The sequence below is a fragment of the Lacimicrobium sp. SS2-24 genome (genome assembly GCF_002201535.1).
GTDB lineage: Bacteria > Pseudomonadota > Gammaproteobacteria > Enterobacterales > Alteromonadaceae > Lacimicrobium.
Genome location: NZ_NIWW01000004.1, coordinates 173,015 through 230,685 on the forward strand (window position 1 = coordinate 173,015; position 57,671 = coordinate 230,685).

General features: G+C 48.1%; 47 protein-coding genes (2 of these 47 running past the window's edge). 12 read left to right on the forward strand and 35 right to left on the reverse strand.

Annotation, left to right across the window (positions count from 1 at the left end; genetic code table 11):
• Together CCY32_RS09085 and CCY32_RS09090 are read left to right on the forward strand one after the other, a co-directional pair.
• Window positions 1–500 carry the 3' portion of an HprK-related kinase A gene (locus CCY32_RS09085; RefSeq protein ID WP_246840572.1) on the forward strand. The gene continues 364 nt to the left of window position 1, outside the view, so the window shows 500 of its 864 coding nt (coding positions 365–864); its start codon lies off the left edge, out of view; its stop codon occupies window positions 498–500.
• Entirely contained in the window at window positions 497–1,546 is a 1,050-nt protein-coding gene (locus CCY32_RS09090; protein WP_088330297.1) for a nucleotidyltransferase family protein, read from the forward strand. Before CCY32_RS09085 ends, CCY32_RS09090 begins: the two co-directional genes overlap by 4 nt.
• On the opposite strand, the gene CCY32_RS09095 is transcribed toward CCY32_RS09090, so the two are convergent.
• Window positions 1,543–2,295 carry a serine protease gene (locus CCY32_RS09095; RefSeq protein ID WP_088330298.1) on the reverse strand — a complete coding sequence of 251 codons (753 nt, stop codon included), beginning with the start codon at window positions 2,293–2,295 and terminating at the stop codon, window positions 1,543–1,545. The two genes, CCY32_RS09090 and CCY32_RS09095, sit on opposite strands and share 4 nt — an antisense overlap.
• A 285-nt stretch (window positions 2,296–2,580) precedes the next feature.
• Between CCY32_RS09095 and CCY32_RS09100 the strand changes: the two genes are divergently transcribed.
• The 5 genes from CCY32_RS09100 (at window position 2,581) to CCY32_RS09120 (ending at window position 8,081) form a co-directional block, all read left to right on the forward strand.
• The gene (locus CCY32_RS09100) at window positions 2,581–3,375 is read left to right on the forward strand and encodes a THxN family PEP-CTERM protein (protein ID WP_210401717.1); all 795 of its coding nucleotides are present in this window, start codon (window positions 2,581–2,583) and stop codon (window positions 3,373–3,375) included.
• 90 nt (window positions 3,376–3,465) lie between these two features.
• Window positions 3,466–4,227, forward strand: coding sequence for a YdcF family protein (locus CCY32_RS09105; protein ID WP_088330300.1), 762 nt, complete (start codon window positions 3,466–3,468; stop codon window positions 4,225–4,227).
• Window positions 4,228–4,346: 119 nt separating this feature from the next.
• Window positions 4,347–5,225 carry a patatin-like phospholipase family protein gene (locus tag CCY32_RS09110; RefSeq protein ID WP_210401718.1) on the forward strand — a complete coding sequence of 293 codons (879 nt, stop codon included), beginning with the start codon at window positions 4,347–4,349 and terminating at the stop codon, window positions 5,223–5,225.
• A 352-nt stretch (window positions 5,226–5,577) separates the two neighbouring features.
• Window positions 5,578–6,444, forward strand: a complete 867-nt coding sequence (locus tag CCY32_RS09115) for a PEP-CTERM/exosortase system-associated acyltransferase (protein WP_246840573.1) — start codon at window positions 5,578–5,580, stop codon at window positions 6,442–6,444.
• Between the two features lie 11 nt (window positions 6,445–6,455).
• Window positions 6,456–8,081 carry an FAD-binding protein gene (locus CCY32_RS09120; RefSeq protein ID WP_088330302.1) on the forward strand — a complete coding sequence of 542 codons (1,626 nt, stop codon included), beginning with the start codon at window positions 6,456–6,458 and terminating at the stop codon, window positions 8,079–8,081.
• A gap of 251 nt (window positions 8,082–8,332) precedes the next feature.
• Here CCY32_RS09120 and CCY32_RS09125 read toward each other — a convergent pair whose 3' ends face one another.
• The 7 genes from CCY32_RS09125 to CCY32_RS09160 all read right to left on the reverse strand — a co-directional run bounded on the left by CCY32_RS09125 (window position 8,333) and on the right by CCY32_RS09160 (window position 17,312).
• Complete coding sequence (locus tag CCY32_RS09125) at window positions 8,333–9,115, reverse strand: PEP-CTERM sorting domain-containing protein (protein WP_088330303.1); 783 nt, start codon at window positions 9,113–9,115, stop codon at window positions 8,333–8,335.
• A 178-nt stretch (window positions 9,116–9,293) separates the two neighbouring features.
• Complete coding sequence (gene prsT, locus CCY32_RS09135) at window positions 9,294–12,038, reverse strand: XrtA/PEP-CTERM system TPR-repeat protein PrsT (protein WP_168171465.1); 2,745 nt, start codon at window positions 12,036–12,038, stop codon at window positions 9,294–9,296.
• A 75-nt stretch (window positions 12,039–12,113) separates the two neighbouring features.
• Window positions 12,114–13,361, reverse strand: coding sequence for a UDP-N-acetyl-D-mannosamine dehydrogenase (gene wecC / locus CCY32_RS09140; protein WP_088330306.1), 1,248 nt, complete (start codon window positions 13,359–13,361; stop codon window positions 12,114–12,116).
• 199 nt (window positions 13,362–13,560) lie between these two features.
• Window positions 13,561–14,448 (reverse strand): UTP--glucose-1-phosphate uridylyltransferase GalU, encoded by an 888-nt coding sequence (gene galU / locus CCY32_RS09145; protein WP_088330307.1) that lies wholly within the window; start codon window positions 14,446–14,448, stop codon window positions 13,561–13,563.
• Entirely contained in the window at window positions 14,445–15,785 is a 1,341-nt protein-coding gene (locus CCY32_RS09150; RefSeq protein ID WP_088330308.1) for a UDP-glucose/GDP-mannose dehydrogenase family protein, read from the reverse strand. The genes galU and CCY32_RS09150 overlap by 4 nt, the downstream gene beginning before the upstream one ends.
• 47 nt (window positions 15,786–15,832) lie before the next feature.
• Window positions 15,833–16,957, reverse strand: a complete 1,125-nt coding sequence (wecB, locus tag CCY32_RS09155; RefSeq protein ID WP_088330309.1) for a UDP-N-acetylglucosamine 2-epimerase (non-hydrolyzing) — start codon at window positions 16,955–16,957, stop codon at window positions 15,833–15,835.
• 112 nt (window positions 16,958–17,069) lie between these two features.
• Window positions 17,070–17,312: a phosphopantetheine-binding protein gene (locus CCY32_RS09160; protein ID WP_088330310.1), complete on the reverse strand. Its 243-nt coding sequence runs from the start codon at window positions 17,310–17,312 to the stop codon at window positions 17,070–17,072.
• 127 nt (window positions 17,313–17,439) lie between these two features.
• Here CCY32_RS09160 and CCY32_RS09165 point away from each other — a divergent pair, with 127 nt between their 5' ends.
• Together CCY32_RS09165 and CCY32_RS09170 are read left to right on the forward strand one after the other, a co-directional pair.
• Window positions 17,440–19,017, forward strand: a complete 1,578-nt coding sequence (locus CCY32_RS09165; protein ID WP_088330311.1) for an acyl-CoA ligase (AMP-forming), exosortase A system-associated — start codon at window positions 17,440–17,442, stop codon at window positions 19,015–19,017.
• A complete protein-coding gene (locus CCY32_RS09170; RefSeq protein WP_088330312.1) occupies window positions 19,010–20,245 on the forward strand; it encodes a pyridoxal-dependent decarboxylase, exosortase A system-associated in 1,236 nt (411 codons plus the stop codon). The genes CCY32_RS09165 and CCY32_RS09170 overlap by 8 nt, the downstream gene beginning before the upstream one ends.
• Window positions 20,246–20,270: 25 nt before the next feature.
• Here CCY32_RS09170 and CCY32_RS09175 read toward each other — a convergent pair whose 3' ends face one another.
• On the reverse strand, window positions 20,271–22,535 hold the full coding sequence (locus CCY32_RS09175) for a hypothetical protein (protein ID WP_141096210.1): 2,265 nt from the start codon (window positions 22,533–22,535) through the stop codon (window positions 20,271–20,273).
• Between the two features lie 51 nt (window positions 22,536–22,586).
• Between CCY32_RS09175 and CCY32_RS09180 the strand changes: the two genes are divergently transcribed.
• The gene (locus CCY32_RS09180) at window positions 22,587–24,533 is read left to right on the forward strand and encodes a hypothetical protein (RefSeq protein ID WP_088330314.1); all 1,947 of its coding nucleotides are present in this window, start codon (window positions 22,587–22,589) and stop codon (window positions 24,531–24,533) included.
• A 251-nt stretch (window positions 24,534–24,784) separates the two neighbouring features.
• The gene (locus CCY32_RS09185; protein ID WP_168171466.1) at window positions 24,785–25,420 is read left to right on the forward strand and encodes a TonB-dependent receptor; all 636 of its coding nucleotides are present in this window, start codon (window positions 24,785–24,787) and stop codon (window positions 25,418–25,420) included.
• A gap of 44 nt (window positions 25,421–25,464) precedes the next feature.
• Here CCY32_RS09185 and CCY32_RS09190 read toward each other — a convergent pair whose 3' ends face one another.
• The 11 genes from CCY32_RS09190 to murF form a co-directional block, all read right to left on the reverse strand.
• Window positions 25,465–26,649 carry a hypothetical protein gene (locus CCY32_RS09190; RefSeq protein ID WP_088330316.1) on the reverse strand — a complete coding sequence of 395 codons (1,185 nt, stop codon included), beginning with the start codon at window positions 26,647–26,649 and terminating at the stop codon, window positions 25,465–25,467.
• Between the two features lie 9 nt (window positions 26,650–26,658).
• Window positions 26,659–28,221: an MBOAT family protein gene (locus tag CCY32_RS09195; RefSeq protein WP_088330317.1), complete on the reverse strand. Its 1,563-nt coding sequence runs from the start codon at window positions 28,219–28,221 to the stop codon at window positions 26,659–26,661.
• A gap of 50 nt (window positions 28,222–28,271) precedes the next feature.
• Entirely contained in the window at window positions 28,272–29,102 is an 831-nt protein-coding gene (locus tag CCY32_RS09200) for a hydrolase 1, exosortase A system-associated (protein ID WP_088330318.1), read from the reverse strand.
• On the reverse strand, window positions 29,102–29,887 hold the full coding sequence (locus tag CCY32_RS09205) for a hypothetical protein (protein ID WP_168171467.1): 786 nt from the start codon (window positions 29,885–29,887) through the stop codon (window positions 29,102–29,104). Before CCY32_RS09205 ends, CCY32_RS09200 begins: the two co-directional genes overlap by 1 nt.
• Window positions 29,884–30,573, reverse strand: coding sequence for a hypothetical protein (locus tag CCY32_RS09210; protein WP_088330320.1), 690 nt, complete (start codon window positions 30,571–30,573; stop codon window positions 29,884–29,886). Before CCY32_RS09210 ends, CCY32_RS09205 begins: the two co-directional genes overlap by 4 nt.
• Window positions 30,570–31,511 (reverse strand): polysaccharide deacetylase family protein, encoded by a 942-nt coding sequence (locus tag CCY32_RS09215; protein ID WP_088330321.1) that lies wholly within the window; start codon window positions 31,509–31,511, stop codon window positions 30,570–30,572. Before CCY32_RS09215 ends, CCY32_RS09210 begins: the two co-directional genes overlap by 4 nt.
• A 161-nt stretch (window positions 31,512–31,672) precedes the next feature.
• On the reverse strand, window positions 31,673–32,743 hold the full coding sequence (locus CCY32_RS09220) for a GNAT family N-acetyltransferase (RefSeq protein ID WP_088330322.1): 1,071 nt from the start codon (window positions 32,741–32,743) through the stop codon (window positions 31,673–31,675).
• Window positions 32,744–32,768: 25 nt separating this feature from the next.
• Entirely contained in the window at window positions 32,769–34,541 is a 1,773-nt protein-coding gene (locus CCY32_RS09225; RefSeq protein WP_246840574.1) for an asparagine synthase-related protein, read from the reverse strand.
• A gap of 142 nt (window positions 34,542–34,683) precedes the next feature.
• Window positions 34,684–35,670, reverse strand: coding sequence for a hypothetical protein (locus tag CCY32_RS09230; protein WP_168171468.1), 987 nt, complete (start codon window positions 35,668–35,670; stop codon window positions 34,684–34,686).
• Window positions 35,671–35,686: 16 nt separating this feature from the next.
• Entirely contained in the window at window positions 35,687–36,349 is a 663-nt protein-coding gene (locus CCY32_RS09235; protein WP_141096211.1) for a tetratricopeptide repeat protein, read from the reverse strand.
• A 561-nt stretch (window positions 36,350–36,910) separates the two neighbouring features.
• Entirely contained in the window at window positions 36,911–38,170 is a 1,260-nt protein-coding gene (gene murF, locus CCY32_RS09240) for a UDP-N-acetylmuramoyl-tripeptide--D-alanyl-D-alanine ligase (RefSeq protein ID WP_088330325.1), read from the reverse strand.
• A 271-nt stretch (window positions 38,171–38,441) separates the two neighbouring features.
• Between murF and CCY32_RS09245 the strand changes: the two genes are divergently transcribed.
• Window positions 38,442–39,605, forward strand: coding sequence for a sugar-transfer associated ATP-grasp domain-containing protein (locus CCY32_RS09245; protein WP_088330326.1), 1,164 nt, complete (start codon window positions 38,442–38,444; stop codon window positions 39,603–39,605).
• A 5-nt stretch (window positions 39,606–39,610) separates the two neighbouring features.
• On the opposite strand, the gene CCY32_RS09250 is transcribed toward CCY32_RS09245, so the two are convergent.
• The 15 genes from CCY32_RS09250 to CCY32_RS09320 form a co-directional block, all read right to left on the reverse strand.
• A complete protein-coding gene (locus CCY32_RS09250; RefSeq protein WP_168171469.1) occupies window positions 39,611–40,678 on the reverse strand; it encodes a sugar-transfer associated ATP-grasp domain-containing protein in 1,068 nt (355 codons plus the stop codon).
• Window positions 40,671–41,762 carry a sugar-transfer associated ATP-grasp domain-containing protein gene (locus tag CCY32_RS09255; protein WP_088330328.1) on the reverse strand — a complete coding sequence of 364 codons (1,092 nt, stop codon included), beginning with the start codon at window positions 41,760–41,762 and terminating at the stop codon, window positions 40,671–40,673. The genes CCY32_RS09250 and CCY32_RS09255 overlap by 8 nt, the downstream gene beginning before the upstream one ends.
• An 8-nt stretch (window positions 41,763–41,770) precedes the next feature.
• Window positions 41,771–42,757: a polysaccharide deacetylase family protein gene (locus tag CCY32_RS09260; protein ID WP_088330329.1), complete on the reverse strand. Its 987-nt coding sequence runs from the start codon at window positions 42,755–42,757 to the stop codon at window positions 41,771–41,773.
• Window positions 42,754–43,659, reverse strand: a complete 906-nt coding sequence (locus CCY32_RS09265) for a hypothetical protein (RefSeq protein ID WP_088330330.1) — start codon at window positions 43,657–43,659, stop codon at window positions 42,754–42,756. The genes CCY32_RS09260 and CCY32_RS09265 overlap by 4 nt, the downstream gene beginning before the upstream one ends.
• A gap of 3 nt (window positions 43,660–43,662) precedes the next feature.
• Window positions 43,663–45,180, reverse strand: coding sequence for a lipopolysaccharide biosynthesis protein (locus tag CCY32_RS09270; RefSeq protein ID WP_088330331.1), 1,518 nt, complete (start codon window positions 45,178–45,180; stop codon window positions 43,663–43,665).
• Complete coding sequence (locus CCY32_RS09275) at window positions 45,177–46,541, reverse strand: putative O-glycosylation ligase, exosortase A system-associated (RefSeq protein ID WP_088330332.1); 1,365 nt, start codon at window positions 46,539–46,541, stop codon at window positions 45,177–45,179. The genes CCY32_RS09270 and CCY32_RS09275 overlap by 4 nt, the downstream gene beginning before the upstream one ends.
• Window positions 46,542–46,620: 79 nt before the next feature.
• On the reverse strand, window positions 46,621–47,970 hold the full coding sequence (locus CCY32_RS09280; protein ID WP_088330333.1) for an AMP-binding protein: 1,350 nt from the start codon (window positions 47,968–47,970) through the stop codon (window positions 46,621–46,623).
• Window positions 47,967–49,070, reverse strand: coding sequence for a glycosyltransferase family 4 protein (locus tag CCY32_RS09285; RefSeq protein ID WP_210401719.1), 1,104 nt, complete (start codon window positions 49,068–49,070; stop codon window positions 47,967–47,969). The genes CCY32_RS09280 and CCY32_RS09285 overlap by 4 nt, the downstream gene beginning before the upstream one ends.
• The gene (locus CCY32_RS09290) at window positions 49,063–50,268 is read right to left on the reverse strand and encodes a TIGR04063 family PEP-CTERM/XrtA system glycosyltransferase (protein WP_088330334.1); all 1,206 of its coding nucleotides are present in this window, start codon (window positions 50,266–50,268) and stop codon (window positions 49,063–49,065) included. Before CCY32_RS09290 ends, CCY32_RS09285 begins: the two co-directional genes overlap by 8 nt.
• Window positions 50,265–52,169, reverse strand: a complete 1,905-nt coding sequence (locus CCY32_RS09295) for an XrtA/PEP-CTERM system amidotransferase (protein WP_088330335.1) — start codon at window positions 52,167–52,169, stop codon at window positions 50,265–50,267. Before CCY32_RS09295 ends, CCY32_RS09290 begins: the two co-directional genes overlap by 4 nt.
• A 12-nt stretch (window positions 52,170–52,181) precedes the next feature.
• Window positions 52,182–53,330: a TIGR03088 family PEP-CTERM/XrtA system glycosyltransferase gene (locus tag CCY32_RS09300; RefSeq protein WP_088330336.1), complete on the reverse strand. Its 1,149-nt coding sequence runs from the start codon at window positions 53,328–53,330 to the stop codon at window positions 52,182–52,184.
• Window positions 53,317–54,768, reverse strand: a complete 1,452-nt coding sequence (xrtA, locus tag CCY32_RS09305; protein ID WP_088330337.1) for an exosortase A — start codon at window positions 54,766–54,768, stop codon at window positions 53,317–53,319. The genes CCY32_RS09300 and xrtA overlap by 14 nt, the downstream gene beginning before the upstream one ends.
• Window positions 54,769–54,784: 16 nt before the next feature.
• Window positions 54,785–55,987 carry a TIGR03087 family PEP-CTERM/XrtA system glycosyltransferase gene (locus tag CCY32_RS09310; protein WP_088330442.1) on the reverse strand — a complete coding sequence of 401 codons (1,203 nt, stop codon included), beginning with the start codon at window positions 55,985–55,987 and terminating at the stop codon, window positions 54,785–54,787.
• A gap of 3 nt (window positions 55,988–55,990) precedes the next feature.
• A complete protein-coding gene (locus CCY32_RS09315; protein ID WP_246840575.1) occupies window positions 55,991–57,031 on the reverse strand; it encodes a FemAB family XrtA/PEP-CTERM system-associated protein in 1,041 nt (346 codons plus the stop codon).
• Window positions 57,032–57,219: 188 nt separating this feature from the next.
• A protein-coding gene (locus tag CCY32_RS09320; protein WP_088330338.1) for an XrtA system polysaccharide deacetylase crosses the window boundary here: on the reverse strand, window positions 57,220–57,671 show its 3' portion. The gene runs 394 nt beyond the window's last position; the window shows 452 of its 846 coding nt (coding positions 395–846); its start codon lies off the right edge, out of view — the gene reads right to left on this strand; the stop codon is at window positions 57,220–57,222.

Genomic DNA, 57,671 nt, shown 5'->3' on the forward strand with positions numbered 1-57,671 from the left:
CCGGTAAGAGCACCCTGACCGCCGCAATGATGCTCTCAGGCTGGCGCCTTTTCTCAGATGAGCTGGCGTTGCTATCACTTGAAAGTGATGACGTCGTCCCGCTTGCGCGCCCCATCAATATAAAAAATGATGCGATCAGTATCCTTCAGCAGCATTTTAGTCATGCCGAATTTGGTAATATCGCCCATGATACACTCAAAGGCACCGTTGCCCTGATGAAGCCCTCACAAGAGTCAGTGGTCAGAATGCATCAAACCGCTCCGCTACATTGTATTGTTTTTCCTCGCTATGTGGCAAAGAGCGAAGCCAGGCTTACTCCTCTTGACTCCGTATCGGCGTTTCAGAGGCTTATCGACAACAGTTTTAATTACAGTGTGTTAGGGGAAGAAGGTTTTCATAAAGTTGCCGATATTTTACAGAAACTCCCCTGTTACGAGTTTGAGTACAGCCGCTTTGAAGATGCCGAGGCAACATTGAATCAGCTGGTGGATGAAAAATGAATCTGCTGACAAGTACGTTGAAAAAGCCGGCCTTAATTGAATCTTTTGATACCCGTGACTGGCAGACACTTATCAGTCAGAGTCGCATGGCGAATCTCATTGGGCGATTGGCATACTGTTTGTTGGAAAGTGAGTACCACCACAGCATACCGGCCTTTGCCAAATGGCAACTGCAATCTGCGCAAAAAGTCGCGATGCGTCAGGTTCAACAAGCCAGATATGAACTGTCATCATTGGCACCACTCTTGAATCAGCGTAGCCAACGATGGATGCTACTCAAAGGAGCGGCCTATATCGCCAGAGATCTTGATGTCGCCAAAGGCCGCAGTTTTTCTGACATCGACATCCTGGTAGATAAAGCCAGCATCAAACGCGTGGAATTCAGTTTATTGGGGGCGGGGTGGCAGCGCACGCAAATTGACGATTATGATGACCGTTATTACCGGCAATGGATGCATGAAATACCACCGCTGAAACACAGCGAAAACCGCACTGTACTTGATATCCATCACAATATTTTGCCACTTACCAACCGGGATTGTCCCGAGCCTGAGCAATTCGAAACACAAGAGGTTGATGTGGAAAACGTGGGGACGCTTCTGACCCTCACGGCAGAAGACCTGATCATTCACAGCGCCTGTCACCTCTTCACTGAGAGCGAATTTCACAATGGACTTCGTGACCTCTCCGATTTGGATATGCTTTTTCGCCACTTCAGCAACAAAGCACCTGACTTTATGCAAAGGGTGTTAACTCGGGCATCAGTGTTAGGATTGCGCCGTTACCTGGATCTGGCGTTATATTTTTGCAAGGATCTTTTCGATACTCCCGTTCAAACGCAGATCGCCCCGCCAAACACAATAACGGGGTTTGCTTTTAAACACATATTCACTCCGGATCATAGAAGCGCTCGGACCTGGAAGCGCCATCTTGCTGTGTTTATTTTATATTGGCGAGGGCATATGCTACGCATGCCTTTGAGGTTGCTGATTCCCCATTTGCTGAGAAAGTCACTCACCCGGTTACAACAGGAAAAAACCGCCTAGTCTTTGATTTCTTCCAGCAATGCATGCAGGTATTCCACCGGGATGGCATAGGAAATACCGCTAGGCGCAGAGAGCGCAGACTCTTTACTCTGAGCCACAAAGACTTTGTTGATGATCGCTACCACTTCGCCAGACTGAACATCATAAACCGGGCTGCCGCTATTCCCGGGGTAAGCCGTTGCATCAAGCTGATAGACCAAAAAAGGCTCTCTCATTCGCTTAATCATTTCAATGCTGAGTTGCTGGGCATTGGCACTGGGTGTTACCACGGGTGTGCTCGCTGCAATATAGCCGCGATGCGTAGCCGGATACAGTCCCAATACCGCACCAATAGGGAACCCTGTGAAGGCAATTTCGCGGCCGTCAGGCAAGCGCTTTGATTTTGCCAGTTTGAAGGGCTTTACGGCTTTGTCTACCCGCAGTACCGCCAGGTCATGTGCAGGATTGGTTATGATGATCTCTGCTTCTAACACATCTGGACGCTCCCCCTGACCGACAAAGACCACGCGCTTTTGCATGGATTCCGCATCCAATGCCCTTTCCACCACATGAAAATTAGTCACGATATGATGCCCATCGCCCACCGCAAAGCCCGTGCCCTGAAGTGCATTTTTCGGGGAGCCCAGAGGGTCATGTACACCAATGCCGACAACAGAACTTTTTATATTGGAAACCACTTTTTCAAAGCTTTGCGCCTGCAAAGGCAATCCTGTGAGAGTAAACAAAACGAGGGCGATCATTCTTAACATGGCAAATATCCTTTTCTGGCAAAGTGCGTGAGTTTAGCGAGTGAGCTCGGCAAGTATCCACTTATAGCTTATAGGGGGTTGAGAACAAAATTACAATATTAAATCGAGCGACAGCTCATCTACAAAATGACGGAGCGGTTATTTTACAATCAGAAATGTCCGATTATTTAACACCCCTATACTTTCGTGCCAATTTACCTATTTAAATTCAACAACTTAATAGTTGGCAGGGTATTTGCTTAGTAAGGGGAGACGGGTGTATTGCAGTAAACCCATGGCTAATAAATGAAAATGATTTCGAGGACTGAAACAATGAACAAGTTACTATTAAACAGTTTGGCAGGGGCGGCACTGGTCGCATCATCCGTCGCCAGCGCTTCCATGGTTATTACCTGGGATTATACCGTATCTAATGAATGGACCGGTGCGAACTTTAGCACAGGTGATGGCACGCAGGTTCAAAATGCCAGTGAAGTTAGCTGGGGAGCCACCGATGGTTCTTTCTCAGGCGCACCCAATGACAGAAGTGCACTTGTCATTACTGACTCACCTTTGTCAGATACAGTGGATACTAATGGTGCCGATGCACAATCTTCCACACTGACCCATTATAACAACTCCATCTCTGCAAGTTATGCAACGTTACTTGATGCCACTTTGCAAAGTAGCCTGACACTGACCCCAAATAATCCAGTTGGGCCACAGTTGCCAAGTTTTACTACGGACTTTGTGATTGCCTTTGAAGAAACTGCAAACACTGCCCCATGTAATTTTTCAGTTGACACCGTGTGTGATGATATCTTCACTATCGAGTTAGGTGATTTGGTACAGTCTTTTGAATATGACGGGTTTATTTACACCGTATCTATTTTTTCCGCTGGCTTGGGTCCTATGGATGCCGCCACCTGTGCCATCGTAGGGAAAGCACCTGGTTGTATCGGTTTCACCACACCTGAAGGTCAGGCCACACCAGCCAATTTCTTCTTCAACATCACCGCAAAGGAAATTCCTGAGCCTGCCTCAATCGCAGTGCTGGGTATGGGCTTGCTGATGTTAGGTGCAAGACGCTTTCGCAAATAAGCAGAAAAAGATAGTATTGGAAAATGCGACCTGATGGTCGCATTTTTTTTTACCTAAAGTACTATTAACCCTGTAGCAAATACCGACCCTATGACTGATTTACTGCGCGGCACAGTGCACTTTCTTATCCAACCACTCAACCTGTTCTTTACCCTGCTACTCATGGCGTTGTTATTAAAGTTTGTGCTTAAGGCCAGAAAAACCTTCTGGTTTACCCTTATTTTTTCAATCGTTTTTTTACTCTGGTGCAGCCTGCCCATGACAAGCAGCATGATGCTTAGACCTATTGAGAGGCACTATCCAGTGATCCATGAAAGTGCTCCCATATTGCAGGAAGTGGACGCCATTGTTGTCCTGGGTTGCAGGCACTACGAAGATAGTCCCCGCCCTTTCGCCGACAGGTGGCACCGCTGCTCTTTATCTCGAAATTTACAAGCGAGTCAGATCTACCGTCACCACCCAAAACCTATCTATGTGTCAGGTGGTGTACTGAAGTTTCGTAAACGTTCTGAAGCCGAGGTGAACAAGGAGTTCCTAGTCGCTATGGATATCCCTATACACCAGATCCACAGTATTCCTTCGGGATCTAATACCGCTGAAGAGGCCAGAGCACTTGGCAGAGTGCTTGAGAATAAGACCGTGGCATTGGTGACGTCAGCGAGCCATCAGATAAGAGCCAAGTTTTACCTCAACCAGCACGGTATCAATGTTATACCTGTACCCGTGGAGTTTCTCACAACAGCAGAAACCGATTGGGGCTGGCCCAGCCCGCAGAGCCTTGAGCGCAGCCATCGCGCGTTTTATGAATGGGCAGGCCTGAGTTATCAATACTTGGCACACCAGTTCCACTGACATTGATTGAGTAGACCTATCCCCTTAGACAAGGTCGGTATTTCGCCACTTGTTTCCTTGTAGTTATCAGAACATCAACCATAATTAGCTGATAAATAAGACGATTTATTTGTTCAAACATGGCCATAGGCGAGAGTTCCAAAATTCAGGAAATCATTCCCATATTCTCGGGAGGCGGCACCCGGCTGCCTGCACATATTGGTATTCTGGCAGCCTTAAAAGATCTTGAAATTGGTTTCAGACACCTGGTAGGCGTATCAGGCGGTTCAATCGTCTCGGCGCTATACAGCGCTGGTATGCCCCTTTCGGAGATCAGACAATTAGCCCTGGAGACCAATTTCAGGCAATTCAGAGGCTTTTCACTCATCCGCTTGCTCAGAGATGGGGGGTTAAGTTCAGGGGATAAATTTGAAAAATGGATGGACAGACAACTAAAAAGCAAAACCTTTGAACAACTGGAACTCGATCTGCATATCGTAGCAACAGATGTAAATGGTGGTGGACCTGTCATCTTCAATAGGGTCAACTCCCCGACCATGCGAGTGTCGCAAGCAGTCAGATTCTCAATGTCGATACCTCTTATTTTCAGTTTTAAATCTTACAAGGAACACTTGCTGGTAGACGGGGCTATTCTCTCGGAAGACGCCCTATTCAGAGACTGGGCAGGAGATGGCACCCCCTCTGTCTGCTTCAGACTGAAGAGTGAGAATGAGTTCAAACCCCTGGTAAAACGTTCCTGGATCCCCCTTACACAATACATTCTATTACTCATTCGTACTTTTATGACCGCACTGTCCAGAGAATACGTTAATGCAAGCTACTGGCATAACACAGTGGTAATCAACACCGGCACATTGTCTGCTGTCGACTTTGATATGACGGCTGAGCAGAAAGACATCCTTTTTGAACTCGGTTATGAGACAGCAAAAAGCATTCTGCCGACCAAAATATCACCCTTTTTTGATAAGAAAAGCCCCGCTAAAAGCGAGGCTTCCTAGTTCAAAAGTAAAGCAATAGACTTTGTGACCCTACCACAACATAAAACTGACAGCCCCATAGCCAAAACGACCAACGTACGAGGTTCGGGCATCTGTTGGCGACTGCAAAGACCGATTACAACATTATCAAACACTCAAGTTACACAGTACTGAAAACACCAAGTCGCTCAAAAGATGTTAATTCATATCAAAGGTATTGAAGTCACATAGGCCATTGGCTCTGCGCAAGTTCCACTATTTAAACAAAAAATCAGAATTCCCCTTGACGCACAAGCAGGCTGGCATAAGATTTGGGGACCATGGAAAAAAATGACAGTTAATGCCTCCAATTAATTTACGGAAAGCCACTAAAATGCCTTTAATAGGCCCAGTTGCCAGGGTGGCATTGAAGTTCTTTGCCAACAGAGAGGCTGGCAATATTTCTGCTCATTTCGCTAGATATCTGCGTCCCCGTTACGCTGGCTCACCGGACCTTAAGGAAAACTCTTTTCGGATGCGCCACCAGGTTTACTGTGAAGAGCTGAAATTTGAACCTGAAAAAGAATCCGGCATGGAAACTGATGACTTTGATGCGCATTCCTATCATTGTGTCATTGAGCACAAACCATCGGGTAATTTCGCCGGTACGGTGCGCATTGTATACTCAGGCTCCCCAGACGAACTGCTCCCCATAGAAAAGTTTTGCTCTGAAGCAATCAGTTGTGAAGAGCATGCACCATGGGATTTTCCTCGCAATGAAATATGCGAAATTTCACGTCTGGCAGTACCAGAGCAATTCAGACGACGTCAAATGGATAAATTTAAAGGCGCCGCCGTCGGTGTCATTAATGAAGACAGCTATTCAGAAGCCGAGTTACGCTGTTTCCCGTTTATTGCGGTTGGCCTTTACATGGCTGCCGCATCAGTCGCGTTGGAACAAGGTATCAATCATTGCTTTGTGATGATGGAACCGCGGCTCGCAAGAAGCCTCAGACTGGTAGGCATTCCGTTTAAGCAGATAGGTCCCGTTGTCGATTACCATGGTGAGCGGGCGCCCTATTATATTAACCGGCAGGTGCTTCTGGATAGTCTCCCTCCTGGTTTTAAAAAACTATTAACCTATGTACAGCATGAGATTTCCTCTCAGCTCAACGGCTCAACCTCCGGAAGCACAAAAAAACCGGGCGGCAAATCTCCTCAGATAGGTAAGCCTGCCTCATCTGTCAACTTCGCAATTTAAGCCCATTTACTATGAGTGATATTTACCAGCAGTTGTTGCAGGCGGCCATTATATCTGAGTCCCGTGTTTTCAGCGCTCAGCAGGCCACATCTGTCTATGGCAAAACGACCTTTTCCGACCCTGTTATGCTGGATGGCGCCGTTCAGGCCATATGCAGCAAAGAGATCTGCTTACTGACAGAGCTTGCCAATAATTTGGGGTTTCACCTCTATCCCGTTAGTTCAGCAAAAAACTGGGGATATGGCTCAATTTCAGATGTGGAGACGTGCAAACCTAAAATAGTGCTGGATCTGAGTCTAATGGATAAAATCTATCCCACTGATAAAGAACTTGGCATCATCACTGTTGAGCCTGGGGTCACACAACAACAGCTTTTCGACTATCTGCAGACGCACGACTGGCAATACATGACACCCGTCACCGGTGCCGGGCCTAACTGCAGTATATTAGCCAATGCCTTAGAGCGTGGTTATGGCATCACACCACGTACGGATCACTTTGAAGCGGTCACAGCATTAAAAGCGGTTTTACCTCACCCCCAGTTGTGCAAGCGTGAGTATCATTCGCCCATATCATCGCTGGATAAAAGCAATACCGATTTCATTGACAAGACCTACAAATGGAAGCTTGGTCCTTATCTGGATGGACTGATGAGCCAGAGTAATATGGGAATTGTCACCCAAATCACAATCCGCTTAGCCAGGAAGCCTAAAGCGTTTACCGCCTTCTATTTACGTAGCTTTGATGAAGAAAACTTTACTCGATTGACTCACAGTGTTCGGGAGATTCTGCGTGACTTAGAGGGCATCGTGGGTTCTATCAATCTGATGGACAGACGACGACTGGTTTCCATGGTTGCCCAGAACCCCAATGGTACTGCTCATCAGGTTATGAGCGAACAGCAAGTCAAACAGCTGGCCAAACAGCATGATGTGCCCAACTGGTTGATTGTCGGCTCCATTTACGGTGAGCCAGAGGTGGTCAAGGCCGCTAAAAAAGTCATTGGTAATAAATTAAAAGGTCTGGGACAACTACTCTATTCAGACAGTCTGCTATTGAAAACAGCGAAGCAGGTGACAAATCATCTCAACGTCGGTCCCCTGAAAACAATCCGCAAGCAGCTTCACTCACTGGAGCTGGGAATGCAGATCATGCTCGGCCAACCGAATCAGGTTGCTCTTCCTCTGGCATACTGGCGTACGTCTAAGGTAGATACTGAGCAAACATTACTGCCCGATCAGGACCGTTGCGGACTGCTTTGGTATGCGCCACTCATTCCTATGCATAGCGATAAAATGGCGTCCTTCGTCAGCTTTATCCGTCGCACCACACCGAAGTTTGGGATTGAGCCGCTGATTACTTTTACCAACCTTAAGCATGACTGCGTAGATTCCACCATCCCGATTGTTTTTAACCTAGAGAACAAAGAAAGTCGTGAACAAGCCCATCACTGTCTGAACATGCTTGTTGATGAGGGTGTCAAACAAGGCTTTGTTCCATACAGATTAAACATCGTGCAACAACAAAAGTTGTTACAGCCTGAACATCCTCACTGGCAAGCTACCGCTAAGATAAAGGAAGCCCTCGACCCCAACAACGTGTTATCGCCAGGCCGCTATAACCCCCGAGCTCCCTGAACCAGGTGAGCTCAGAGGGTATCCCGCTACGTATTCATTCATAGTGATATACAGCATTAAATAGCGCTTCAAAAAAGCTTAGTCTCGGAAGCGAGTATGCTTCTTTGGAAAGCAACAGAGTGGGCGTTTCGAGTCACATAAATCGTCCTCTGCAACGCCTCTCAAAACATCGCCAATTGCAAATACTTTCTATTCTACAGACATAAAAAAAGCGCCTTTCGGCGCTTTTTAAGAATCTCTGTTTCTATCGCTTAGGCGCGGCGGCGGCGAGCAGCAGCACCCAAACCAATCAGACCCAGGGCAAATACGGCTAACGTAGTTGGCTCTGGCACCTGAGATACCTGACCATTGCTGCTGATAGAGTATCCGCTGCTGCCGATTTGTGAAGAGGCAGTGTAAAAGATATCGTACCAACCGTCATGGAAGTTAAGGGCTTCAACCACATCAGGATTACCAACACCTTCTACGATGTTCAGATAAGAATCAACGAAACCTGCATTCAGGTTGTCACTGTCCAAATTAAAGGTACCAAAGGTGAATGATGCCCAAAGATCACCGTTCTGAGCTTGCTCATAACGCTGATAAGCGGTTGAGTTAGCGGCGAAAAAGTCAATGTCGTAATCAACGTAAACGTTCAGCCAGCTATTAGACAAATCCCACTGGTTTTGACCTACTGCAACCAGACCACCGAAGGCAAATGTCAGTTCACAGTTGGCGATGCCGCTTGAACAGAATGTACCAAACAACTGGTCGCGACCATCATTAAATTGAGAGAAACGACCCACACCAGTCAGCGATGCACCAAATGCTGGAGCGGTTGCAACTGCACTGCTTGCAATGATGGTTGAAACACCACCCGCAGTACCGTAATCACCATCAGTGAACCATTGCTGGAAAGACACATCGGCAATATAAGGGTTAGATGGCGTAGACGCGTCCCATGTGATACCGCCAGCGTCTATTTCACCAGACACGGCAGAAAAACTAAGAGCGGCAAGTGATAATGCACCAAAGGCTTTAACGAACTTCTTCATAATAACTTCCTAATAATCGTTATGGAACTGTCAGACCTAGATAATGCACCTATTGTGCCAAACTTGAAAATAAATTTTATCTGATTGTTTTTTATAATTTTTTTATAATTCTGTTTTTTGCTGCGCGAGGACCTCCCAGCTTCTTTGTAAAAATCACTGACACCTCGAAGAGCTCGCATTACCCGATGCCACCGACTTTCACTTTAAGTTCCTGCAAACGCTGCTGCTGGCGCTTTGTATCCGCTGTCAGGGACTGTAAAATTTTAAACGCCGCACTGTTATTTCCCTTAGCCATAAGCACTTCTGCCAGATTCATCTGTACATCTGCGTCATCAGAAAGCACTCGGGCGGCTTCTTGCAGCAGGGGTTTAGCACGATCTGCGTCGCCGTTTTTAAATAACGCCCACCCAAGCGTATCCTTAATCTGTGGTATCCGCGGTGCTATGTCGTGGGCTTGTTCAGCCAAGGCTAAAGCCTCAGAATATTGCTGTAGCCTGATTTTCAGGTTTGCATAATTGTTAAGAGTCAGTGCGTGTCCAGGATAACGTTGTAAAAACGCCAGATACTTTTTCTCTGCCAGAGTGTACATCTCATTATGCATATAAAATTCAGCAAGGGTATGAAACTCCATCCTTGGCGCTTCCAATTTCGCAAACTCTGCTTCCAGCATGTCTGCCGCCTCTGACGCCTTCCCTGTGTTCTGAAGAGCAATTGCCAGCAGAGAAGCAGCCTCAAAAGCTGGCTCTGACTGGTAATACTCTCTGAGTTTCTGCTCTGCAAGTTTATAACTGCCTTGTGACAGCGCAAGCTCACCTTCCAGACGCGCCAGTAATGCCCCTGCTGCGCCGTATTCTTTAGCATTTTTCAGTGCCTGGCTCGCTGCCTCGGTCTGCCCTGTTTTGGTCAAGAAATTCACTTTCAACAATGCCAGTTGTTTATTTTGCGGAAATTCCACCAACGCCTGGTCCACAAGTGCCAGCGCGCTATCAAATTCTCCGGTCAACTCTTCAAGACCAATATCACGTAACCACAACGACAATATATTACTGTGACTGTTGCGCAATTCGCGGAATACTGTTTTCGCCTTCGCGTAATCTCCGGCCTGTACGTATGCATCACCCAATACAACCTGGCCAATCAGCGGCATCTGCGTATCAGGCATCGTGGTCAGAATGTCGATAGCCTTGCCATGTTGCCCAATCGTGCGCAGGTATTCTGCCAATACAACCTTGGGCTCCGGTAGTTGCGCAAATTGCTGCTGATGTTGCTCCAGGAAGGGAACAATACTGTCTGTCTGACCTGCTTGCTGCTTAATTCTGATGAACTCTGATAGAGCCTGAATGTTTGCCGGTGCAAAGGTCAGTACCTGTTCTGAGAACTTAAGTGCCTGCTCCCATTTGCCTTGTTGCTGATAGAGTTTAACCAAGTAGTGGTGGGCACCTAAATGATGTTCATCGGCGTCAATTGCAGCCAACAGCGCTTTTTCTGCCTTAGCCTGCTGCCCGCTTGCCTGATGAATTACGCCCTCCAGAGCTAGTCCGCTTGCGGCGTCACTCTGTTGCCATTGACGGGCAACATCCAGTGCTTTGGATGTCTCCCCCTGATCCAGATAAGACTCGGCTAACACGACCCAACCTTGCTGCAAACTGGCATCGCCAGCAAGGGCTGCCTCGATGTCTGCCACACCGGACTGGTCGTCACCCACAAGTTTAATCAGTCCTTCGGTCAGTCTGAATTGCGCATTCTCCTGATTCGCTTCACTGGCCCTGGAAAGGTACGCCTCTGCCGTTTTAAGATCACCCTGCTCGGCTATTTGCAACCCAGCTGAGGCAAAGAGACCGGCATCGGTCTCGTTCACCAGTTTTAACTCGTCCAGAGTTTGCCTGGCTTCATCGGTATAACCCAGCATCAGTTGAACCTGGGCCAGCAAGCGGTGCACATCATGTCCTTTACCCAGATCCGTCGACGCCCGCTTAAGGTAACGATAAGCCGATTCAAATTGATTCAACTTAAACGCACTGACGCCGGCAATTATTTGCGCCAGTTGAATATCCATACCGTTCTGAATGGCTTTTTCAGCCAAGGGCAGTGCACTGGTAAACTGCTGTTGAACAAAGTGAAGTTTGCTTTTTAACAGATTGGCATAGGGGTTTTCCTTACTCAGCGCCAGCAGCTTGTCGAGATTGTTTGAGGCAGCGGCATAGTCACGGGCATTAATGAGCGCTTCAACCAATTGAAAACGAACCGGATGTAAATTGGGAATGGCCTCTACTACAGCCTGATAGTGCTTGGCGGCATCCTCAAAACGGCCTTGCCGAAAAGAAACCAGCCCCTTTAAAAAATCTTTCTCCACCTGCAATGCGTTATCGGAAAATCCATCAATGGCCTTTTGTGCCTCCTCGGGTTTACCTTCCACCAACGTTCTATAAGCAGTAGCAATGAGTAAATTATCTCCTGTCAGCGACGCGGGAAAGGCCAGCCATTGTTCAGGTTGTGGGCTCAGACGAAGTGACGAGATATAGGCAAACAGATGAATAATCTGACGAGCCGGTTCAGCCAACGGCGGGTGTTTTTCGTAGAGACTAATAACATTACCGTAATCCCCCTGATAGTAGTACGTTCTTGCCAGTAGCGGCATGGCAATGTTCTGATCTGCATCAAGCGTTAACGCCCGCAGCAGCTCTTTCTCTGCGGCCGGGAAATCGTTTTGATTAAAGTACAACTCCCCCAGTAAAAGTCTGGCAAGCCCCATATCCGGGGCCTGTGATAAAGCATTTTTAAGTTCAACGACGGCGGCTTTGTCTTCCCCATCCGCGATCTTCCTCTGCGCGCTGGTCATATATTCCTCTGCCGTTTTTTGACTGCAGGCAGATAACCCCAAAGTCATGGCCAGGGTGACTGCAGATAATGTCGCTTTATTCATGAGCATTCCTTTAAATTTAAAGAGGACGGCTAATTTGCCATCCGAGAGCACGTGTTCACCCGCAGAGACAGGTGCTTAGAATCGGCTAAACAGGCCCCGAGTATCCACCACAACCTTGGTATTGATGTCATTGCTACTCAGCGCCTTAAAGGGTTTGTGATCCACCAGCACCACCAACACATTCGCCTGTTCCAGCGCTTGTTGAAGACTGACCAGGCGCACATTTTTGCCTTTCAGGCGCTCTGGTAAAGCCTGAATATTGGGCTCAACCGCCAGAACTTCACCAATACCCGACTCAACCAGCTCTGCAGTAATATCCAGCGCCGGACTCTCTCTCAGATCATCGATGTCGGCTTTAAAGGCCAGACCAAGACAGGCTATGACCGGGCGTTTAAATTCATCTGCCGCCGCCTTCACTCTGCTGACCACGTAGTCAGGTTTGTGATCGTTGATTTCACGGGCAGTGCGGATAAGTCTTGCCGACTCAGGTGCTGAGTCGACGATAAACCAGGGATCCACAGCAATACAATGGCCACCTACACCTGGTCCCGGGCTTAAAATGTTGACTCTGGGGTGACGATTTGCCAAAGCGATAAGCTCCCACACATCGATTTTCAACTCGTCACAGATAATGGAGAGCTCGTTAGCAAAAGCGATATTAACGTCCCTGAAGGAGTTCTCAGTCAGTTTTGCCATTTCTGCCGTACGGGCGTTGGTGGCGATACACTCGCCCCGTACAAAAGTTTTATACAGTGCAATGGCATTGTCACAACATTTTGGGGTGAGCCCACCGATGATGCGATCGTTAGACACCAACTCTTCCAGCACGCGTCCCGGTAAAACCCGCTCGGGACAATGGGCCACATGCACATCAGGCTCACCGTTACCCTGATCAGGGAACGCCAAATCGGGCCTGAGTGCCTGCAACCAGCCTGCAAGCTTCTCCGTTGCCCCCACAGGAGAGGTCGATTCCAGTATAATCAGATTGCCTTTTTCAAGCACAGGGGCAATGGCTTGGGCAGCTTTTTCGATATAACTGAGATCAGGCTGATGTCCTTCCTTAAACGGCGTCGGTACTGCTATCATAAACGCATCAGCGGGCTCCGGACTCATTGATGCACGCAACTTGCCCATAGTGACTGCCGCCTGCACCACCATGTCCAGATCAGGCTCAACGATATGTACCTTGCCCTGATTAATGGTATCCACCGCTTTTTGCGAAACATCAATACCAATCACCTCTATGCCGCGAGAGGCAATCACCGCAGCGGTGGGTAATCCGATATAACCCAGACCAATCACTGAAACTTTGTTAAACGCCATAATATTCCTTACCTGTTCTTGTATCCGCTACTATATGACTCTTCGCCACTGCGCTCTATTTATTTTAACGATAAGACGGGATGATCACCGCCCAATCCTGTATTTGGTTATGCCTATTGATATTCCGGCACGCGGTTAGCCAGGACAATGACTCTCGTATCGAATCCCTGGACTACTTTATTTTTTAAGTCGCCAGGACCTAAAGGTTTTTTAAATATTGGGCAAAATCCTGACCCAATTGTGGATGGCGCAACGCGTATTCCACATTCGCCTTCATGTAGCCGAGTTTGCTGCCGCAATCGTGGCTTTTTCCTTTCATATAATAGGCATCCACCTGCTCTGATTTCATCAAGCCAGCAATGGCATCGGTCAGCTGAATTTCATCGCCGGCACCTGGCGGAGTCTGCTCCAGACAGCCCCAGATATTTTCCGACAGCACATAGCGCCCTACTACGGCAAGATCAGAGGGCGCTTTCTCAGCTTCAGGCTTTTCCACCACTTGCACAATAGCAGAAGATTCACCCGGTTTGAGTGCATGCCCGTTTAGGTCAACGACACCAAACTGGCTGATTTTTTCATGGGGCACCTGCTCCACCATAATCTGATTAATGGCAGTTTGCTCAAAGCGCTTCACCATTTCCGCCATGTTCTCCTGGGTAAGGTCACTGGCAGCATCGTCAATCAGCACATCAGGTAACACCACGGCAAAGGGACTGTTCCCCACCAAAGGTCGGGCACATAAAATGGCATGCCCCAGCCCCTTCGCCACCCCCTGACGTACATGCATAATGGTCACGTTTTTAGGACAAATGGCCTGCACTTCATCTAATAGCTGACGTTTTACCCGCTTTTCCAGTGTCGCCTCGAGCTCAAAACTGGTGTCAAAATGGTTCTCGATACTATTTTTACTGGCGTGGGTTACCAGTACAATCTCAGTGATTCCCGCAGCAATACATTCTGCGACAACGTATTGAATCAAGGGCTTGTCTACCACTGGCAGCATTTCCTTTGGGATGGCTTTGGTAGCAGGTAACATTCTGGTGCCCAGCCCGGCTACCGGAATGACCGCTTTGGACACCTTTTTCACAATAGTTTTCCTTGCAGGGATTTCCCCCGCCCTATGCCATAATAATCGAATCCCATTGCAGCCAGTTGATCCGGCTCATACAAATTGCGGCCATCAAAAATAACCGGGGTGGAAAGCCGTTCTTTTATCAGTTCAAAATCTGGCGCTTTAAACATTTGCCATTCAGTACACACCACCAGGGCGTCAGCGCTATTGAGAGCGCTTTCTTTGGTCCCAACCAGTTGTAAGTCATCCCTGTGCCCATAAATGCGCTGAGCTTCGTCCATGGCTTTGGGATCAAAGGCCTGCACCTTCGCACCCTCTTGCCATAGGCTTTCCATCAGCACTCTGCTGGAGGCTTCACGCATATCATCCGTATTCGGTTTAAAAGACAGTCCCCATAAGGCGATCGTCTTGCCTTTGAGGTTCTCCTTAAAGTGAAGACGCAAATACTCGAATAACTTCTCTTTCTGAGCATAGTTAACCGATTCCACCGCTTCGAGAATTCTGGCCTGATAGCCAACCCCATTGGCGCTGCGCACCAATGCCTGAACATCTTTCGGAAAACAGGAGCCGCCATAACCGCAGCCTGCATAAATAAAGTGATAGCCAATACGGGCATCGGAGCCAATTCCCCGGCGCACATTTTCAATATCGGCGCCAAAGCGCTCCGCGAGATTAGACATCTCATTCATAAAACTGATTTTGGTGGCCAGCATACAATTGGCAGCATACTTGGTCAGTTCAGCACTGCGAATGTCCATCACAATAATTTTGTCATGGTTGCGATTAAAAGGAGCATAGAGCTCACGTAAGGTTTTCTCCGCCTTCTCAGAGTCGGTACCAAGAATAATGCGATCCGGGCGCATGCAGTCACTCACCGCCGCGCCTTCTTTCAGAAACTCAGGATTGGATACCACGTCAAAGCTTGCGCTTTCACTTGTCTGTACTTGTATGAGCCGTTCTTTAACCTTATCGGCAGTACCCACCGGCACCGTTGATTTGTTAATCACGATTTTATGACCCTGGGCAAACTCAGCAATGGAGCTGGCCACTTCCAGCACATACTTAAGGTCCGCCGAGCCGTCTTCATCGGGAGGCGTTCCAACAGCAATAAAAATGACTTCTCCGTGCTCAACTCCCACCTTTGCTTCACTGGTAAAACTGAGACGCCCTGCCTCAAGGTTGCTTTTTACCAGAGTCTCCAGACCGGGTTCATAGATAGGTATGCCTCCCTGGTTTAAAAAGTCCACCTTACTTTGATCCACATCCACGCACACCACTTTGTGACCCACTTCAGCCAATACGGCGCCCTGAACCAGCCCCACATATCCCACACCGAATACGGTGACTTTCATAATCTTCCTCTGTACTACACGTTATTTATTTCAATGGTACTGCAGGTTTATTGCTGCTTAATGATATCTGCGATGCGTGCACATGCCTTGCCATCGCCATAGGGATTATGGGCGACACTCATGGCGCTGTAGGCTTCTTCGTTATCCAGTAACCTCGCGGCCTCTTCGACGATGAGCTGAGTATCGGTTCCCACCAGTTTGACGGTACCCGCTTGGACGGCTTCTGGGCGCTCAGTGGTATCACGCATCACCAGCACAGGTTTACCCAGTGACGGTGCCTCTTCCTGTATACCGCCTGAATCGGTCAGAATCAGATAGGACCGGCTCATCAGGTAAACAAAAGGCAGATAGTCCTGCGGGGCAATCAGATGCACATTTTTTGCGTCACTGAGAATGCGTTCAACTGGCTCTTTGACATTAGGGTTAAGGTGCACCGGATAGCAGACCTGGACATCACCACGGTCAGATAAGGTTTTCAGGGCCTGACATATTCTTTCAAATCCCCCTCCAAAACTTTCCCGCCGATGACCTGTTACCAGAATCAGCTTTTTCTTATCATCCAGAAAGCTAAATTGACGTGCAAAGTCTTCGCTCAGACTCTTATCTTCATCAATCCGCTCAACAACTTGTAATAAGGCATCAATAACCGTATTGCCAGTGACATGAACCTGATTCTTTGGCACATTTTCAGCTAATAGATTATCCGCTGAACCCTGAGTCGGGGCAAAATGCAGGGCGGTCAACGCACCGGTCAGTTTACGGTTGCATTCTTCCGGCCAGGGGCTGTAAATATCACCGGTCCTTAAGCCCGCTTCCACATGTCCTACAGCAATTCGCTGATAAAAAGCGGCCAGCGATGCTGCAAAAGTCGTGGTGGTATCCCCGTGCACTAACACCAGGTCTGGTTTGGCTTCAGACAAAACGGTTTTTAGTCCCAGAAGAGCGCGACTGGTAATGTCGTAGAGATCCTGGCCCGGTTGCATCAGATCCAAATCGTAATCAGGTTTCAAATCAAAGAGCTGGAGTACCTGATCCAGCATCTGCCGGTGCTGTGCGGTCACACAGACCTGCACGTCAAACTCAGGTATCTTCTTTAACTCCAATACCAGCGGGGCCATTTTGATGGCCTCAGGCCGTGTGCCAAACACCAGCAGGATCTTTTTAAAACGCATAACTTTCCCTTTTTACTTTCTGCCTCATAAGGCCCCAATGCCAGTGGGTTAAAACCACGCTGATTTCGGTTACCTTTTCGCTCGACCTTGGCAGGCAATGCATGTCAACACGCTAAACTTTTTCTTCCACAAAACGGCACAAACTGCCAAATGTCTCAAAGGTCTCGGCACTGATTTCATCATCATCCACCACGATACCCAGGTTTTCTTCAATGGCGGTCAGTACAGACACCACTGCCATAGAATCAAACTCCGGGATGGCGCCCAGCAGCGGCGTATCACTTTCAAATTCGGTATCTGCAGGCATCTGCAACACTTCAACCAAAATATCTTTAACAAGAGCGGCTACATTCATGGCTAAACTACCTGTATGCTAACTTTTCATCCTGTATGGTTACCAGGGCCTATTTAACCGGTTTATTGTTCCATTATTTCACGGTTTTAGAAACCGCTTTACCTGTATGAAGAGGGATTATTCAGATATGGTCACGTTTTTTCATCATCTTGTCAGCATTAATGCGATCCGTGTTCCGCAAAAATGTGCCCTGCGCTTTAAGCAACAGGACTTCAGTTACCTTCAGCTGAACCATGAAACGAACCGTTTTGCTGCGGGTATTGCAGGACTTGGCCTGACTCGCCACGACCGGGTGGGTGTGTTTTTGCCCAAAACGCCGGGAAATGTATTCAGCTTGTTTGGTACCAGTGCAGCAGGTGGTGTATTTGTCCCAATTAATCCGGTACTCAAGGCACCACAGGTACAGCACATTCTTAATGACTGTGATGTTAAAATACTGGTAACCAGCTCCGACAGACTAAAAATCCTCGCGGAAGTGCTTGATGACTGCCAGGCGCTGGAGCACATCATCCTTACCGACAAGTTGCCCGAGAACTGGCAGGGACAGGCAACACTGCACCTATTCAACGCCCTGACAGAAGATACCACACCGTCACCCCCTGTTACGGATCAGGACATGGCAGCCATTTTGTACACTTCAGGCAGTACCGGTAAGCCAAAAGGCGTGGTGCTTTCTCACCGTAACCTGGTGTGTGGCGCTCACAGCGTTTCCAGCTACCTGGAAAATTGTCAGGAAGATGTCATTCTTGCTCTGCTACCACTGAGCTTTGACTACGGGTTGAGCCAGTTAACCACTGCGTTCTTTGTGGGGGCCACTGCAGTATTGATGGATTTCTTATTGCCGAACGATGTGGTCAAAGCCGTCGAGCGTTACAGTGTTAGCGGATTGGCGGCAGTACCACCTCTGTGGCAACAATTGCTCAAAGCCAACTGGCCTGAAGAAACCGGAAAAAAATTACGTTATTTCACCAACTCCGGTGGCGTCATGCCCGGCGTGACACTTGAAAAGCTGCGCCACACCTTTCCCAATGCCAGCCCCTATCTTATGTACGGACTGACCGAAGCCTTCCGAAGTACTTACTTACCGCCAGAACTTATTGAGAAGAAGCCCGGTTCCATGGGCAAAGCCATCCCCAATGCAGAAGTCATGGTCGTGCGCCCCGATGGCACTGAGTGTGAGCCGGAAGAGCCCGGTGAACTGGTGCATCGGGGGCCTCATGTCAGCCTCGGATACTGGAATGCACCGGAAAAAACGGCAGAACGTTTTAAGCCAGTCCCTAAACCTGTAAACGGCCTGGTGCTAACTGAAATGTCAGTCTACTCAGGTGATACAGTCAAAAAAGACAGTGACGGCTTTTTGTATTTTGTCGGACGCAAGGATGAAATGATTAAAACGTCGGGCTATCGCGTCAGCCCTTCCGAAATCGAAGAGGCCTGCTATCAGGCCAGTGATGAGGTGGCAGAGGTGATTGCAACCTCAGTGGCCGACCCTGAATTGGGGCAGGCCATCGTCGTTTTCGTGGCCCTTAAACAACCAGAGTCTATGGACGAAGGCTCACTACTGACAAAATGTAAGAAAAATCTGCCTAACTTTATGCACCCCAAATATCTGGAAATTCGGGAAAGCCTGCCCAGAAACCCCAATGGTAAGGTAGACAGGGCATTACTGGCACAACAGGCAAAGGAAAACTACTCCCATGAATAAACCCGCAGTGACACATCAGATAATGGACCAGTTCGATCATCAGACAGATCAGTTGCTGATTGGCGGAAAAACTCTGGATCAGATCGCCACATTATTGGATAAACAGGTCTTCTACGCCTACGACAAAGCAGTCATCGCCGCGCAAATCGCCAAATTCCGGCAGTATGCCCCTACGCCAATAAAATTGCATTTTGCTATCAAGGCCAACCCTTTGCCTGCGCTGGTTCAGTATGTCGCGCCTTTGGTGGATGGTCTGGATGTAGCCTCACAAAAAGAGTTGTTAATTGCTCTGCAGACCAGCATGCCTGCAGAAGAAATCAGTTTTGCCGGGCCGGCCAAAGGCGAGCAGGAAATTCGCGCGGCCATTATCGCCGGTGTGACCCTGAATATTGAATCAGAGCTGGAACTGGAGCGGGCCATTCAAGCGGGACAATTGCTCAATAAACTCCCACGCATTGCTTTCAGAGTTAACCCGGCCTTTGAGTTAAAAGCTTCAGGTATGAAAATGGCCGGAGGGGCTAAACAATTTGGTATAGACGAAGAACGCCTGACTGAGCTACTACCAAACCTTGATTATAGTGAAATCGATTTTCAGGGTTTTCATATTTTCTGTGGTTCGCAGAATCTCAAACCCGAAGCACTGATCGAAGCTCACACCCAAACCTTTGCGCTGGCCGAAAAGCTGGTTGGGTTGTGTCCGGTACCGGTAAAATCAATCAACCTTGGCGGAGGTTTCGGCATCCCCTACTTCGCCGGTGAACGTCGTCTTGATCTGATGCCAATTGGTGAAAACCTAAAATCCTTGTTGGCAGAGACCTCCATAGACTTAAAGCAAACCGAGCTGGTCATGGAATTGGGTCGCTACCTGGTTGCAGAGGCCGGTGTCTATGCCTGTAAAGTCACTGATATCAAAACCTCTCGGGGGCAGACCTTTGTAATGACCAACGGCGGATTACATCATCACCTGTCCAATTCGGGTAACTTTGGTCAGGTAATCCGTAAAAACTACCCGGTGGCGCTAGCAAATAAGCTGGGTCAGGAAGCCAACACACAGGTCAATGTGGCCGGTCCTTTATGCACGCCGCTGGATTCCCTGGCCGACAGAGTCTGGTTACCTCAGCCTGAAGTGGGTGACTGGTTTGTGGTCTATCAGTCCGGGGCCTATGGTGCGACGGCCAGCCCGCAGGACTTTCTCGGTCATCCCCATGTGGCTGAAATTTTACTTTAAAAAAACAAACGCTGACTCAGGCCCATTATTGTTCATGTTTGGTGTCTGTTTCAGCTTTTCCGATAAAAATGAGGCTTAGTAAACCTAAATAAAAAAGCAATGACACTCTCGCCGAGTCTAATGGTGTGCCAAATACCCCCACAATCGCCACTCCAACAATGCCAGAAAAAATAGCTGCGGACGCTGTTGGGGTTTCCCGGTAGGCCTTTATCAGCGCAACCCCAAACATTGATAAAAGCAACAGTAATCCGGCAATTCCTTGGTCGTAATACCATTGAAGATAAGTATTTTTAATATGCCATGGTAAATGCACAAAATCATTGTAAAAGAACCAGTGATCACTGCCCTGAGCGAATTCAGCATTGTGCAACAGTGGCTGGCCTTCTAACCACAGTTGCAATTCATGAATCTTAACAACGGTTCCTGCAGAGTAATTCTTAACATGAAAGAAAGCAGGCCAGCTTGTGAAGATTGTCCCCTTCCCTACATTGCCAGAGGTTAACGTTAAGCTAAGCTCGGAAGGCTCTGAGTTGAGTTGGGGACTCTCCGAATTGGTAAAATACGCACCACTACACTGCCTCGCCGTGTTACTCGCGAATATGACATTGCGCTCACACAGATATACACCCAGCCTAGCGTTCTCTGGGTTGTGAATTCTGGCAGTGACACGCAGTTGAGTCCCTGGATGAATCGCGACGCGCTGTGCAACAGCCATATCATGTCCGCCACCAAGTAACATAACACCACCACCAGCGGAGCGCTGAATGTCAAAACTGCCTGTTTCTTTGAGGGATTCAGGGTTGTGTAGCAAATAGTTTCGCGGAAAACTTCCAACGCCATTGCCGAAAATCAATGTTTTTGCACTCTGATCGCCGCTCGCTAGCACCCGACTCCAATGAGAAAAACGGGTGTTGAGATCTTCGCTTATATTTTCCAGTCGACTCCCCATCTGATAACCGCCAAACATCTGCTTGGTCAGCACCAACGCCGGACCCAGCACTATGATCGCAATAAATAATTGCTTTGCAGGCAGACGTCGTAGACGTTCTGCCAGCAGTAGCGTTGACACCGGCACTAGCACACAAGCCGCAGTGAGTATTGCTATGCTACTAGCCTCTACCTCTATCCACTTGTGATTGAAATGATTGATTATTAACTGATAGATGGCAAAACCGATGCCGAGTGCCAAAAGCAACCGCTTTACCCAAAAGCTATCAGTTAACAGCATCACCATTGCCGCACCGAGTAGTGTCATCATAAGAATGGCGATGCCTACATTACCGGTTACCTGGATCGCCATGAACAGGGTCATTAGAAACAAAAGCGCTGGCATCAACCAAGGTTTTAGATTTTCGCGGGTAAAAAAGCAGCTGTTTTTCAGGTAGAGTGACAGAAATAAGATGATACTCAAGAAAACAGCAACGTAAGTCGTTCGGGTAAAACCAACGAAGGTAACATAAAGCAGACATATCAAAGCACCTGCTGACAATGCCTTTAATAAACCTGATTTTAACGTCAGTCCCCAAAGCACAATCGGCAACGAGAGAACAATAACACCATCAATGACTTCCCCGCCGGTATGCATCTCACTGAATAACCCGGTGGTTCTGTAAGAGCTGCTTGAATCTAGAAGGGTATTGATAAACCCGTAGCCGAAGCCCTGGTTAAACAACACCGAAAGCACACCTCTCTCCCAGAGAATAGTGATAAACATTACAAAACAGGCTGCTGCAACGCCAGTAACAAGCCAGTGCGAAAACGCCTGCTGTGTGTTCCGTTGCTGCAAAACAACCGGTAAAAGGAGTGCTGCCCACAGTAGGCTTTTTGCCAATTTGGCACCATATACTTCAAGGTAGTACGGATTGTGCCATTGCGAACTGTCAATATATGAGAGCAGCTGCCAGATATGAGACTGCCAGGCTGACAAGGCGATATATGCACCGGCTAACATCCATGCCCACCTATGGACGCCCCAAGATGGAAAGTGGACATCTCTTCGAAACCAAAACCAACCGATGGTCAGCCAGATAAGAAAGTCCCACTCAGAGATCAGAAACCGACCACTAGACTGCGTCAGGTCCAGGCTTATCCCGACAATGGGAAAGACCAGAAGCCAACTCAAAGGGTATCTCTGGAGTACAAGTAAATACAAAGCAGAAAAAACCAATATGGCTTCGTTGAATATCGGGAAATAGACAATACCGTAGAGCGCCAGTAGCAGAAAAATAAGTCCAATACCCATCGCCATCGCTTCTGTCCATGTTTGTGGGCGAACTTCCGCTATTCTCATTAATAACCTCTGCGTGTAAGCTATCATCTGGTTTCAGTTTTTTAATGGTTTATGCGCAATTCAGAGCTTGTTCTAGTATCTCTGCTTTCCTGGTTAATTGCTATCTCGCTAGGCTTTGGCGCAATTTTCCTGGGCAAAGGAAAACCGCCATTTATTCAGGCAGAACACGCTTTGAGTACCGCACCGAAAAGGATTTCGACGTCTCTCACAAAGCAAAGTCCCAAACTATTGGAAGCCTCGACAGACGCCAAAGTAGAGCACTATCTCAGCAGTTTCAACAGAGCCCCCGACTCCTTTTGTGACAAACAAAACCTGAAAAATGTGCTTGCCTGCCTTGCATTTCGTAAAGATGCGAACACGTTGAACAGATTAAAACAGATCGCTGAGCGTCAACAAATAGTCCCCTGCACTGCGGCGGGCAATCGGAACCGCTCCTGGCAACTAGCACTGGCCTTAGATCAAATGAAACATCTTGCTCCTGAACGAGATTACCGATTGCTAGAAGAGAAACTCACTAAGTCACTAAAACAGTGTCTGGAGGTGCTCGATGGCGGCAGCGCATCACTATGGCATGGACGCTTTTCAATTGGTGCCGAATCATTCTTGGTTGCAGCTAGCTTGTCTGAGCCGAAAGAGTTACTTGATAGAGCTTTCTATCACTTTGACCAGAGTGTGCAAGCTCTGGAACTGACAGAGGGCTGGCCCGGAGGATACAACTACTGGATCCAGAACAGAGGTTTAACTTTTTTCCTTGCCGTTCAGACCTACCTCAGAAGTGGCGAAGATTCACTCTATAAGTCGAGATTACTTAGACTCGCTAAACGCAACGCGCTCTGGCACATATATATGACGCGGCCAGATGGACAAATACAGCCAACCGGCGATGAGGGTAGTCGTGTCGACCTCAAAGATGAGAGTAAAAAGGTCATCGACTTATTGGCAAAAATCACCCGCTCCCCTGAGACAGCGACCTTCGCGGATTATATTCAACAACGGCATGGCAGAGCTAGCTACCATCCAAGTTATTACTGGCTAATTCCATTTGTATACGACCCCAGCGTAGAGTTCTTGCCTACGAAAAATAAGGGGTTAAGTGTTTTCGATGGCTGGCTTCCTAACAACGAGATATTCGGCGAAGCCTACTTTAATCAGATCATTTTAAGAACGGGATGGGGCTCTGAAGACACTTTTGTGCTTATAAATGGTGGCCAGCAATTTAGTCATCACCAGCATGCAGACGCAGGTCACTTTACTTACTTTTCCGACGGCGAACCGATTGCAGTGGATGGTGCGTTCTATAATGGCGTTCTTAAAAAAAACCGCCTCTATTACGGTATTCGTAGCAACTCAAAGAACCTGATCAATCTATCCACAGCCGACACTAATTATCAGCCCACACATAGATTCAAGCAACGCGTTGAAGACGGTACTCAAAACCTTTCTATGCCTCATGGTAGCGCTGTGATATCAGTACAGGACTGGCTTGAAACAAACCGAAGAAGTGGCAAACACCATCGCAGTAACTTAATCCAGTTTGATCACCAGTTTCCCGCCACAGTAGTGCTTGATTTAAGCCCTGCGTATTTCTCAGACAAGGTAGTGACCGGTCGTGTTACTCGCTCCTTTATGATGGATGAAAAGGGAAGCTTAAGAATAAAAGACAGCTTTAAAGGTATATCCGGAACCATAGTCAGCCATTTGAATCTTCCAAGCCTGACGGACTCAAGATGCATTGATAATGATATTGAAGGGATACCAGTAACACCAGACTTACAATTACGGATTAAGATTGATGGATTACCTGCTTGCGCTAGCACTTTCACTCAACATTTTTCCAATACATTAACTGAACATCTGGAACAGCAAAAAGAACTCTCAAAAGGTAGAGCTTGGTCTGATGGTGCATTTAGTGTCATGAACGCGGCGATCTATGGTAATGATCAGTTAACAGAGATTGAGTTTATTTTTTATAGAAATATTAACAACGGAATACCCTAGGTCAGCTCAAATAAATTTCGCTTTCGCTTTTTAACTTGCACATTACTCAGAACTGGAAATAAAAAAACCGCTTCACCACTCGATAGCGAAAACAACACATGTAGCAAACCCAGTAACGCGCCAGATTGCGGCCATACTGGCCGTACCTTGCACCATTCCATGAGTATCTCGACTTGTCTTGGAGGAGCGTAATGTAAGAATATGGCCCCTCCCAATATAATGAAAGGCCAGAGCCCAAAAGAAGACCGCTGGTGTGTAAGGTTGGTAGCCATAGAATTCAGGTAAGAAAGTGCTGCAGATATATCATTTGCTCTAAACAATATCCGAGAAAAACCACAAAATTAGACTCAACCCTGCAGCATGCCACGAATAGCAAAAAAGGTTACAAGTGGTTTCTGACTGAGCTATCCAAGTTTTATAACCAGTTTGAAGATCTGGTGGATTTCGATGCCGAGCTGTTTACCAATGTTAATCGCTCCGAAGTGCACACATCCGGAGTCGAATGGCGAGGCAGTGGGCAACTGAACGAGTGGCTCAGTGTCAGCCTGGATTTTGCCTATCTGGATATTGATGTTAAAGATAGCGTCAGCCATCTGCGTAGACGCCCGAAATGGTCAGGCGGTATTCAGCTTGTTGCACAGCGGGACAGCATTAACATCACGCTCTCTGCCGACTCCCGTGGCGATTTCTACGACAGTTCCATACCCACCGGTGAAATCCTGCTGAGCGGTTACACCGAAGTGGCCTTAGCGGCCCGCTGGCACCTGAGCAACAACCTTAGCTTTAGCCTGAGTCTGGATAACCTTCTGGATAAAAACTTCCAGCAATCGGTAGGCTTTATCGACCCGGGTCGTCAGGCCAGAGCGGGCATCCGGTATCGTCTGTAAACCTAACACCATTTGATCAAACCCATACCTGCTCGGGGTATGGGCTATCTGCCAAGTCCTGATTTCAGTTTATCCCATTGCGCCTGTGATTGGAGCAACCCTTCGTTATTTTCCCGGATTATTGTCTCGATAGTATGTTCGTTCAAGCGATGACCAAAGTTATCTGGCTCGCCCGATTTCATGCGCCGTAATATTAAATCCCCCACATCTGATTTGTAGTGGGCGGGCTCCCAATAGAACTCCATTTCCTGATGTGGGGTGGATACGGGCACCGGCTCAAGCGTGTACTGACTAAACCCACTGAAATCCCAGAGCTCTATTGATTCGGCATGGTTATTCAAAGCTGCAAGGTAAGTTTTCCACCTCATAAAGTCCTGCCAGTAACCTTTTTCTGCCAACACCTGAAGGTACGAGTAATGATAAGGGCTGGTAAAAATAGTCAGACGGATATCAGCATTATTCAGAGTACTTATAAAAGTACGCAGCTTCGAAAATTCTCCCGAATCGCCCTGCTCGGGCTCGAATACAAGATTATCCTTGTTGAGCCGCTGTTCTATTTCATCCAGTTTTTGATTAAATAAAGGAATCACTCCCTCCAACTTTACAATCTGCCGATACTCTTGAGCCGTATTGAATCCCATAGAGGTTATGCTGCTGACCTCCGAATCCTGCGAAAAAAGGGTTCTGATGGTTGCTGAGAGTGCATCCAGAGATAGGGTCATTGCCATCTTTTCCTTCAGCATAAACCATTGAGTCTGTTCGCTATTCTCCGAACGCAGATAAGGTAAACGGCTGTTATAGTCAGCCTTAGCGGAAGATTGAGCGTGGGACGATTTCGTCGACAGAAAATCCAGGAAGTCCACACTGAGAATCACTTCTTTTACCGAGTTGTTTGCATGAATAACATTCAGCCCGTAGTCCAGCTGCATCGCCAAACTCGCACCCGGCATCCCCAAATTGTAAACCCGCCCCGACTCAAACAACTCATGTTTAGGATCGATTCCCATCTCAATTCTGGAGTTTCCTAGCAGCAACACCTGCGGTGCCGCCTGAACACTGCGATAAGCTTTAGAAATCCTAGAGCGATTTCCGGCCTCAGGCTTAGTCGCATTGATACCCTGATAAACCGGCGACCAATACATTCCGAAAGGATCAACGACCCAATTAATTAGCCCTATTGAGGCTAAAACACATGAGAACGAAAGCGCAAAAATCAGAATAAACCTCATTGATAGTCCTTAGAACTGGAAGTACAAAAATTCACTGACCTGCGAGAGAGTCAGTACTGCCAGCGCAGCCATTGCTCCAGTTGCGACAGCCCAATACCAGGTTACTCTGAAGCCTTTTCCTTCTGTGGCAGATATCAGTGGCCAAAACGTTGCGGCTCTGGCATAACACAATGAACTTAACGAGCCCTGGTAACGGGCAAATAGATCCTGAACATTAGGCAGCAACACCACTGCAAAAAGTAACACCGCGTTCCAAAGCCAGGTTTTCATAAAGATTTCGCCTCCACCATTAGGTGTTGAAATACCAAGCGAATTGAACAGATCAGTTAGCCCCAATCTGACCGCTATACCGTTGGGTACAGCGATTCCATTCATACCTGCCATGCTTTGCAGCATACCCGTGGCGCCATCCAGGGTTACCGCTCTGAAAAATACCCATCCCACCACAACACAAAGCATCGTTACCAACCAGGAAATAAAAATATAAAGGCCCTCCTTCCGGACTCCTTCAGCCAAATTAGCTGTCACTCGCTGCCAGCCATGGTTGATGGCAAGATAGAACCCGTGTAACGCGCCCCAAATCACAAAGTTCCAGCCTGCTCCGTGCCACAAACCACCTAGAAGCATGGTAATAAACAGGTTGGTGTAGCGTTTCGTTTCACCCTTGCGGTTCCCGCCAAGAGGTATATAGATATAGTCTCTGAGAAAACGTGACAAGGTAATATGCCAGCGCCGCCAAAACTCGGAAATACTTGCCGATTTATAAGGCGAATAAAAATTGAGAGGTAATATGATGCCGAACATCCTAGCCAGGCCAATAGCCATGTCTGAATAGCCAGAAAAATCAAAATATAATTGGAAGGTATAGGCCAGCGCGCCGCCCCATGCCGTAAAGAAATCCACTGTCTGTCCCGCATCCACCTGAGCAAAAACAGGGTTAGCATACACAGCAACGCCATCCGCAAGCACAGTCTTCTTGAACAAGCCAATAGCGAAGATACTTATCCCAACAACAAAATGGTTCACATCAAAGCGATAACGCTCACTACGCATAAACTGTGGAAGCATTTCCTTATGATGAACGATAGGACCCGCAATCAGTTGAGGGAAGAAACACACAAAGAGCGCATAGTGAATAAACGAATACTCTCTGGTAATCCCCTTATAGGAGTCCACAAGGTAAGCAATTTGCTGGAAGGTAAAAAACGAAATCGCCAGAGGTAATAGTATTTGCCCCAGATCCCAAGACGTATCCAATGTGGCATTGATATTAAAAACAATAAAACCGGCGTACTTATAGTAAGCAATTAACGCCAGGTTCATCGCAACGCCTAGTATCAGTATGGATTTACTGCCAGAACTCCCCAGCCGCTGGCCCAACTTAAAGTTAAACACCATGGAGAAAAGCAGTAAAAGCAGGTAGACCGGATTCCACCATGAATAAAAGAACAAAGAGCAAACAACCAGTACACCTATTGCTGCCTCATTTCCCCAGCGCCTGGCACAGATGAAAAAGGCCAATAATGTCAGAGGGAGGAAGGCAAATAAAAATTCCGGTGAGTTAAACAGCATGAAGGAGTCCTTTTTATACGGCTGTCAGATGCGTTTTCCGAAGATAATAATTAGTTCTTGTCCAACTTGCTACAAACAAAACTGTAGGTAAGCTTTTCCAACTCTCGTTTAAACTCTGACGCCGAAAAAGTATGGTCAGCTTGTTCAAGTCGGTGAATCTCGCATTGCTCATTGTTTACGGCTGACCAGGCCATGTTGCCTATCACCTGCTGCTCAAATTCCCTGGCGGTGAGATCCACTCCGCTTAACACCAGACAGATTTTTCCATGAAATTTCTCAATGCCAGACTGCATGCGCTGCTGATAGCTGCCCTGCATCTGATTGTCTGTGGCCATAGAGTCCTGCACAAAACCTTTGGCGTCTTTAAGACTGCCCCCAAGGTTTATCTTCCCGCCAAGCAGTTTCTTCCAGAAATCCTTTGATAACAACCGTTGCAAATAATAGTGTCTGACCATGGTTTTACCCATTGCCGCTTCACTTCTGAGCCAGGGATTCAGCAATACCAACCCCTTAACCCTATTGTCTTTATGGGCGTAAATCATTGCTGCAGAGGCCGCATCGCACAGTCCCCAAATCACTAGCTGAGACAGGCCAGTTTCAGCGCAGAAAGCATCAATGGCAGATTTAATGTCATCACAAACTGCTTCAAAGGGCTGTTTTTGTCCTTCACTATCCCCCATGCCCCGGTAATCAAAACGCATAGACGCAATGCCCTGCGTGGCCAGCCCTCTGGAGAGCTGCACAAACTGACGATGACTACCCACCCGATATTGAGGCCCACCTACGACAATCAGCACCCCCGCTGAATGACAATTTAGTGGCTGATGGACTATCCCCAAAAGACACTGTCCATGAAGCTCAAAACTGATAGCCTTTTCCATTATCCCTGCACTCCTTTTAGACTCACCGGATACAAGTCCGGCACATCGAAGGTTTCGGGGTTCTGCCAGAATGCCGGGCAAGGAAAGGTCTGCAATTTCAGATTTGGCTCTAGCCAGTCGGCGGTTATTCGTTCTATTACCGGGGTGAGTTTGTCGGTGCCAAGTTCCAGCCAGGTGACCGGAGACTGAGCATCCGCCTCTGCTTTAAGCTGTTCAATAGAAGCCAGCAGGGTTTCATTAACGGGGTAGCCCGCCACTTCAACGGTTCCACCTTCTTTTATCCGTTGCCGCCAGTCCACTTTCTCGGCACTGCCCTTCATCATACTACTGGCTTGTTTCAGACGAAGAAACTGACTGACAAGCAACTTACCGCTGGTTACCGGCTTCCACAGTAATTGGCTGTTTATGGGTAGCGCCTGATGTAACTGCTGCTGAAAATGCAGTTGCATCAGAGCACCAAAACGCACACCCCATAAGCTAATCTGTTCAACGTCCCGGGACAGTAACCACTGCCCTGCAGTAAGGATGTCCTCCAGCCAGATATCCGTGTTGGCCTGATTAATATCCCCTTCGCTGTCACCCGTACCATAGTAATCAAGCGTACAAACAGGCAATCCCTGAGTAGCGAAGTATTGCGCCTGCTTTGCCATCACAGCCCTTGCGAGATTCATTTCCTCGAACAGCGGCGGCAGGCATAAAACTGCTCGTCTGGCTGGCAAGGTGCCACTCAGGGTAAGCAGTACTCTACCTGCTGATGAAGGAATAAAGTGACCAGACAAATTCATGAAGGCAAAAGCGAGTCGCTGAAATCGAAAAAAGGCTTCCCTTTCTCACCAATACTTATAGCCAGATAAGGCTTTCGCGTCGCGAATGTAATTTGAAAACTCCGGATTTTCAGAAAGACAACTGTACCAAGGCGCTTAGCCCCAAGTTTTTCATGTGTTGTCACCGATGCGAGATTATAGGCAGAGATGCGACTCAGGGTTGTCTGGTAACCAAGGGTGAGTAAGTCGTTGGATGCTCGCTGCCAGGTGTAGAAAAAAAGCCGGCCCAATCGATATTTCGGAACAACGTAAACATCAAAATCCCATACCTGATCTGGAGCAAGCAAGACCCGATAATTCACCTCGTCTTCATCGAATGACGTGTTAGCAAACCAGGCACATGATGCGAGTTGATCATCTTTCGTAGCCATAAGACATCGCACATTTCCATCAAATCGCTTTTTAAGTTTTTCATCCGGCCGGGGAAGCGTCATTAACATAGAGCTGAACCGCTCAGTCCATTCAAAATTAAAAGCATGGGCTCTTTTTTGTTCTTCTCGTTTCAAACTCTGTTGATAAAAGTGATAGATATAGAAACCGGATTGAGTACTTAACTTACTCAAAACAAAATGGATAAGGTAGCCGGAGCCTACCAAGAAGCCAAACTCATGATAGTTATTGATCAATTTCTGAAGCAGTGAACTCATTCATAACCCCAAATCTGATTAAGTACAAGACGTCCCATAAACCTTGATGGCTCTCTGTCCCAAGGCGTAAAACGCCTGAGCAACCAAGGCGATGTATGGTGATTAGAGGTTCCCCAATTTGTAATAACAGCGGAATCGAAATCTGCCTGCTGAACTAACTTAACGGTATTCTCATCCAAATCTTTCCCCAACATCCCGTTTGGATAAGCAAAATGTCTGACGTCTTTCCCCGTCCAGTTTTGTAACTGTGACTTACTTCTCGATATTTCCTGAAATTGTTCTTCCTGAGGCAATATTTTTAGGATGGGGTGATTGACAGTATGTGCGCCAATATTAACGCCCCGATCGGAAAGCTGCCTAATCTGCTCAGGATTCATCATCAGGGGGGCTTGTTCACTTACGTTGTTTTCCTGATAAAACCCATTAATTATCGACAACCTTGTCTCAACCGGGAGGTACTTTAGTTTTTTCAACCATGTTTCGGCCAGTGTTCGCCGTTGCGTGAAATCACTCAGAACTACGTTTTCGCCATTGAGCAATAGACTCTTACGTTGTGGATCGCTAAAGAGGTGAATGACTCTATCATTCCACATATTAACGCCTTCGCTGAAGCCCGTGGCCACATAGACGGTAGCCGGGATGGCATATTTTTCCAAAATCGGCTGGGCCACTGTCAGGTTGTTCAGATAACCATCATCAAAGGTGACACATACTGCATTGGGCAATATGCGATTAGCTTTAAGATCAGCAACAGCTCTGTCCAAAGAGACAGGGGTAAAATAGCGAGCCAGTAAGGCCATTTGCTTTTCAAATGTTTGTGTAGTGGGTAAGTCAGGTCTCAGAGGATCAGGCTTTTCCAATACCTGATGGTATACGAGGATGGATAGCTTCCCTCTTCCGAGCAATTTACCCGCCAGGGACATTCCCAAGCCAAACATAGTTATACTTCCATGCAAAAAATTAGCAGGCTGAAATTAAGCCTTTACACTGGCTAGTGTATACGAAGAATCTCGTCGACTGTACATATTTACGCCAATTACAGGTAAGAACTTGTGCACAAACTTTCAGATCTTTACACATTAACCTTGCACAGAGAATGCTATCCGCGAGAGGAAATACTCTTTTTAAAAGCAGACAACTGATTATATAAGGTATATACCAGACCCGCAGGCCTTAAACTGTTGCTTACCTGCAAGCCATACAGCTTTTGAGAGGCGCTCATCCAGTCTTGTTTGTAATTGTCAGCCCCTGTCAGGAAATCGATTTTTGCCACTTTATCCTGAGCAATAACATAGTTGAACAATTCTGCTGATAGAACGGTACCTGCACTGAACTTTGAATAGTCCTCATCATAGGCCAGTTTATAGATATAAGCGGTTTTGCCATTCACAAACCATAATTGCGCTGCTATTGGCTTACTCTGATGATATGCAATGCCGATTCTGAGCTCGCCCTTTTCATACTGATAGCGACATAAGTGATCTATGAAGTCAGGGCTCGCTTCACTATGCTTCCAACTACTGTTATACACCTGATGATAATCTGCCAGCAATTTTTCAATGTCATTATCGCTACAATCAGTCACCAGAAACGAAAAATCGCCGGCCTTTTCCATTTTGCGGCGCTTTCTCTTAATCGTGTTTTTTAACCTGCTGGAGCGGCTTGCCCAAAATGAATCAGTATCAGCGATATCATCATGAAACCAGTTCACCGAAAAATCATAAATATGCGAACTGAATCCGGCCTCATCAAAAGCTACTCGCCATGCATCGGCCTGTTGAATCGTCAATGGAAAGAGCGTAATCGTGTCGAATTTTTTAAACCAGGTGAGAGATTCTCTGACCAGCTGGCTATAGTCAGCACGGATATCTCCAACACAAAAGACATCAAACATTGGTGAGTAATAATTACTCATACTATTAAGATGTCGGATGCTAAATAACCCGTAGTCGCGTTCCATCTGCTTGAAAAACGCGTATTGCATCCCTGCTGACGTCTTACATGACAACACCCTCGTGTCGCCTTGTTGGCCTGCATAACGTTCATAGATTTCAAACCAACCTGGCCGCAGAAAAACCGGCGTATCAGGTAACAAGCATTGCACAAGATCAGATGAAGGCTGCTGATAAAGCGCCTCTATACTGGGGTGAACTTGATATCTTTCTGTCAAACCGCAACCTGGATACGAAACATTCTCAAAGGCCGCGACTGGTCAGCCACAACTCCAACACCACCATAATCCAGATCAGTTCACCATAGTAACTGGCATGACCGGACTGATAGGTGCTTAAGGCCGTATCAATGAATTCTGGGCGAAAAATTTCTCTCTTACGCAGCCGTTGCAGGCTGTCATGAGTGATTTCCTGTAATCTGGGTTGCTCTTTCATCCACACCCCGAATGGCAGCCCGAAACCGTGCTTGGATTTACTCAGCGTCTCATCAGCGAGGAAACCCCGGAAACTGTTTTTATAAAAATCTCTCAGCCTGTTACCGGGCAACTTTACGCCGGATGGCACCGTACAACTAAAATCCACCACTTCTTTTTCCAGCAGCGGATAACGCACTTCCACACCGGCTTTACGACACATTCTGGACACCTTCACCAGATCGTTATCCGCCAGTGTGAATTTCCAATCCAGATACATCATCCTTTCAACAGGATCATCAGATAGACACTGCTGATAACGATCGCGCTTGGCCTTGGCGGGTTCTTCAGTATCAACGTTGGCCAGAAAATCTTCCCGGAACATGGATTTCACATCAAAACGATTGAGAAAATTATAGGTATCCATGCGGTCCGGCAACGGGATACTAGCCTGGTTCACATAACTGAGCCCCTTTTTGAGCACCGGCAGCTTACCCAGAGGGGTATTGAGGAGCGCTTCCAGCGGCTTTTGCATCAAACCGGGCACTTGAGAATAGGCTTCGAATACCTTTTGCTTGGCGTAGCGCTCGTTGCCACCAAACAGCTCATCGCCGCCGTCACCGGCGAGCATCACCTCGGTTCCATTCTCCTTTGCCACTTTGGCGCAGATATAAGCCGCCATAGCCGATGAGTTACCAAAAGGCTCATCATAGTAGCCTGCCACTTCGACAAAGTTATCCACTATTTCCTGCGGCTGCAGATAGTGGACCTGGTGATTGGTATTAAACTTACGGGCCGTAATTTCGGCGTACTCGGTTTCATCATAGCCTTTGGCATCGAAGCCAATAGAAATTGTCGGGGCGTTGGGCTGATGTTTGGCAAACATTCCGGCCACGGTTGAGCTATCCAGCCCCCCACTTAGAAACGCGGCGGATTTCAGCGCAATATTACGTTTAACCGCCTGCTCTATCACCTCACGGCAGCGGACCATCAATACTTCAGGTGATTCGCTTGAATAGTGATACTCTGGTTGATACAGATTGGACTCTTGTATTTCTCCCGATGTCTGCACACGCAACTGAGTACCTGGCTTAAGCTTCTGTGCGCCACGATAAATGGTTCGTGTAGAAGGAATACAATGATAGAAACAATAGTTAAACAGTGCCTGAGGGCTAAGCTGCAGGCCCTCACTATCAAGTTCAGGCTCGATGAGTTTGAGGGAGTCGGTTACCCAGTACTGCTCGGCATGTTGAGTAAGATATACCGGCACGCTGCCGACATGATCTGACACCAAGCGCATCGCACCGGTCTGCTTATCCAGAATCACCAATGCAAAGAAGCCCGCAATAGCGCCATAAAACGCGCTACCTTTTTTGGCCAGGCATTCAAGCAACCATTGAGCCGGGTTTTCGAGGCCATAGTCCTGATCATACGGGCGCAACCTACCCATGACGCAGACCAAATGCTGGTCGTTTTCGGCCACCGATAGGTCATGCTCGGTCACCAGGCTCACCTTGCAGGGTTTATCGCCTGTGCGGGTTAGTTCAATACGCTGACTAGCGATTTGCTTCGGTGCCGACTCTCGGCTTTCCAGATTCCACATAATTGCTCGCTTTCCTTACCCTTTTCGCCTAACCCAACAGCACCATGATACTTACCCGCATCGGTTACTCCAAGCTTTACTGATACAACACATTTCCCCCAACATCAGCTATTGTGCGAGGGCCCGATTAGTTGAACTTAAATTAATACCGCCAGGGCAGGATTCCATATATCGCGTCAATCATGCCTTCAGGGGATTCGTGTATGCCAAGCACTTTTTGATTTCGCATATCGTACCCTACCACGATGGAATTATTTCCTGAGCTATATTTAAAATTGCCTTTTGACAAATACTTGAGCTTTGATTTGAAGTTCGTCTGTCGAAGCTTGGAGAAGCCAATATAGAAAATGTCATCCTCGATCAACAGTCCTCTGCACCAACCGTTGGGCCGGTTTCTGTGGGCCTTAAAAGGATCGTGTTTCTCTAAAACAGATCTGGACGCAGGATCACAGACCACTAAGGTACCATCGACCCGTGTGAAGACGAGCTTGTCTTGCCACCACAAACCGTCATGGACACTGATCGAACCACCATCACTGATATCAATACGATCATTGACGTCGTTAAGGCGCACAGCATCCCCTTGTGTGCAGCGCGTTACCCATAGCTCATCATCCACCTTAAAAATGTAATTTGGATGACTATGGTGAGGCTTGGTGGAATGAACCTTTCTGTAATCTATATCCGGACTAAAACGGTGCCAGGGCGCCAGGCCTTCAGTATTCAGGACTTGCTTGACCGCGCCGCTTTGTTTGTCCAGTAGTACAACGTTATCCAGTCCAGTGGAAGTCACTGCCAAGGTATCACCGAAGACATGAACAGAATGTACGTTCTGAAAACAGGGGTGAGAAAACACCGCTAACAGCTTAAGGTCTGGCAATGCGTATTTATAAATTTCCGTATCTGTAGGAAGCCATAGCACATCGCCTTCAAGGCAGGCAGCGGTATATTGCAGATTGGGATGTTCGTCTGGGTAATGATCGCCGCCATCTGTTTTGGTGAGTACTTCCTGAAACTCCCCCGTCTCGAGATTCAGACTAACCATTATCGATTTTTCGTAATACTTACCGTCGCCTAACTCAAACCCATTGGGCCTCAATCCGGCGCCGGTGATCAAAAGCTTTTTCACTGCCACGCTTGTTCCCTTATTCTTGCTTTAATTCAGTTAATTTTTCTCGCAGCCCGGGCAAAGGATAACCTGCATCATAAGCGATATCGGCGTGTTTCTCAGCTAACTCAGGTTGATTAAGACCAATCAAAACCAAGCCAATATTGTAGTGCGCCTCGATATAATTTGGTTTCAGCTCTATCGCTCTTTCCAGCAATCTCTTGGCTCTCTCCAGACGCTCATTTCTATACTCATGCAGTCCCCATACCATCAGTGTTTCCGCTTGCGCCGGAAAAACTCTATCAGCTCGTTCAAAAAAACAATCTGCCTTAAACTGTGGCTTTTTGAAATTGCGACTGGTCTGAAAGGTTGGTGAAGTCTGGTAGCGCTTTTCATAACGCGAATAGGCATCCAGTGCGCCAGGATGGTTAGGAATGGAATTCAAAACAAAAAGGATATCCCCCGGCAATGCTGTCGTGGTTCCTTTTATCAAAGATCTGACTTCTGGCGTAAAATGGTAATGCTCAACAAAATAAAGGAGGCTCTTTCCACTACCTTGTGTCGCTACCCTTGTTTCGTTAGCGTAATAGTCGTAAGGCCTTCCGCGTTTCCATTCGAGATCGAAGCATGAAGCTTCTGCAAATGCACAAAACAGAAAAAAAACGACACCGACACTCGCTTGTCTGAAAAAGAAAATCACATTGATACCTCGTCCCTCTGTGCTCGCTTAGAATACTAATGTATCCATCACATCAAGACCACAACAATAAGCAGAATTTCGTCTCTTGTTCCTCTACACTCAGTGTAGTGAATAGAGTATTGAAAGCACCACACCAAGTCGATAGCCTGTTACCTTATAAAACACAAATTGGAGCCATATATGAAAGCCTGTCGCCGGATACTTGTATCTGGTCTGCGTTCTACTCTTGTCATCTCCAGTGTACTCCTCTGCATACCGTCATATGGAGCGGGCTGGAACGAAATAGAAAACACATCACTGGAACATTATTGCCTTCCATCCAGGCTGTATGATTATAGCTTCAGCTATTACTGTAAGAACGTTATTTATGCCTGGAATAGTGGCGCGTTGGATCAAGAAACTGGCACGATGTACATCTGGGGTGGTGGTCACACAGATTACTATGGAAATGAGCTTTATTCTGTCAATCCATTAACAGAAGTAATGGCCCGCATTACAGATGCCTGCAACAGTGGCAGATCCTGAAGCAACCCCTGCGCAGAGTGAACTTGCACCGTTCCCTTAATTAGAATCCACAGCGTTAAATCGTTCAGCAACCTTACTGGCAAGCTGGTAGAGGTTTGTACCATGTGAGCCCTTAAAGAGTATCGCATCATCTGTCTGTAACTGCTTATTCAGAATCTCTTCAGCCTGATGAATATTCTCACAGCAATAGCTCACCCCTTCTGGCTGAACCTCCCGGAAACCTCTGATATAAGCCCCGGCATAATCGCCACAGGCAATAAACAGATTGGCTACCGTGCCAACCTGTTTACCCATCTGGTAGTGTAAGACATCACTTTGTTCACCTAACTCCAGCATATCACTCAGTACCACAATTCTGCGCCTATCAGCGGCCACTTCCGCAAAGGTCTCCAGGGCCGCCTTCACTGACAGCGGACTGGCGTTAAACGCGTCATTCAGGATTAAGGTATTGGAAGTGCCATTCTGAATCGTTCCCCGGTCGGGCCTGGGCTGCACATTTTGCAGCACCGACTGCATCTTAGCTCGGTCTACACCGGCCACACAACCCACACACCAGGCTGCCATCACACTATAAAGGTGATAACGATTTGTCACATAAGGGAAATGCAAGGTGACCTTTCCCTCAGCATCAGTGAGTGTTGCGTCAATGCCGTTTATCGACTGTCCATTGATCTGCATGCGCACATCAGCAGCCTCATTGAAACCAAAGAATAATGTTTTACCCTGATGCAGAACCTCCATTTCACGCACTCGGCTGTCATCGGCACATAAAATGGCCACACCGTCCTCTGTCAGTGCAGAGATAATACGGCCTTTCTCCTCAGCTATGGCTTCAATCGTGCCCAGCGTTTCAAGATGCCCAGGTGCGACAGCGGTAACAATAGAGATATCAGGACTGAAAGCGGTCACTTGCTTTCTGATTTGCCCCGGTAACATTGCCCCCACTTCGAGTATCAGGTATTGCTCTATTTTGTCTTTGGAAAAGAGGCCCAGAGCCGTGACAAGCGAAGCCTTAATCAAAGCCATAGTGCTTTTGACATTGGGCCTGTTAATGATGGTTGATGGAACACCTGTGCGACTGTTGGCATTACCCGAAGTAGCCCTGATATCAAAGCTCTCTCCCAAGACCAGGGCAACATACTCTTTGGTGGTGGTTTTGCCCACACTACCGGTAATAGCGACTATTTTTCTGGGGTGTCGCGACAACTCAACTCTCGCCAGGTTTCTTAGGATACTGGCGATAAAACTCAGTTTAAATTGATAAAGCCTACTGCTGATCGGGAGCTTCTTGCCCATAAGTCAATCTTATCTTTCCTGTTTGAACCGAAGTATAAGGGCCATGGTGACAGCTAACCAGATATTTATCACCTTCATCGGTAAGGTTTTCTAATATCCAAATATGACACATTAAATGGATAGATTAACGGAATTGGGCTTTGCCATACACTTGCGCAAACATAAATAGTGCTTGTCTGAATTTAGTAATGCAGTAGATTAGGCGGGAAATCTTTGTGATAAAATTCGCTGTTGATAAAATACCTCATGCTCCACATCAGGGAAGTTTAAGGTGCTTGATAATTATATTAAAAAGATAGAAACGCTTTACCAACAAGCAAAAGAAGTCAGACAGACTCATAAAAAAGCATTGTGGCAGCAATTACTGGATATTATTGTATTGTATCGGGTCAACCCTTGCTGCAATGTTTGGGACTACTACAAATATCGCCTGTATGCAGCGCCAAGAGGTTCTGAGCGTTACAGGAACACCCTCGGAACGGGTCAGATAGAGCCCTTCAACAGAAGTCTTAATGTAAGAACCGGGGTGACTGTCTCCTGGGATAAACTGCTTTTCGCACAGGTCTGTGACGTATTCAAACTACCAACGGTGGGGCTGGCAGGTGTATTCAAACCCGCTGGCCCCCTTGCCGACTTTATACCTGTGAAAATGAATCAGATTGAGCAGGTCAAAGAGATGATGGCAACCCGAACCGCACCATTATTTGTGAAACCTGTACTGTGTCAGCAGGGTATCGGTGGCTACTATGTCGAAGGATATGACAAAGATGCTGACCGGGTTACCACTCGCGATGGGAAAGCATTTACATTCGATGAATTCATCAAGCTCACTATCAACAACCCTGATACCCGATTGTATCGGCGCCGAATGGGCTATCTGTTTCAGGAAGTGGTCAGACAGCACCCGGCAATTTCTGAGTTTACCGGAACAGATGTGCCATCCGGCTTTAGAGTCGTTGTGCTGAACGACGAGTTTAATCCTGTCATACAGAGCGCCGTATGGAAAATTGTCAAGCCCGGCAATGTGAATGATAATTTCAGCAAAGGAAAAATAGGCAACATGGTTGCCCGAGTAAACCCAGAAGATGGATCGGTAAGCAAAGCCGTTAACGGATACTGGCCTTTTGCCCGATATTTTGACACGCATCCTGAGACTGGTCGGCGTTTCGAAGAATTCTGCATTCCCTTATGGGACAAAATGTTAAGTGAAATAAAACGCGCATCAAGTGTCATCAGCACCATGAATATCCTGCACTGGGATGTCATTATGGGAGAGGAAGGGCCGGTTCTACTGGAGTTGAACGACATAGGTGGAACTGAGTTCCTGCAAATGCATGAAACCGCACTAATGGACTCCGAGGTAAGGGATTTTATGCGCCGCTATGCCAAACTCCGAAAAGGGGAAGCTCTAGAGCGCATGCTGAAAAGTGATTAAGTCTTTTAAAGTAAACCTGCAAACAGTTTTTCATGACTTGCAAGCAAAGAGCCGGCTCCTTGAGGAGATGGCGCTAAATTGAACTCAACTATTACTGGCCCTTGCTGTGTAAACGCGATATCCAGCCCCACGAACTGAGTCGATGGCAGGATACTGATGACATCTTCACATAACTGAAGCGTTTCTGCTTTAAATGGCACTTGTACCCCTGCCAGCTTAAAGCCGGAGTCAGGATGACTATCGGTCGCCGCACCATCCTGATTTTTCAGGATCCCAAACCCCGTTTTAAAACTCTCATTGTCCATAGTCACTACGAAGCCGCCAGAAGAAACGTTATCGATAAGCTTACCAACACGCCCTACTCGAAGGTACACTCCCACTACATCAACGTCGCCTGATGCGGAACGGGTTACCCATGCACGCATAGTGTTGAGACTGCTTGAATTAAACTTTGCCAGAACAGGGTGCTGCTCCAGGTAGGACTCAATGATGTACTCATTACCTTGCGGGAGTTTAAGTTCCTTATCCAGAAATTCAGCCACGGAGAAGGTCTGGCTATCGCCCAGTTTATTCAACAAAATGCCATTATCACGGCTTATTTCCACCGCGAAGAATCCAAGACCTTCAGATCCTTCAACCAACTTAAAACACACCTTGTTGAGTTCAGGTTTGGCGGCTAACAAAGACTCCAGATCTTTTGCAGATTTGACCGGTGTCCCGCTTGCACTAAATCCTCCTGACTGACTCAGATATCCATGATAATCGGCATCAGCAATACCGTAGAACTGCAACAGCGCTTTGGCCAGCACTTTGTGCCGAGCCACAATCCGGTATTTGTATGGATTAACCCGATTCAGAAACTCATAGTACTTTTGATCATGCCAGTATCCTTTTTTCTCCTCCCAGGAGATATCCTTCTGCCATAGTCTGTATTTGTGGTAATTACCGGGCCCAAGCTTGGTGGTAAGTTGTAACACAGCCATTTCCCATATCTGACGGGAGAATGGCAGCGCATTACCTTCTTTGCTGCGCTGACGGGAAAGTCCTATCGCACGACGAATACTATTAAACATAAGGTTTCTCAGCTGCCTCCCTGAGCCTGATAGAGGGAATATTTGCATGTGCCGCACCGTCTTTATCGGGTGCCACGTTTGTTTCAACTAATACCGGCCCATGAGCCGTCATCGTCACATCCAGTCCGGCAAAACGGGTATAGGGTAATCGAAGGAGAACCATACAGGCAAAGCTTTTAATCTCCTGCCATTGTTCCAGAACAATGCCCGCCAACTGAGCACCATGATCTGGATGTTCAGTAATATCATCGCGATGGGGCGTGTACTTTGTCAGTCCCGGCTCCACCTTGCCATCAGAAAGCCTTACAGGGCACATTATTCCCCCCGCTGAGGCGTTATCAATGGCTGAGCCTGCTCTGCCTACCCTCAAGTAAGCACCAATGACCTGGACCTGGCCAGGTGTATTTTCCAATACCCAGATTCGCAGGGTATTCACACTATCAGCGTTCAGCGCCTTAAACTGATCCGATTGTTGAATATAGGCTTCGAGTACAAATTCAGCATTAGGCGCACTACCTTTGCAGCTGTTTATGAGATCCTGGGCCGTCATTTGCTGTTGTGAATGCAGGGGCTGAAATACTGGCTGCTTGTTATCATCCAGCAGAATTCTGCCTGCTATGACTCCGGCACCGCCCCAGCCTTCGATGGGTTTGATACATAAAGTACTATCGGTATGCGCACTCATCAGAGCCTCAAGCTGTGCGGCATCGGTCAGCGGCTGACCTGTATTATCAAAGCCTTTATAGGCATGAAAATAGCCAAACAGCTCAGGGGTGGGAATATGCATCAGTTTATACAGGGCCTTTTCCGAAAGTTTACTCTGAGTCAGCTTACGATACTGTGGCGAGTTTAATACCTTGAGCGCCGCATAATATTCTTTCGCAGAAATATGTTGCCACTTGTCCTGTTCAACAAAGTTTTTGCGAGCCATCCCGGCGACCACAAAATAGCGCGGACCGAGACCCGTTTTAAAGCAAAAAAACAGGGTCTGCCTGTACATATTGATTCTACTGATGCCTGCCAGTTGCGCTTCTTTATTAAGCATGCAGAACAACGTGGTAAAACGAGAAAAAATGCCGCTCATTGATGTCCTTACCTTCCCAAGCCTCTCAGCAACGTCATAAAACCACTGACTTCTGCTTCAAACTCCAATTCACTGATACTGTCGTTGTCCATAATTCGAGGCAACTTATGTATATGATGAGTATCTGAGCACAGCTCATTATCAGTTGTGGTAGCAGAACGGATTCCCAGGTCATTGAGTATCGCTAATTGCTCCTCTCGGAACTCTCCCCGAGGGTAACAGAAATGTTCAGGACGCTTGCCGGTCATTTCTACAATCGCCTTCTGATTACGCTGAAGTTCCTGCCGGGCTTCTTCTGCCCCCACCTCTGAGAAACGGTGCTTATGGGTATGTAATTCAATGGCCAGACCTTGATTATGGAGCTCCGCCACTTGCTCTGGTGACAAAAACATAAACTTACCTTTTTGCTGCCACGCATCGGAGGATTCGCCAAAATAGGCACATAATTCCAGCAGTATCGGCCGCTCGTAATCCGATCCAAGTTGCTTGACCACCTCCAGCAACATTTCTGCGTTCAGCTCCTTGCCCCGGTACTCTACAAGACAGCTGTCCTGAGCTGGTTTGAAGAGCCCATCATGCTTCCAGAACAAATAGAATACAGCCACTTTAAATACCGGCCGCCGATGCTGAATAAAATAACTGGAAAGATACAGCGTTGCCTGAAACTGACAGGCTCTAATTTGCGGCCACATGCCTTCAAGAATGGCCTGCCAGCCGTCATCAATAGTGATGACCATGGCATTTTTTTTCACCACCCCCTGCTCTCGCTGATCGATATAGTCATCCAGACTGATGGACGTAAAGTTCCATTCCTTGAGTAATTGCATACGCCGGGCAAAGGTGGATTTTTGCATAAACAGGCCCGGACGGAATAAATGTTCATCCTCCACCGAGATACCGTGATAGCAAAGAACACGGGTCTTATTTGCGGTCAATTTACGGGCCAGATAGAACAACCCTAACACTTTACTTAACCTGAGAATCAGGGCCTTCATACATCCGCCTCTGCATGGCTACATATTGCTTTCTGGTACCAGTTCAGTACCCGTCTCCGGGGCCAGAACACCACATAATTCCTTGGTATATACTTACCCGCATCGAAGGCCTGCTTGCGTGTTCGAGAGGTAGCAAAAGCCCCACTGTTACTGCTCTCCACATGAGAGAAAAACCAATAGGCGCCATTCTCTGCAAGCAGCTTATTCACAAATCCCAGATGGGGGCTGATAGCCGGTACCTGCGGATCATAATACCAGCTTGAGCCTACTATACCTTTGATATCCGGGTTAAGCTCAAGCATCTTAGCCAGGCGCAGACAGGTCAGCCGCCAGCTGTTTTCACTCAGGTGGCTTTGCTCGGCCAGATGCACATGCAATCTAAATACGGGCTTATAGCCGCCAGCCAGCAAGCCGGATTTTATAAATTGCAGGCTTTGCGTTACCCCGGCATTAAACATCAGACTGCGTTGTAATACTGAAAAAGGCTCGACGACACGCTCACCAGCAGGAAACAGTGCGCCACTTACCAGCGCCAGATCTTTAAAATAGCGGTCATCAGCTTTTTCCGACGGAGACTGACCGAGGATACGTTCAAAGCTCTGCTGGTATAGTGTCGCGATGTCCTCAGAGATATTAAAAGCGAGCAGCTTAGGATTAAAATCTTTTATCAGACGCACCAATAAAAATTGTAACAACACTGACAACAACTCCGGCCTTTCTGACTCCAGCTTACTCACGACCCGCTTCAGCTCAGGTAGATCATGATAAGGCTGCCAGGCAGTTCTGTTTTTTATACCATCAAGCAGCACTTCCGGCTCTAACCAGTCAGTCTGCTCCTGAAGCTGATGTTTCAGTTGTTCAGCCAACTGGCCAGCATGGGCGCATAAGGAGACTTTATTCATCGCTCAGATTCTGCCTCGCAAGTAGCCAGGGTAAAGTCGCTCTATGACTGTGCGCTCTAAGCCCTCGGGATAGCCCTGCCAACGCCACAACAACATCGACATCAGGGTATAACTGAGACCTCCAGCGAGAATCTGCATCAAAAGCGATAATCCCTGCCCGGGTAACCAATCCGCCCGCTGGATCAGTAATACTGAGCCTCCCATTACGATACAGGCTAAGGTCGGGCGCAAAAATACCGCTAACAGGGGCAAAACCTTTAGTTTAAGAAACAGCACCACAGCCGCCTGAGCGCCAAACAGCATAATTAAGGTTGTAACAAGACGTGCCTGACCGATTCCGACGATACCGTTGGAATCCAATAACGGGATAAAAAAGGCAAAAAACATAGCTGTGCGAATAAAGTTAATTAGAAACATAATATTCGGTTTGCCACATGCCATATAGATGTAGCCATTATTAACCGTAATACTGGTTAACATACTGGATAAGGCTAACAACTGAATCAGTGGCGCTGCCGGTAACCACTTATCCCCTAAAACCACCTCCACAAAAAGCGGTGCGATTAAAGCGATACCTAACGCCGCAGGCATGGTAAGGCATGCGGTAAGCGCAACCGTATTTAAATAAGCCTTACGCAGTTCAGTAAAGTTATCCTTAAAACGAGAGTAGACAGGAAAAGTAGCTTTATTAATTGGTTTCGCCATCTCCATGGTTGGTAAGTGAGCAATCTCTTTGCCTATGGCAAAGATGCCCACCGCTGACGGAGATAAAACTCGTCCAACAATCAACTCACTGAATTTGTCATTTAAATAGAACAGAACGTTATTCAGCAATAACCAGCGCGAAAAGCTAAACAACTTATTAAAAGACTTGAGTCCAAAACGCGGACGGAATGGGTGCATCCAATAGCTGAACAAAAGAATGATAAATTGATTAGACACCATACCAATCACCAGTGCCCAGTAATTACGGTATATAAAGGCCAAGGTGAGAGTGATGACAAAACTGATAAGTTTGGGCATTAACTGGTATTTCAGTTCTTTTCGAAAATCCATGTCCTTCTGAAAATTGACCACACCTATGTTGGCCGCGCCGGATAATATACTGGCAAAGGCAATCACATAAATCACGTGCTCTAATCGAGGATCCGAGTAAAACTGGGCGACGTAGGGTGCAGCCAGCAGCATTGCCAAGGCAGAAATCGTGCCAAACAACACCTTAAAGGTCCAGGCGGTATTGTAATCATCCCGGTCATCAGACTGACTTTGGATTAGCACGGTACCCAGACCCAGTGCACCAAAAAGTTCGATAAAGGCATAAATTGCCATAGCAATGGCAACCAAACCAAAATCTTCTGGTACCAATAAACGAGCTAAGATTATTGAGCTGATCAATCCGATGGATTTAATACCGATACGGGTTATCAGCATAAAAGCCGAACCACTGTACACCTTGCTATGTGTGTTTGTATTCTGCTCTGATTGCTGCAGTGAATCCTTAGGTGAGTGAGGCACCGTCATCCAGCATGCTCCCCTGCCACCCTGCTATCCTTTGGCTCGGCTGAAGTGCTTTGTTTCTTTATCCCATCACTCTGGCCTGCAATAATTTTCTGACGCAGGAGGGTCATCACCACGACCAGGCCCATAATTGCATAAATCAGGTCAAAGTAAGCCAGGCTGACATTCATACCGGTAATGCCATAACCTACCAGTGAGAGCGTCATCGCATTCGACAGTTGGTGATACCAGTAAACACCGTTTTTCTTGCCGATACGCGCGTTTTTCATATTGTTTAGCAAGGCGATTAGCAGCATCATCAAAAAGATAAACAGACCGACAAAACCGTGGTCACCGAGCACCTGAAAATAGATATTATGAGCCGCTTTGGGCCTGATATTATCCGGTATAGGTTTGGAGTACACTGGCCCGAATTCGGGTGTTAGTGGTGCATAATAGTTCCATAAAGTAGGCTCAGAAACAGCACGAAACCCGCCGCCTGTGACGGGATTGTCCAGAGCAATCATGGTGGATATTTTCCACGCCCAGATGCGTCCAATAAAGGAGTTATCCTCCTGGGCTGCTGTTCTCACCGAACTCTGCCGTTCCCTCCAGTCTTCAGGCGTATACTGATATGCCACCGGTAGCATGATGACAGCGACCAGCGCCCATACGAGTTTACGGTTTGACTTCAGCCAGAAGGCAAACGCCAGCACGCTCAAGCCGATAAAGCCACCTCGTGAGAAGGTACCGATAATACTGAGAATATTGAGCAGCAAGAGTACCCACAACCCCTGGCGAACCAGTTTATGTTTGGTTACCTGAATCAGATAAATCACCAGCGGAATGCACATGTTGATAGCGACCGCTAGGTCATTTCTATCAGCAATAATCCCGGCCCGGCCTGTAATTCTGTGGCTTCCGCCTGACAACACAAACTTCACGGCTTCCATGCCCGCGTAGGCGGAAATGGAGAGCACAATGGCCCAGATAAAGGTATCGATGTGCAGGCGTTTGGTCAGCGTCAGGGTAATAAAGAAAAACAGCGCCATGATCTTCAGAAACTGATTCCAGTATCCCCAGATCCAGTCAGAGTCAGAGTTTAAGTGAAACCCGGTGGTTATCAGCGTCCAGATGCCAAAAAGCATGACCCAGAAGCTCAGTGTCGTCATCTGAAAGGATTTGTGTTTGGTCACAAATAACCAGGAAAGCGCGGTGACCAATACGATGGTCAGGTTAAGACGAAAATCCTGAGAAAAACCGAACGCCCATTCTGCAGGAGCGGTCAGCGCGATCCATACCCAGGCCGCCATACCAATATAGGGGCGCTTAAAAGAGTAATAGATGGCCACAAATAGAAAGCCGACTAAAAACAAATCACGCATTAGTCTTCATCCTGCTTGTTTGACCAATAAAACAAATAACACACCGCACACACTACTATCAGCAAATATAAACTGTCTATCATTGCGCCACCTTGCTGATCACGTAACGATACTTGCCTGATTTTTCTGCCGCTATTTCCGTGACCGATTGCACGTTAATCTCAACCTGGGCGCCGAGTCTGGCCTTAAAGCCACTCTCAATCTGCTTCACCATAGCGTCAGTCAGTTGCTGTTTGGATACCACCTCTACCCGGGTAAGTTGCAGGCTTTCCTGGGTGATCTTAAAAGCCTCAATGCCATCCATGTCACGTAAGATATAAATCAGTGCCAGACCATGCATCATGGTGCCATCTGCGGCCACCACAAAGTCGGTACTGCGCCCTTCGATAGACTCGAGCATGGGCAAACCACGACCACAGTCACAGCGCTTATCAGACAAGGTCGCAATATCGCCGGTGCGATAACGAACAAAAGGAAACTCACTGGTGCCCAGATGAGTCACCACAATTTCACCGGGTTCACCGGCTGGCAGCGGATTGCCCGCCTTATCGATGATTTCCACCACGATGTCTTCATAAGAAAGGTGCATACCACCAGCAGGACATTCATGCGCGATAAAACCGGCATCACGGCCCCCGTAGCCATTGGCAACGGGGCAGCCGAATACTCTGGATATATTTTCTCGCTGATAAGGATAGAGTCGCTCAGAGGTCACAAAAGCCACTTTGATCCCTAAGTTATCCAGACGAATCCCCACTTTTTCGGCCGTTTTGGCTAACAGATCAAATACCGAAGGGTAACCAAATAGCATTCTGGGACGGCTTTCTTTAATCTGATGAATAAAGCCAAGCAACTTCTCTTGTGTCATATCAAAAGCCGGAATCAGTTGAGAGCGAAACAGCTTGTCACGCGCCAACCTGACTTTATCCTGAGCCCCCAGCTCTATGGGAGAGCCCCAGGCGACAATTTCTTTATCACCAATATCCACACCCCACCAGCGAGTGGCCCGCCATTTTTCGGCCACATCATGGGACACCCGTTCGTTACCTAACAGAAAGATTAATGGCTGACCACTAGACCCGCCCGTATTAAACCGATTGAGCGGCCCTGCAACATCCGACTTCAGGGCATCGAAATTATCTGCAATGGTTTGCTTGTCGAGAAACGGCAATTTCACCAAATCTTCTGAACACTTAATATCATCGGGCGTCAGCCCCCGACTCTGCATGATCGTTTTGTAATAGGGCACATGCTCATACAAGGTGGCGATAAACTTCTGCAGGCGTTTGGACTGTGCCGTTTTAAGCTGCTCAGGAGTGTGCCACTGACTTTTCTCCAATGCTTTTCGAATCTCTACTGTATTATGCTTTTTAAGTTTCTCATGCAGCGGAAACAACACAGCGGAAACCATTTTTGTATACAGACTCATACTGCCTCCTGTCCTTGGCTGATCGCGCTTTGATAGTGGCCCTGCAACGCTTTTCCAACCTTCGCCCAGGTAAATTTAGCAATAGTATTACGCCCCTGCGCAATCAGGCTTTGCCTGAGTTCAGGCTCATTAATCAGACGCACTACCTGCTCAGCAAGTAAATCTGGCCTCTTGGGTGGCACCAACAGCGCATCCTGCTCATGAGTCACCAGTTTAGGTATGCCCCCCACATTCGTGCTGACAATGGGCACACCACAGGCCATCGCCTCAATCAGCGAATTAGGGCTGTTATCCACGGTACTGGCGTTGAGCATGACATCGGCGCTGCGATACAACTCAGCCATGTCGTTAATATCCAGCCGCCCCAGGAATCTGACCTTGTCCCGGACCCCCAGTTTTTCACATTGACGTTCGAGACTCTCTTTCTCAGGCCCACTCCCCGCAATGGAGAGCGTAGCATCAGCGTGATGTGTTAACACCTGAGCAAAACAATCAATCACGCAGCCCACATCGTAGATGGCTTCAAGATTCCGGGTCACAATCAAATGCAAAGGTGTATCTGACTCTACCTTCTCTGCCGGATAAAAGGTGGTTTCATCCAGCACATTGGGCACCACCTCGGCCTTTTTATCCCACCGGGCAAACACCTCATGCAGATAGGGCGAGGGTACCAATATACCCTGAGCCTTATTCAAAGACTTCGCCACTTTGGGCCAGGAGGCTTCAAAGAAGGTTTCAGCATGTCCGCCGCGATAATTCACTAAAATCGGTTTATTAAGCCCGGCCGCCACACGAATGGCAGGGGCTGCAAATAAGTGCCATGACCAGCCAGAATTGGCCATCAAATGCACCACATCAGCATCTTTCATGGCTCGGCGCAATTGCCAGAAATAGTCTATCAGCCTGAAGCCTGCACGCACCACGGGAATACTACCAACGAAGGCGGGCTTGTAAGGCGCATTCACTGCCACCAGCGTCACCGTTGCGCCATCTTGCTCAAGCAGTTGTTTGAGCTGGCGGGTTTGATTTGCCATGCCTCCGGCAGGCGGCGGAACCGGTCCCACCAGACAGATGTGCATGCCATCAAACGCATCAGCCACCACAAATCTCCTTATAGAGCTGCTGATAATTGGCTACCGAGTTAGGCCAGTTGCGTACCCTCTCAACATATTCCCGGCCCTGAGCAATAACTGCGGGCCAATCGCTCTGATTGGCCAATACCTCACCAGCTTTACTGGCAAGGGCCTGTACATCATCACTTTTAAACAGCCAGCCGGTTTTGCGGTCTTCAATCAGTTCTTTATGTCCACCGACATCTGAGGCCAGCAATAATTTCCCCTGCGCCATCGCCTCAAGGGGCTTAAGTGGCGTCACCAGTTCAGTCAGGCGCATAGATTTGCGCGGGTAAACCAACAGATCCACCAGGCTATAATACGCCGACACGTCATCATGAGGCACCCGGCCTGGCATGATCACTTTGTCTTCTATCCCCAACTCTTTTACCAGCGACTTCAGGTTCTGCTCCTGAGGTCCACCACCTACAAGCAATAACATGGCATCAGGGAATTGCTTGATAATAAAAGGCATAGCCCGAACTAACAGGTCCAGCCCTTCGTAGGCATAAAAAGACCCCAGGAAACCCAATACACGCTTACCCTGTAAGCCAAACCGTTGCTCCAGTTCGCTGTCTTTGGCGGTGATCAGATTAAACTGCTCAATATTAACTGCGTTTGGAATCACTGTAATCTTAGATTCCGGCACGCCTCTGCCCAGAAGATCCTGCTTTAGCCCCTCACAGATAGTGGTCACCCTGTCCGCCTGTCTTACCACATGGGTTTCCAGTTTGCGGGTCAGGCGGTAACGCAGGTCATTTTCTTTGCAGGTGCCATGATCCACTGCGGCATCTTCCCAGAAGGCCCTGATTTCATAGACTACCGGCAACCCGGTCTTGCGTCCGGCCTGCAGGGCGGCCATGCCATTGAGGGCGGGTGAATGAGCGTGTAGCACATCCGGCTTTTCTTCTTCGATAGCTTCAAGAATGCGTTTACGCATCGGCGCAATCAATGCCATCTGACTCAGAGCTGGCAGACGGCTCAGTAAACCATTAGGCACCGGCGTACGATAAAACTTAAGGCCATCCACTTCTTCAATGCTCTGCTCGAACTTACCGTGCTTGGGGCTGGTAACATGGCAGGTTTGCCAGCCAAGCGCATGCTGCTGCCTCAGAATGGAGCGGGTACGAAAGGTATAACCGCTATGCAGAGGGATGGAGTGATCCAGTACATGCAGAATCTTCATGCGGCTTTACCTAGTTGCTGACGCATAAACGACTCAAACATCATTAGTGTCCACAAAGGCGCGCTGTTATCGCGCACCCCGGACACATGATCATCAATCAGACGTTTAAGCTGGCGGGTACTGAAATATCCCGACTCACTCATTTGTTTAGACAACAGGCCGTCATACAGCCTGTCTTTCAGTGGCCCTTTAAACCAGTCGGCCAGCGGTACGGCAAAGCCCATTTTTTTGCGGTACAGCACATCGTGAGGCAGATGGGGCTCCAGAGACTTCTTAAAGGAGTACTTACCAATACCATTATGCAAATTGTGATCAGAAGGTGTCTTGAAGGCCCACTCCACAAATTTATGATCCAGTATGGGTACCCTCACCTCCAGTGAGTGTGCCATCGAGGCTCTGTCTACCTTGGTCAGAATATCGCCCACCAGATAGGTTTTCATATCCAGGTACTGGGCCACTTTCATCGGATCCAAGCCTTTCACCTTGTCGGCATAACGGTTAAACACCTCCAGCGAATTATAACCGTTCAGACTGCTCTGAAACTCTTTTGAGAAGAGTTTGGCCCGCTCATCGGCGCGCAGGATGGACATGGAATTGTGATAGCCCTGAACCGTGTCCATGGCCATAGACTGAAACGTGGTTTTAGCACGCAAAAACTTAGGCGCCCAATCCATTTTCGGATACAACCTGCCCAGTGGACCAAACAGCGGCTTACGCAAGCCTAATGGCAACAGGTTGCGAATACGCTCTTCATGGAGGTGCATTTTATAGCGGCGATAACCGGCGAACAGCTCGTCTCCTCCGTCTCCGGACAATGCCACCGTTACATGTTTACGTGCCAGCTCACAGACTCGGTATGTGGGCATGGCAGAGCTGTCTGCATAAGGTTCGTCGTAGAGAAATGCCAGCTTGTCGATAAGGTCAAAGTCCGTTTGCTTTACCGTCTCCACACGGTGATTGGTGTGATAGCGATCAGCCACCATCTGGGCAAATTCGGTCTCGTTAAAGGCCTTAACATCAAAACCTATGGCGCAGGTATTGACGGGATCTGATTGCAGCTGTGACATCAATGCCACGACGCCGCTGGAGTCGACGCCACCAGACAAAAACGCGCCAAGGGGCACGTCGGCAACCATGCGGATATCGACAGCCTGCTTCAGACGATCGATCAACTCTTCCTGCACTGTATCTGCACTGAGATCATCTTCCCACTGCGTTGGAATATCCCAGTATTGCTTTGGCTCAGGCAATGATCGCATGCCTTTTTCCAGGGTCAGCGTATGCCCCGGAGAAAGCTTGAAACTGTTCTGATACACAGTGAAAGGTTCCGGCACGTAGCCAAAGGTGAAGTAATCTTCCACAGTAGTGTCACGCAATTTACGATCAAAGGCAGGATGCTCGGTCAGGACCTTGAGCTCCGAGCCAAACACAAATTCCCCGGTGGGCAGCAGAGAATAAAAGAACGGTTTAATGCCGATACGGTCACGGGCCATAAACAAGCGCTGCTTTTCTCTGTCCCAGATAGCGAAAGCAAACATGCCACGCAAATGCTGCACGCACTCCTCCCCCCATTCCAGGTAGGCATTGAGTATGGTTTCGGTATCACCATGAGTGTTAAATTTATAGCCCTTGCCCTCAAGTTCAGCGTGCAAGTCTTTAAAATTATAAATCTCTCCGTTGAACACTATGCATACGCGTTTATCAGCGCTGAGCATGGGCTGTGGGCTGCCTTCGAGATCAATAATCGACAACCTTCTGTGGGCCAGCCCTACACCCGGGTCAAAGAAATAATCGCCGGCGTCTGGCCCCCGATGTTCCTGAATATTGTTCATCTTCGCCAGAACAGCCTCATTAGGCTGCCCACTACCGGCCAGTTGAAAGATACCTGCTATTCCGCACATTGCCCTGAATCCTTACTGCGCTGTCTGTTTTTGATAAAGTCGGTGGTACTTTGCCACCATGTTAGCGAGACTAAAATGGCTTTGGCAGTGTTTTCTTACCAACGCACTATCTTCAGTTATCGCATCGGGTTTGTCGATATATTGGCTCATTGCCTGCATCAGTGCCTGGCTGTCACGAGCCCCAACCAGATGAGTCTGCTGATGGGCCCGCAGCATTAGCTCCGGATTTCCCCCCACCCGGGTGGCGATCACCGGTAAACCACTGGCCATCGCCTCAAGAAAAGTATTGGAAATTCCCTCAGCCAGAGAGGGTAATACAAAGACATCCATCTGGCGCATCAGCGCGGGAACATCGCTGCGATCACCGGCAAACCAGACCTGCTCTGCCACCCCCGACTCCCGTGCTTGTTGCTCTAATTTATCACGCATCGGACCGTCGCCCACCAGCATCAGCCTGATGGGTCGCTTGGGGTAACGCTTACAAAGTAGCGCAAAGGCCTCCAGCAAGGTTCGCTGGTCTTTCACCTCAGCCAATCTGCCTACCGTGCCAAATACCGTTGTCTGTGACGAAAACAAGATGTCGGGAAATGGCGCGGCTGGGGTTTGGGCAGCATTAAAGCGCTCCATATCAACACCGTTGCAAATATGATGGATACGCTGTGGCATAACCCTGATCTTATTCAGCAGGTAGTCTTTGGCCTCACCGGACAAAGCCACATATTGATGCACGAAGGGCCTGAGCAAGCGACGAAGACGCTGATACTTGGGGTTCGTACCACCAATATCACTGACATCCCAGCCATGCTCGCCGTGAATGCGCAAGGGGATACCACGCCACCAGCCCACAGCCTGACATTCCAGTGTGGCAAGATTGCGGGTGTGCAGAATATCCGGTTGCAGGTGTTTTAACAGCGTGTTCAGCCGCCAATACATCGCAAAATCATTGCCGTCTGCCTTGTTAAGGTCATGATAATCGACATTTTTCGCTGTCACCCGTTGCGCAAATTCCGGGTTCACACCTTTTTGGGTAATGATGCTATGCCGGTATTGCTCCTCAGGTAACCGGTTAACCAGATTCACCACGCCGTTTTCTAGTCCACCGGTATCAAAGCGAAAGATAATATGTGCGATATGGCGCACAGACGGTTCAGCGGTTGTCATTTAACACCTGCTGGTAATTCTGAGCAAAAAATTGCTGAGCCTGTTGCCTGAAAGCCCTGCGCTGTTCATCATTATCTACCACCCGGGAGATGATCAGTACCATTCCCTGTTGTGACTGTCCGACAAGGGCTTGCACAGCCTGCGACAATCTCACCTTGAGCGAGCTGGGAGATTGCATCCATTCGGTGACATAGGTGTAGGCGAGCATTCTGCGCCGACCATTGAGACCAGAAATTTCCAGCATCTGATACCCCGGATAAGCCTGACTGCCCACACGCGTCCAGGATGAACGGTTGTAGTGCTGATTGACACTGCTGATGAGCTTACTGTCCTGTGTGCTGTGCGCATACCAGGCCACGTAGAGATCGAGCTCCTGATACCGACCGATGGCCATCTCGCCCGGATTCTGGAATACCGGTTGCCATTGGGTCATGACCGCCGGGCGCAATTCAAAAGAGCTCCCTATGTCAGGTGCCGCAGGATAATTAACATCCCGGGCGTGCAGGTTGTAGGCCATGGCACTTAAAATCAGCAGAACACCACTGCCCCAGCCTTTTATCAGCGGCAACCAGGATACCGTGCGCACAGCGTCGGTGTCGACACTGTCAGGCTCTGGCTCGAGGTCGCGCCAGATGCTGCCGACAGAGAACATAATGAAGATCACCACCCCGAAGAACAGCCATCCATACACCAGGTGGTCGGCACCCGTAGCATGTTCCATATCAGAGAGATAGGCGATCATGACAATACCGTAGGCGCGGATACCGTTGGCAATAATAGGAAGTACAAGGGAAAACAAAACGAATAACAGGCGTTTATGCCATTTCTGATAGGTCAGATAAGCAAACAGACAGCCCAGTGTTAGCGAAGCGATCAGGTAGCGGATGCCCGAGCAGGCGACCGCCACTTCGAACAGCCCACCCGGCACGGCGATATAGAGACCTTCACGGTAAACGGGTATGCCAGTAAGCTGGATGGCCATAACCGTGAAATCAGCCGTGACCTCCTGTAACCAGGGAATCAGAAATTCCCCTTCCGGCACACTGAACATCCAGAAAAGCAGCACAAACCACATCCGGGCCGCCAGCTGATTGCCCAGCACCATCCAGCAAAGTAACGGCAAGGTCATGAAGGTGGCAATTTGTTCGATGGCGGCAATGTGCGCTAAATCGCCGAACAACCAGAGAATGAGGGTGGCAAAAAGCGGCAATATCAGCCAGCAGTTAGGCTGGATGCGCAGTACTTTGAGGGCATGCCAGTCACGGTGCAACAGGTAAATACAGATGGGCAAAATGAGAAAGCAGTGGGCGAAGGTCTCAGAGCGCTCCCATATCGCCACGGTGGCCATGACACTGTCCCAGAATAGCACCAGCCAGGTGACAAAGAGCAGGACCAATATGCCGCCGAGATTGACTTTTTTCCCTAAAACATCAGACATCAGGCAAACTCCATCATTACGCTAACACGTCCGTCAATTTCTCAACGACCGCTTGCCACTGATAATGTGTGGCAATCCATTCCCGGTTTTCTTGCCCCAATTCCGCCACTCTCTCAGGGTCCGCCAGCATTTCCAGGCAACTGGCAGCAAACAGATCGGCCTCATCGGTCACCAACGATTGCTGATTCGCCGGCAGGCGAATGCCTTCTGCAGCCATCCCCGTCATCACAACCGTCTGCGCCATCGCCATGGCTTCAAGCACTTTATTCTGTATCCCACGGGCGATACGCAGCGGCGCCACCGCTAGCCTGGCATGTTTGATGTAGGGGCGGATATCTTCGACACGGCCAGTCACAATAATATTATTCTGACTGGCCAGGGCCTTAACCTTGTCGGTGGGGTTGCCGCCCACAATGGCAAATATCAGCTCAGGATGCTGTTTATTGATCACCGGCCAGACATGCTCAACAAACCACAGCACGGCGTCCACATTCGCCCAGTAATCCATCGCGCCGGTAAACACCAGATAGGGCCCGTCGACGGGGCTTGGCCCGCAATCATCGGGATTAAAAAATTCCCCGTCTACCCCATTTGGAAAGGCGTCCACTTTTGCGGCCAATTCCTGCGGCAGGCTCTGGCGAAAAAACGCGGCCTCGTCCTCTGACACCAGGGTAATGGCATCAAATTCCTGCGTGATCTTCTTTTCATAAGAGAAAAGCGTGCGGTGCTCCCATCCATATACAAATTTGAGCAGCGGATTGGCCGTCTTCTCCGCGTACTGGCGCCACTTGTCTGAATCCACATCAACAAAGTCGGCAACTCGCTTATCAAGGGGCACCTGTTCGATATATTGCGCCATGGCCGAGCTGTATACGAAGGCTTTATGGATTCCTTTGCTTTGCACCGTATCCACGACCCAGTTCTGCAGTGCTCGGCTGTAGAAATACGGCAAGCTGATGGGTTTACCCGCTAGCATTCCCAGTAACCCTCTTACCTTACCCCATAAGGGCTTCAAGGGGAGCAGCTTCACTTCTTTACAATAGGGTTGTAGCGCGCTTTCATACTGCCAGTCGTTGTCATCATCCACAAACGCCGCCAGATAAATGTCATATCGCTCTGCCAGCTGCTTAAGAATATGAAATGAGCGAATCTTATCGCCTTTATTGGGCGGAAAAGGAATACGATGACACAGAAATAGCAGCGGTTCTTTTTGGCTCATCATCTACCCCAGGTACCTGGATAAAAAGGGTCCAATGGTGCGGCTCAGCCATAACGGCAATTTCTGCCACAGTTTAATGAAGAGCTGGTATTTGGGGTTATTGGGACTCAAATTAGGCAGTTCCGGTGCTTTTACCAGATGGAATTGATAGTGCAGAGGCACTGGCTCCATACCCCAGTGCTTTTTATACTTGTAGGCGCCGGAATCGTCTTTGCTGCGGCCAAAGTCGTAATGGGTAAAGCCTTTTGCTCTGGCATCGCACATAAGCTGATAGTACATAAAGTCATTGCTTTTCAGATCCCGTGCCGCCGGCGTTCCACCTCCATAATAAGGCAACACCTGGTCACGGAAATAAAAGTTCAGCACTGAAGAAACCGGCTTGCCATCATGTTCAACGGTGAGCACATTGCATTGCTCGGGAAAGACTTGCTGTAATGCCTCGAAGTAGTTTTTGGGAAATACGGGAGTACCCAGATTGCGCACGCTCTCGGAATAGATGTCATACGCCGTATCGGTGTCTTTATCTACCCGGAAGCTCAGTTCATTTTTCAGTGAATGGCGAATAACCGCCCGTTGTTTCTTCTTTACCCCAGCCAGTATGGCATCGGGGTCCTCTGCCAATGGCCAGGCAAAATAGGAATGGGCACACTTCTCAGTCAGCTTAGGATGCTCACTGGCCTGCACATTACGCAATTCCAGATAATCCACCTGCAACTGATGAGCCAGCTCAATCGCAGCATCTTCCAGCTGTCGTTGCACATCGATTGAATCGGCTGCAACACCACCATAAACACAAAAGGGAGTGGAAATCAGGGCATGGCCAAAAAGGCGACTTTTTTGTTCTACCAGAGGTAACACACCCACTATCTTATCTGCCTGAGTTGCATACAGATAGTGCCCTTTATGCCCCATAACCTGCTGGTTAATCTGCAACCAGCCACTCAGATGAAAGAAGGTTGCCTTGTCACATGATGCAACAAATTCATCCCACTTTTTTGCCAGCTCCGCTTCACCATTGAAGCGCTCTACCACCACGTCACTCACGCCCACATCCTATTGTTGTTATTGTCAGTCTCTGTCCGTTTTCCGGTTCGAACTGCAGTGTTGTTCCAACCCGACAGCGCATCCCCACAATGCACTGTGTTCTTAAGGCAATCCCGCTATTACCGCGTTAAAAGACATCGCCTTAAAACCGGCCTACCAGGATGCGCCAATAATATGAGCCTACCTGCTCAGGTACTTATCCCGTATACATCACGCATGGTGGACCAGCTAAAGTCCTGTAATAGCCGCTCCAGTTTACCTTCAGTGTGCTTTAAATTGATATAATGACGAAAACGGGATTTGGCCGACGCATTGGTCAATTTTGGTTGTTCTGCGTCAATCTCCCAAGGGTGAAAATAAAATGAATACGGCTGCTTTTCCTGCTCAAGATATTTTTTCACCAGATAACGTGTCAGTGCATAGGGATACAAACGGAAATACCCACCACCACCAATAGGCACTTGCTTGCCCCACATTTTCAGTGTCGGAATAGGAATTTCGGTAATATCCTCTTTACGCTGATAGGCAAACCGCGGCCAGTCCGGTGTACCATATAAGTCATGTTTGACCGGATAGGTACTGGAGCTGTACACAAACCCCAGATCCTTGAGCGCGGCAAATGCCCACTCGTTGGTATAAC

What these genes read in the sequence shown, in the direction of transcription:
- CCY32_RS09090 (WP_088330297.1), top strand. Translation starts at nt 497, where the DNA reads ATGAATCTGCTGACAAGTACGTTGAAAAAGCCGGCCTTAATTGAATCT.
- CCY32_RS09095 (WP_088330298.1), bottom strand. Translation starts at nt 2,295, where the DNA reads ATGTTAAGAATGATCGCCCTCGTTTTGTTTACTCTCACAGGATTGCCT.
- CCY32_RS09100 (WP_210401717.1), top strand. Translation starts at nt 2,581, where the DNA reads ATGAAAATGATTTCGAGGACTGAAACAATGAACAAGTTACTATTAAAC.
- CCY32_RS09105 (WP_088330300.1), top strand. Translation starts at nt 3,466, where the DNA reads ATGACTGATTTACTGCGCGGCACAGTGCACTTTCTTATCCAACCACTC.
- CCY32_RS09110 (WP_210401718.1), top strand. Translation starts at nt 4,347, where the DNA reads ATGGCCATAGGCGAGAGTTCCAAAATTCAGGAAATCATTCCCATATTC.
- CCY32_RS09115 (WP_246840573.1), top strand. Translation starts at nt 5,578, where the DNA reads ATGCCTTTAATAGGCCCAGTTGCCAGGGTGGCATTGAAGTTCTTTGCC.
- CCY32_RS09120 (WP_088330302.1), top strand. Translation starts at nt 6,456, where the DNA reads ATGAGTGATATTTACCAGCAGTTGTTGCAGGCGGCCATTATATCTGAG.
- CCY32_RS09125 (WP_088330303.1), bottom strand. Translation starts at nt 9,115, where the DNA reads ATGAAGAAGTTCGTTAAAGCCTTTGGTGCATTATCACTTGCCGCTCTT.
- prsT (WP_168171465.1), bottom strand. Translation starts at nt 12,038, where the DNA reads ATGAATAAAGCGACATTATCTGCAGTCACCCTGGCCATGACTTTGGGG.
- wecC (WP_088330306.1), bottom strand. Translation starts at nt 13,361, where the DNA reads ATGGCGTTTAACAAAGTTTCAGTGATTGGTCTGGGTTATATCGGATTA.
- CCY32_RS09150 (WP_088330308.1), bottom strand. Translation starts at nt 15,785, where the DNA reads ATGAAAGTCACCGTATTCGGTGTGGGATATGTGGGGCTGGTTCAGGGC.
- wecB (WP_088330309.1), bottom strand. Translation starts at nt 16,957, where the DNA reads ATGCGTTTTAAAAAGATCCTGCTGGTGTTTGGCACACGGCCTGAGGCC.
- CCY32_RS09160 (WP_088330310.1), bottom strand. Translation starts at nt 17,312, where the DNA reads ATGAATGTAGCCGCTCTTGTTAAAGATATTTTGGTTGAAGTGTTGCAG.
- CCY32_RS09165 (WP_088330311.1), top strand. Translation starts at nt 17,440, where the DNA reads ATGGTCACGTTTTTTCATCATCTTGTCAGCATTAATGCGATCCGTGTT.
- CCY32_RS09170 (WP_088330312.1), top strand. Translation starts at nt 19,010, where the DNA reads ATGAATAAACCCGCAGTGACACATCAGATAATGGACCAGTTCGATCAT.
- CCY32_RS09175 (WP_141096210.1), bottom strand. Translation starts at nt 22,535, where the DNA reads ATGAGAATAGCGGAAGTTCGCCCACAAACATGGACAGAAGCGATGGCG.
- CCY32_RS09180 (WP_088330314.1), top strand. Translation starts at nt 22,587, where the DNA reads ATGCGCAATTCAGAGCTTGTTCTAGTATCTCTGCTTTCCTGGTTAATT.
- CCY32_RS09190 (WP_088330316.1), bottom strand. Translation starts at nt 26,649, where the DNA reads ATGAGGTTTATTCTGATTTTTGCGCTTTCGTTCTCATGTGTTTTAGCC.
- CCY32_RS09195 (WP_088330317.1), bottom strand. Translation starts at nt 28,221, where the DNA reads ATGCTGTTTAACTCACCGGAATTTTTATTTGCCTTCCTCCCTCTGACA.
- CCY32_RS09200 (WP_088330318.1), bottom strand. Translation starts at nt 29,102, where the DNA reads ATGGAAAAGGCTATCAGTTTTGAGCTTCATGGACAGTGTCTTTTGGGG.
- CCY32_RS09205 (WP_168171467.1), bottom strand. Translation starts at nt 29,887, where the DNA reads ATGAATTTGTCTGGTCACTTTATTCCTTCATCAGCAGGTAGAGTACTG.
- CCY32_RS09210 (WP_088330320.1), bottom strand. Translation starts at nt 30,573, where the DNA reads ATGAGTTCACTGCTTCAGAAATTGATCAATAACTATCATGAGTTTGGC.
- CCY32_RS09215 (WP_088330321.1), bottom strand. Translation starts at nt 31,511, where the DNA reads ATGTTTGGCTTGGGAATGTCCCTGGCGGGTAAATTGCTCGGAAGAGGG.
- CCY32_RS09225 (WP_246840574.1), bottom strand. Translation starts at nt 34,541, where the DNA reads ATGTGGAATCTGGAAAGCCGAGAGTCGGCACCGAAGCAAATCGCTAGT.
- murF (WP_088330325.1), bottom strand. Translation starts at nt 38,170, where the DNA reads ATGGGCAAGAAGCTCCCGATCAGCAGTAGGCTTTATCAATTTAAACTG.
- CCY32_RS09250 (WP_168171469.1), bottom strand. Translation starts at nt 40,678, where the DNA reads ATGTTTAATAGTATTCGTCGTGCGATAGGACTTTCCCGTCAGCGCAGC.
- CCY32_RS09255 (WP_088330328.1), bottom strand. Translation starts at nt 41,762, where the DNA reads ATGAGCGGCATTTTTTCTCGTTTTACCACGTTGTTCTGCATGCTTAAT.
- CCY32_RS09260 (WP_088330329.1), bottom strand. Translation starts at nt 42,757, where the DNA reads ATGAAGGCCCTGATTCTCAGGTTAAGTAAAGTGTTAGGGTTGTTCTAT.
- CCY32_RS09265 (WP_088330330.1), bottom strand. Translation starts at nt 43,659, where the DNA reads ATGAATAAAGTCTCCTTATGCGCCCATGCTGGCCAGTTGGCTGAACAA.
- CCY32_RS09270 (WP_088330331.1), bottom strand. Translation starts at nt 45,180, where the DNA reads ATGACGGTGCCTCACTCACCTAAGGATTCACTGCAGCAATCAGAGCAG.
- CCY32_RS09275 (WP_088330332.1), bottom strand. Translation starts at nt 46,541, where the DNA reads ATGCGTGATTTGTTTTTAGTCGGCTTTCTATTTGTGGCCATCTATTAC.
- CCY32_RS09280 (WP_088330333.1), bottom strand. Translation starts at nt 47,970, where the DNA reads ATGAGTCTGTATACAAAAATGGTTTCCGCTGTGTTGTTTCCGCTGCAT.
- CCY32_RS09290 (WP_088330334.1), bottom strand. Translation starts at nt 50,268, where the DNA reads ATGAAGATTCTGCATGTACTGGATCACTCCATCCCTCTGCATAGCGGT.
- CCY32_RS09295 (WP_088330335.1), bottom strand. Translation starts at nt 52,169, where the DNA reads ATGTGCGGAATAGCAGGTATCTTTCAACTGGCCGGTAGTGGGCAGCCT.
- CCY32_RS09300 (WP_088330336.1), bottom strand. Translation starts at nt 53,330, where the DNA reads ATGACAACCGCTGAACCGTCTGTGCGCCATATCGCACATATTATCTTT.
- xrtA (WP_088330337.1), bottom strand. Translation starts at nt 54,768, where the DNA reads ATGTCTGATGTTTTAGGGAAAAAAGTCAATCTCGGCGGCATATTGGTC.
- CCY32_RS09310 (WP_088330442.1), bottom strand. Translation starts at nt 55,987, where the DNA reads ATGAGCCAAAAAGAACCGCTGCTATTTCTGTGTCATCGTATTCCTTTT.